Here is a 50,025-nt window from a genome sequence, read left to right on the forward strand (position 1 = left end):
GGCGCGGGCGCCGGCGGCCGGACTCAGGCCCCGACCAGCTCCGCCTTGTTCATCGCGGCTATGTGCCGCTCCTGCGGTCCCGTGTCGCCGCCGCCGTCCACGAGCTGGGCGGCCCCGCCGATGAGAAAGCCGCCGATCAGGATCGGCGCGACATCCGCGGTGGCGGCGCGCGCCACGCTCTCCGGGACGACCATCTTGGCCAGCTGGCCGGCGGCGCCGATCAGCAGGGCGGAGGAGGCGACGAGGGCCAGCAGGGCCTTGATCGGACGGCGACGACGCATGGGCGCTCCTGGGTGCGCGGGCCGCGACGACGACAGTGCGCCGCGGCGTACGACGGGGGCCGCCACACCGGCGGCTGATCGGACGTTAGGCCCGTACGACCCCACCGCGCCACCCCCTGTGGAAAACCCTGCCCGACCGTTGCCGGACCGGCGCCGGACCCGGCCGGAACACCGCGCCCCCGGTCGTGGCCGCCGCGATGCGCGGGAGCGCGGAAAGCGGCCGTCCCGGGAGTTCTCGGGGGTGGGGCGGCGGTGTCGCGACCGTCCCGGGACCGGCGGGACCGGGGAAACCTGTGGGACCGGTGCGCCGGGGCTCCCGCCCCGGACCTCCCACCCGCTAGCATGTAATCCATGCTCAACACTAATGACCCTTACGAGGTGCGGGCCGGGGTGCCCACGGCCGAGGTCTTCCGCCGACTGCGTACCGATGCCGGACTCTCCGACAAGAGCCCCGAGGCGGTCGCACTCGCCCTCCCCAACACCTGGTTCGGTGTGGTCCTCCACCACGGGGGCGAGCCGATCGGCATGGGCCGGATCATCGGTGACGGCGGTACCGCGTTCCAGATCGTCGACATCTGTGTGCACCCGGCGCACCAAGGCCGCGGCCTCGGCAAACGGATCATGGCCGCGCTCACCGGGGAGCTGGAGCGCCGGGCGCCCGCCACCGCCTATGTGTCGCTGATCGCGGACGGCCCCGCGCGCCATCTCTACGAGAAGTTCGGCTTCGCGGACACCGCCGCGCACGACTCCATCGGCATGTACCGCACGATGGACCGGGCCTGAGGAACGGCGAGCGCCGGACCGGCGGCTCCGGGGGAAGGGCCCCCTACCGGCCCCGGTCAGAACACATTGAGCGCCGAAGCGCCGCCCACTCCTCCGAGCAGCATGAACACCGGCATCAAGACCTTCAGCTCCACCCAGCTGCCGGCCCGGAACCGCAGCGCCTTCGGCGGGCCGATGGGGTACCAGCGCCGGTTGCCGATGGGTATCGGCCACAGGATCGGACAGCCCGAGACGGTCAGCGAGTCGCCGATGTCGTGGACCAGGGCGCCGAGCACGATCGGCAGCCCGAGCCAGAGGTACTCCTGCCCCGGCGCCGTGAACAGCCAGTCGGAGCCGTTGCCCGGCTTGTCGAGGACCCCGGCCAGGATCCAGGCGCTGGTGGCGCCCAGCAGCCAGACCAGGACGTCGCTCGACATCCGCGCGGCGCGCCACAGCAGCCCTTCGACCGCGAGCACCAGATGGACGAAGAGGATCCCGAGGACCGCCCACCGCCCGCCCGTGACGGCGATGGCGGACGCCCCGCCGCCGATCATCACGGCCCAGACCCAGGTATGGGTGAGGGTGCGGTGGCCACCCGTACGCCGGTTGTCGCCGGGTTTGCGGGTCGCTTTGTAGACCGCGTAGGAGAGTTTGTCGACGATCTCGCAGAGCGCCTTGGAGACCGGCCCGAAGGCCCGGGAGATCGTCGCCGCCTTGTGGTCGAGATCGGGCGCGAGCGCGGCGCCCGCGCAGATCAGCGCGCCGACCACGAGCACCGGCCAGGGCATGGGGTGCCCGGCGGCGGCCGTCGCCGCGCCCACCCCCAGCCAGGCCGCCGCCCCCGAGAGTGAGTGCGCCGGTCCCATCATGATCGTGTCCCCGCCCCGTGGTCGTCCGCCGTCCCCGGAACGTTTCCCCCGGGCCCGGCGGACCGCTGTCGCCGTCTTCTTCGTCTACTTCATTTACTTCGTGCACTTCGTTGTCATCGTCGCCGTGGCCGTCGCAGGTCGTACGGGTGCGGCGGTCCGGCCCGGTACGGCAGGACCGTCCCGCCCCGACGGGCCGGTCGGCGCCGGAAATCCCCGGCCGACAGGGCAGCGTACCGTCCGTGATCTTCGCCGCGCCGCCCGGATCCCCGGTCCGAGGTGAAGCGACCGGCCCGCGCCAGGCAAGATGGGGGCGTGACGCTTATCGATCAGCTGCCGCCGAACGCCGACCCCGACGCCCTCTTCGAGGGCTTCTCCTCCTGGGCGGAGGGCCGGGGCATCTCGCTCTACCCGGCGCAGGAGGAGGCGCTGATCGAAGTGGTGTCGGGGGCGAACGTCATCCTCTCCACACCCACCGGATCCGGGAAGTCACTGGTCGCTGCGGGCGCGCACTTCACGGCGCTGGCCCGCGACGAGGTGACGTTCTACACCGCTCCGATCAAGGCGCTGGTCTCGGAGAAGTTCTTCGATCTGTGCAAGATCTTCGGCACCGAGAACGTGGGCATGCTGACCGGTGACGCGTCGGTCAACGCCGACGCCCCGGTGATCTGCTGCACCGCCGAGGTGCTGGCCTCCATCGCGCTGCGCGACGGCAGGGACGCCGATATCGGCCAGGTCGTGATGGACGAGTTCCACTTCTACGCGGAGCCGGACCGCGGCTGGGCGTGGCAGATCCCGCTGCTGGAGCTGCCGCAGGCGCAGTTCGTCCTGATGTCGGCGACCCTGGGGGACGTCTCCCGCTTCGAGGAGGATCTGACCCGGCGGACCGGCCGCCCCACCGCGGTGGTCCGCTCGGCGACCCGCCCGGTCCCGCTGTCGTACGAGTACCGCCGTACGCCGATCACGGAGACCCTGACCGAGCTGTTGGAGACCCGGCAGGCACCGGTCTACATCGTGCACTTCACCCAGGCCGCGGCGGTGGAGCGGGCGCAGTCCCTGATGAGCATCAACATGTGTTCCCGGGAGGAGAAGGAACGGATCGCCGAACTGATCGGCAACTTCCGTTTCACCACCAAGTTCGGTCGCAATCTGTCGCGTTATGTCCGGCACGGGATCGGGGTGCACCACGCGGGCATGCTGCCCAAGTACCGCCGGCTGGTGGAGAAGCTGGCACAGGCCGGGCTGCTGAAGGTGATCTGCGGAACGGACACCCTCGGTGTCGGGGTGAACGTCCCGATCCGTACGGTGCTGTTCACGGCGCTCACCAAGTACGACGGCAAGCGCGTCCGCACCCTGCGGGCCCGGGAGTTCCACCAGATCGCGGGCCGGGCCGGACGGGCCGGATTCGATACGGCGGGTCTGGTCGCCGCCCAGGCGCCGGAGCACGTCATCGAGAACGACAAGGCGCTGGCCAAGGCGGGCGACGATCCCAAGAAGCGCCGCAAGGTGGTCCGCAAGAAGGCCCCCGAGGGCTTCGTCGCCTGGTCGGACTCGACCTTCGAGAAGCTGATCGAGTCCGAGCCCGAGCCGCTGACCAGCCGGTTCAATGTGACACATACGATGCTGCTGTCGGTGATCGCCCGGCCGGGCAACGCCTTCGACGCGATGCGGCGGCTGCTGGAGGACAACCACGAGCCCCGCCGCAATCAGCTGCGGCATATCCGCCGGGCCATCGCCATATACCGGTCGCTGCTGGCCGGCGGGGTGGTGGAGCGGCTGGACGAGCCGGACGCGCAGGGCCGGATCGTCCGGCTGACCGTCGACCTCCAGCACGACTTCGCGCTCAACCAGCCGCTGTCGACATTCGCGCTGGCCGCCTTCGAGCTGCTGGACCCGGAGTCGCCGTCGTACGCGCTGGACATGGTCTCCGTGGTGGAGTCGACGCTGGACGACCCGCGGCAGATCCTCGCGGCCCAGCAGAACAAGGCCCGCGGCGAGGCGGTGGCCGCGATGAAGGCGGACGGCGTCGAGTACGAGGAGCGGATGGAACGGCTGCAGGAGGTGACGTACCCGAAGCCGCTGGAGGAGCTGCTGTGGCACGCGTACGACGTCTACCGCACGAGCCATCCGTGGGTGGGCGACCACCCGGTCTCGCCGAAGTCCGTGATCCGGGACATGTACGAGCGGGCGCTCTCCTTCACCGAGTTCACCTCCTTCTACGAGCTGGCCAGGACCGAGGGCATCGTGCTGCGGTATCTGGCGGGCGCGTACAAGGCGCTGGAGCACACCATCCCGGACGATCTGAAGTCGGAGGACCTCCAGGACCTGATCGCCTGGCTGGGCGAGATGGTGCGCCAGGTGGACTCGTCGCTGCTGGACGAGTGGGAGCAGCTGGCCAATCCGGAGGTCGAGACCGCCGAGGAGGCGCGGGAGAAGGCCGATCAGGTCAGGCCGGTCACGGCCAACGCGCGGGCCTTCCGGGTACTCGTCCGGAACGCGATGTTCCGGCGGGTGGAGCTGGCCGCCCTCGACAAGGTCGGGGTGCTCGGCGAGCTGGACGCCGAATCGGGCTGGGACGCGGACGCCTGGGGCGAGGCGATGGATGCGTACTGGGACGAGCACGACGAGCTGGGCACCGGACCCGACGCCCGCGGACCGCGGCTGCTGCTGATCGAGGAGGACGAGCCGCACGGTCTGTGGCGGGTGCGGCAGATCTTCGCCGACCCGAAGGGCGACCACGACTGGGGCATCAGCGCCGAGGTCGATCTCGCGGCCTCCGACGAGGAGGGCCTGGCTGTGGTACGGGTGACGTCGGTGGGGCAGCTGTGATCCAGCGGACGGTGCCCGGGTCCCGGGCGGAATCCCCGCGTGCCAAGTCCGGCCCTGTGCGATCGGTCGGCGCACGGCCGGCGGAAGCGCGATCAGGAGGAGTGCGATGACGAATCCGGCCGAGCGCCTGGTCGATCTGCTCGATCTGGAGCGGATCGAGGTGAACATCTTCCGCGGCGCGAGCCCCGACGAGTCGTTGCAACGCGTCTTCGGCGGCCAGGTCGCCGGACAGGCACTGGTCGCGGCGGGCCGCACCACGGACGGGGAGCGTCCGGTGCACTCGCTGCACGCCTACTTCCTGCGGCCAGGCCGCCCCGGGGTGCCGATCGTCTACCAGGTGGAGCGGGTCAGGGACGGCAGGTCCTTCACCACCCGCCGGGTCACGGCGGTCCAGGAGGGCCGGACGATCTTCAATCTGACGGCGTCCTTCCACTCCCCCGAGCCCGGTGGCATCGAGCACCAGCTGCCGCCCCGGCTGGACTTCCCGGACCCCGAGACGCTGCCGAAGGTCGCGGACGAGATCCGGGAGCACCTGGGCAGCCTGCCGGAGACGCTGGAGCGGATGGCCCGCCGTCAGCCGTTCGACATCCGCTACACCGAGCGGCTCCGCTGGTCTCCCGAGGAGATCGAGGAGAAGGGGTCCGATCCGCGCAGCGCCGTATGGATGCGGGCGGTCGGTCCGCTGGGCGACGATCCGCTGATCCACACCTGCGCCCTGACCTACGCCAGTGACATGACGCTGCTGGACGCCGTGCGCATCCCGATCGAGCCCCTCTGGGGGCGGCGCAATTTCGATCTCGCGTCGCTGGACCACGCGATGTGGTTCCACCGGCCGTTCCGCGCGGACGAGTGGTTCCTGTACGACCAGGAGTCGCCGATCGCGACCGGTGGGCGCGGGCTGGCCCGGGGCCGGATCTACAACCGGGACGGCGAGCTGCTGGTGTCGGTGGTGCAGGAGGGCTTGTTCCGTCGGCTCGACGGCTGACGGAGAGCCCTGCGCCACCCCCGCACCGCAGGCCGGCCGTGAGGTGAGGGACCGTTCACAAGACCATTCACGAGAAAAGGAGTTCGAGAGATGACGACGCTGTACGACATCCCGCTGCGGAGCCTGGCGGGTGAGCCGACGTCCCTGGGGGCGTACCGGGGTTCGGTGCTGCTGGTGGTGAACGTCGCGTCGAAATGCGGACTGACGCCCCAGTACGGCGGCCTGGAGCGGATCCAGAAGGAGTACGGGGAGCGCGGCTTCACGGTCGTGGGCGTGCCGTGCAACCAGTTCGGCGGCCAGGAGCCGGGCGGCGCCGAAGAGATCGCGACGTTCTGCTCCGCGACGTACGGTGTCACCTTCCCGATGCTGGCGAAGACCGACGTCAACGGGGCCGGGCGGCATCCGCTGTACACGGAGCTGACCCGGACGGCCGACGACGCCGGGGACTCCGGTGATGTGCAGTGGAACTTCGAGAAGTTCCTGATCGGCCCGGACGGTGCGGTCGCGGCCCGGTTCCGGCCCCGGACCGAGCCGGACGCGCCCGAGGTGGTCGCGGCCATCGAGCGGCTGCTGACGGCCTGACCCCGGACGAGAGTGCCGTACGGAACGGCCGCCCGATGCCGTTCCGTACGGGCCGGGGGACGGACCGGGCGCGGGCGGGGCGCAGACCGGGCCGGGCCGAGGGCGGCTTTCCGTAGGGGCTCGTACGTCTCAGCGGATCGGGACGCCGGACAGGGTCCTGGCGATCACCAGCCGCTGGATCTCACTCGTGCCCTCGAAGATGGTGTAGATCGCGGCGTCCCGGTGCATCCGCTCGACCGGGTACTCCCGGGTGAAACCGTTCCCGCCGAGGATCTGCACGGCCCGCGCGGTGACGTCCTTCGCCGTCTCACTGGCGAAGAGTTTGGACATCGAGCCCTCGGCAGCGTCGAACGGCCGGCCCGCCGCCGCCATCCACGACGCCCGCCACACCAGCAGCCGGGCCGCGTCGATCCTGGTCCGCGCGTCCGCGAGCTGGAAGGCGATGCCCTGGTTGTCGATGATCGGCCGGCCGAACTGGGTACGGGTACGGGCATAGTCGAGCGCGATCTCGTACGCGGCGCGGGCCGTGCCGACCGCCATGGCGCCGACGGCGGGGCGGGACGCCTCGAAGGTCGCCATGGCGGCGTTGCCGACCCGCTCGCCCCCGCCACCGCCGTTCCGTGACCGCTCACGGGCCCTGGCGAGGCGTTCGTCGAGCCGCTCCTTGCCGCCGAGGAGGCAGTGTCCGGGGATCCGGACGCCGTCGAGGACGACCTCGGCGGTGTGGGAGGCGCGGATGCCGTGCTTTCTGAACTTCCGGCCCTGGGTGAGCCCGGGGGTGCCCGGCGGGACGACGAAGGAGGCATGCCCCTTGCTGCCCAGCTCCGGGTCGACGACGGCGACGATCACATGGACGTCGGCGATCCCGCCGTTGGTGACCCAGGTCTTGGTCCCGTCGAGCACCCATTCGTCCGTCGCCGGTAGATGGACGGCGCGGGTCCGCATCGCGCCCACGTCCGACCCGGCTTCGGGCTCGGACGAGCAGAAGGCGGCGACCTTCACATCGCCGGGGTCCCCGTACATCTGCGGAATCCAGGTACCGATCTGCTCCTCGGTGCCGTTGGCGAGGACCCCGACGGCGGCCAGACCCGTACCGACGATGGACAGGGCGATGCCCGCGTCGCCCCAGAACAGTTCCTCCATGGCGATCGGGATCCCGAGGCCGGTGGGGTCGAAGTACTGCTGGGCGTAGAAGTCGAGGGAGTAGATCCCGACTTCGGCCGCCTCCTGGATCACCGGCCAGGGAGTCTCCTCGCGCTCGTCCCACTCGGCGGCGGCCGGGCGCATCACATCGGCGGCGAAGCCGTGCAGCCAGTCGCGTATCTGCTTCTGCTCGTCGTTCAGTTCGAACGCGGACGTCGCCATATCCCCTCCAGTAACACGATCACCAACCGCTGGTTACTTGCGGTAACGGCAGTCTGTTACCGGGCGGTAGAGCATGTCAACCGACCCCGCGGCCGGTCCGTGGCGTGCGGGAGGGTGTTAGTTTGCGCTGGCGTCAGGCATATCGCACGGGCGGGGAGAACGACTGATGGAGACCACGCGGCAGCCCGCCGACCGGGACCGGTCGGCGGCCGAACAGCGCCGCAGGGAGCTGCTGGAGGCGGCCGACCGGGTCGTGCTCCGCGACGGCCCCGGTGCGTCCATGAACGCGATCGCCGCGGAGGCGGGCATCACCAAGCCCATCCTGTACCGGCACTTCGGCGACAAGGGCGGTCTCTACCGGGCCCTGGCCAAACGTCACACCGACGCGCTCCTTGAAGCGTTGCGCGAAGCGCTGGACGCCCCGGCGGACCGCCGGGAGCGGATCGCGGCGACCCTCGACACCTATCTCGCCGCCATCGAGGCACGACCGCAGGTCTACCGGTTCCTGATGCATCCGGCGGAGGCCGCGACCGCAACGGCACCGGGGCCCGGGCCCGGGCCGACACCGGCCGGGAACGCGACCGACACCGGGTCCGCGTCCTCATCTGTGTCCACGTCTCCGGAGACCGGATTCGACGTCGGCCGGCACTCCGCGCCCCTGCTGCGGCGGCTGGGCGAGGAGCTGGCCCAGGTCATCGGCGAACGGGTCGACCTCGGCCCGGCCGGCGGCCGGCTGGCCCGGGTCTGGGGACACGGCATCGTCGGGATGATGCACGCGGCGGGCGACTGGTGGCTCGGCGAGCGGCCGTGCTCACGCGCCGAACTCGTCGCGGATCTCACCGACCTGCTGTGGGGACGGCTCGCCACGGTCGGGGACCGCGACGGCGGCCCCGGGTTCTGAACCGTACGCCACCCGGGGCGGCCGCCCCCTCGCGACCGGCGCTCCGCGGGTCCGGTGTCAGGGGTCCGTGAGGGGCCGTGCGGCGGCACCGTCGTCGGGGCGGCTCCCGATACGCGACGCCCACGGCGACCGCGCGACCGCGCGCAGCAGCCGGGTACGGCGCAGGCCCGTGAGCCGGTCCGCGTACACCACACCGTCCAGATGGTCGGTCTCGTGCTGGAGGCAGCGCGCGAAGAAGCCGGTCCCCTCCACCCGTACCGGCGCCCCGGTCACCGTGAAGCCCTCGACCACCGCCCGGTCGTATCGAGGGGTCCCGGCCTCCAGGCCGGGCAGCGACAGACAGCCCTCGGGGCCGCGCAGCTCCACCCCGTCGGCCTCGACAAGACGCGGATTGACCAGGTGCCCGAGGTGGCGGACGTCCTCGTCGTCGGGGCAGTCGTAGACGAACACCCGCAGGCCCACCCCCACCTGATTGGCCGCCAGGCCCACCCCCCTGGCCGCGTACATGGTCGCGAAGAGGTCCTCGACCAGCCGGTGCAGTCCGGGGCCGAAGTCGGTGACGGTCTCGCAGGGGGCGTGCAGCACGGGATCGCGGAAGAGGCTCACGGGCCGTACGCGTCCGGAACTGCCGGGGATCGGCCGGTTTCGCATGCCCGCAAGCCTACGTTCCGACGGGTCCCGGCCGCGTGGCGCGGTGCCGCGGTACGGCGGCGGGGCCGGACCTGGATAGGCTGGGGTCGACCGATGCAAGGAGGATCAAGGACCATGGCAGGCACCTCGGAGCCACTGACGCCTCGCGCCAAGCTCGCCGTGACGGCCGGCAAGGCGGCGGCGGCGGTGTCACGTGCGGCCGGACGCGGCAGCGGCTCGGTCATCGGCGGCAAGGTCGCGCTCAAACTCGACCCCGATCTGCTGGGTCGGCTGGCGCAGCACCTGGACGTCGTCCTGGTGTCGGCCACGAACGGCAAGACGACGACGACACGGCTGATCGCGGAGGCGCTGCGCGCCGCCGGGCCCGTGGTCTCCAACGCGCTGGGCGCCAATATGCCGGCCGGGATCACCTCGGCGCTGGCGGGCGGTTCCAGCGCCAAGTTCGGTGTGATCGAGGTCGACGAGAAGTATCTGGCGGGGGTCGCGCGCGATGTGACGCCGAAGGCGATCGCGCTGCTGAACCTCTCCCGCGACCAGCTCGACCGGGCCGCCGAGACCCGGATGCTGGCGGAGAAGTGGCGGGAGGGCCTCGCGGGCACCAAGGCCGTCGTGATCGCCAACGCGGACGACCCGCTGGTGGTGTGGGCGGCCTCGTCCTCCCCGCATGTGGTGTGGGTGGCGGCCGGACAGGCGTGGAAGGACGACGCCTGGTCCTGCCCGTCCTGCGGCGGAGTGATGCAGCGGCCTGGCGACGACTGGTACTGCGGCGAGTGCGGCTTCCGCCGCCCCGCGCCCAGCTGGGTGCTGAGCGGCGACCACGTCCTCGACCCGCACGGCTCGGCCTGGCCCATCCATCTCCAGCTCCCGGGCCGGGCCAACAAGGCGAACGCGACCAGCTCGGCGGCGGTCGCCGCCTGCTTCGGTGTTCCGCCGCAGGTGGCGCTGGAGCGGATGTACCAGGTGCAGGCGGTCGCCGGGCGCTATGACGTGGTCACCTTCAACCAGCGCGAGCTGCGGCTGCTGCTGGCGAAGAACCCGGCCGGCTGGCTGGAGACGTTCTCCCTGATCGACCCGCCGCCGACCCCGGTGATCCTCTCGGTGAACGCGCGCGGCGCGGACGGTACCGACACCTCCTGGCTCTGGGACGTCGACTACACCCGGCTCGCGGGCCACCCCATCGTGGTCATCGGCGACCGCCGGCTAGACCTGGCGGTCCGGCTCGAGGTCGCGAACCTGGACTTCCGGGTCTGCGAGACCGTCGACGAGGCCGTGGCCATGGCGCCGCCCGGGCGGATCGAGCTGATCGCGAACTACACCGCCTTCCAGGACGTCCGCCGCCGCGTGGGCAACTGACCCGACCGGACCGAAGAGAGCGAGAGACTTCCAGCATGGCCGACAACAGCCTGCGTCTGGTCTGGATCTACCCGGACCTGCTGTCCACCTACGGCGACCAGGGCAACGCCCTGGTCGTGGAGCGGCGGGCCCGGCAGCGCGGCCTCGACGTCCAGCGGGTGGACGTCCGCAGCGACCAGCCCGTCCCCACCTCCGGCGACATCTACCTGATCGGCGGCGGTGAGGACCGTCCGCAGCGGCTGGCCGCCGAGCGGCTGCGGCGCGACACCGGGCTGAGCCGGGCCGCCGAGAACGGCGCGATCATCTTCTCCGTCTGCGCCGGCTACCAGATCCTCGGCCACGAGTTCATCAACGACCTCGGGCAGCGGGAACCGGGCCTGGGCCTGATCGATGTGATCTCCACCCGGGGCGAAGGCGATCGCTGCGTCGGCGACGTCCTCGCGGACATCGACCCCCGGCTGGGGCTGCCGCAGCTCACCGGATTCGAGAACCACCAGGGCATCACCCACCTCGGACCCACCGCGCGGCCCTTCGCCCGGACCGTCCTGGGCCGCGGCAACGGCACCGGTGACGGCACCGAGGGCGCGTACAACGAGACCGTGTTCGGTACGTATATGCACGGTCCGGTCATGGCGCGCAATCCGCAGATCGCGGATCTGCTGCTGAAGCTGGCGCTCGATGTGAACGCCCTGCCGCCGGTCGACGACCGGTGGTACGAGGCGCTGCGCAACGAGCGCATCACCACGGCGACCCAGCCCGCCTGAAACCCGGCGCCCCAGCCGCCTGAGACCCGGGCATCCCGGCCCGCCGAATCCGGCGTTCCGACCCGCCCGAATCCGGCGTTCCGAAGTCCCCGAGCCGTCCGGCCGGGGACTTCGCCGTATCCCGGGACGGACCGGGGTACGTACCCCGGGGGCGTCGGCGCGGCCCCGGTCCGCGCGGGCGGCACGGTCCCGGGCCGTCCCATCAGGCGGACGCCCCATTCGGCCGGTACCCCCGGGCGCCGGTAGGGTGAGGCTCGATCCAGCCGGACGACGTGGTCCGGGAGTCGGCCCACGTTGCAAAGGTAATTCGGGCAATGCGCATTGGTGTGCTCACTTCCGGAGGCGACTGCCCCGGTCTGAACGCCGTCATCCGGTCCGTCGTGCACCGCGCGGTCGTCGACCACGGCGACGAGGTCATCGGCTTCCACGACGGCTGGAAGGGCTTGCTGGAGTGCGACTACCGCAAGCTCGACCTGGACGCGGTGGGCGGCATCCTGGCCCGCGGCGGAACGATCCTGGGGTCGTCCCGGGTCCGGCCCGAGCAGTTGCGGGACGGTGTGGAACGAGCCAAGGGCCACTGCGCCGATCTGGGGCTCGACGCGGTCATCCCGATCGGCGGCGAGGGCACCCTCAAGGCCGCGCATCTGCTCTCCGAGGGCGGGCTGCCGATCGTCGGCGTACCGAAGACGATCGACAACGACATCGCCGCCACCGATGTGACCTTCGGTTTCGACACCGCGGTCGGGGTGGCCACGGAGGCGCTGGACCGGCTGAAGACCACCGCCGAGTCGCATCAGCGGGTACTGATCGTGGAGGTCATGGGCCGCCACACCGGGTGGATCGCGCTGCACTCGGGGATGGCGGCCGGCGCCCACGCGATCGTCGTACCGGAGCGCCCCTTCGACATCGAGGAGCTGACCAAGCGGGTCGGCGCCCGGTTCGAGGCGGGCAAGCGGTTCGCGATCGTCGTGGTCGCGGAGGGCGCGAAGCCCCGTGAGGGCACCATGAACTGGGACGAGGGCGGCAAGGACGTCTACGGCCACGAGCGGTTCGCCGGGGTCGCTCGCCAGTTGTCCAACGAGCTGGAGGACCGCCTCGGCAAGGAGGCGCGGCCGGTGATCCTCGGCCATGTGCAGCGGGGCGGTACGCCGACCGCGTACGACCGGGTCCTGGCGACCCGGTTCGGCTGGCACGCGGTGGAGGCGGCGCACCGGGGCGAGTTCGGCATGATGACCGCCCTGCGCGGCACGGACATCACGCTGGTACCGCTGGCGCGCGCGGTGGAAACCCTCAAGACGGTCCCGGACGCCCGGTACGACGAGGCGGAGTGCGTGCTGTAGCTCCGTCGGCGCCTCTCCACCGGCGTGGAACCGCCCCCGGCCGCACTCGCGGCCGGGGGCGGTTCTACTCTGGTCCCGCAAGGCACGCACAGCAGAATCAGGAGCCGGCGGATGGATCACAGCGAGCACGGCACATCGATGGATCTGCCGCCGTTCACGCTGGGACGCGGTCTGGAACTCTCCCCCGACCCGTTCTTCCTCGTCGGCAGCCTGGTGGCGCTCGCGCTCTACGGCTGGGGCGTGACCCGGCTGGTCCGGCGGGGCGACGCCTGGCCCGTGGGGCGGACCGTCTTCTTCGTCGTCGGCGTACTCACGGTGCTGCTGGCGATGTGCACCAAACTCAACGACTACGGCATGGTCATGTTCAGCGTGCACATGGTGCAGCACATGATCATCAGCATGGTCTCCCCGATCCTGCTGCTGCTCGGCGCGCCGGTGACGCTGGCGCTGCGGGCGCTGCCGCCGGCGGGCCGGGGCCGGACCGGGCCGCGCGAGCTGCTGCTCGCCCTGCTGCACAGCCGCTATATGCGGATCATCACCCATCCCGTCTTCACGATCCCCCTCTTCATCGCGAGCCTGTACGGGCTGTACTTCACGCCCCTCTTCGACTTCCTGATGGGCTCCAAGGCGGGCCATATCGCGATGATGATCCACTTCCTCGCGGTCGGTCTGGTCTTCTTCTGGCCGATCATGGGCGTGGACCCGGGTCCGCACCGGCCGGGCTATGTGATGCGGATGCTGGAGCTGTTCGCGGGCATGCCGTTCCACGCCTTCTTCGGGATCGCCCTGATGATGGCCAGCTCGCCGATGGTGGAGACGTACGACAGCCCCCCGGCGTCGCTCGGGATCGACGCGCTCGCCGACCAGAACGCGGCCGGCGGTATCGCGTGGGCGTTCAGTGAGATCCCCTCGGTGCTGGTGCTGATCGCGCTCGTCTTCCAGTGGTACCGGTCGGACCAGCGGCAGGCCCGGCGGAAGGACCGGGCGGCGGACCGGGACGGCGACAAGGAGCTGGTGGCGTACAACGCCTATCTGGCGCAGCTCCACGCCCGCAGTGGCGGTACCGGGACGGCCCGGGTCCCGGCGGAGGCAAAGGCCCCCACGGGCGGGGATTCCATGGCGGAGGAGGCCCCGGCGGGCGCCGGGGACGGCGACGGCGGACAGCGCCGGGAGCAGGGCGCGGGCGCCGGGCGGTAGCGCCGACGGCCCTTCCGGGGTGACCATGGCGGTGGCCACGGTCGTCGTCCGAGGAGGGCGCGTATGCCCGGTTCCACGAGAGCGATGGGTGCCATCACGATCGGCACCCTGGTGGTGGTCACCGCCTACACGGTGGCGCTCGGCAGCAACGGCTGGCTCTGGTTCGGCTGGGTGGTGCTGGGGCTGCTGACCGTCGGGATGATCGCCGCACGGAACTGATCGGTGGCCCGCTCCGGGAGGGGGCGGGCCTCACCCACGGGTGGCAGGGTGGCGGTGGGTCCGGAGTCCCGGTGGACCCGGCCGCGGCGCCGTACGGTCCGGGTGAACCAGATGACCTTGCCGTCCACGGTGCCGCAGGTGCCCCAGCTGTCGCTGAACTGGGCGACGGTGGCGAGACCGCCCCGGGCGGGAGAGGAGCTGGTCACCCTCGGCATCCGATGGTCCCGGTCGGCGACGGAGGCGCTGAGGCGGCGGCCGGTCCAGCGCAGCTCGATCACACAGGTCGGATCGTCGGGGACGTGCCGGACGACATTGGTTATCAAGGCGTCGACGGCCCGGCAGACCGGGCCGATATGGGCTTCGAGGTCCCAGTGCCGCAGATGGGCGGCGAGAATGCGCCTGATCTGCGGAATCCGCTCCTCCGTCGCCCAAACTTCCATGCTGTATCCGCAGGCGGTCCGACCGTGCATGACCATGGCTCCTCACCGCGGCAGTCCGGCCCCTCCCCGCTACGACACCCCCCGAATATCACGGAAAGTGGCCGACTGACGCTTTCGGGTCACTGCCCAGGGTGAACCCGGGTCCCGGGGGCCGCAACAGCACGGGGGCCCCTCCCGTCCGGGCGCGGGCCGGGACGGGGTGCGCCGGAACGGTGACCCGCCCGTCGACGGGCACATAAAATGACCGCGTTCGAGAAATTCCGCAGGACCAGGGGCGCATTCCCCCACCGACCGGCCCGCTGCTGAAGGAGCACCCCCGACGTGTTCTACCACGTGCTCAAATATGTTCTTCTGGGGCCGCTGCTGCGGTTGCTGTTCCGGCCCAGGATCGAGGGTCTCGAACACATTCCCGAGGAGGGCGCGGCCATCGTCGCCGGGAATCATCTGTCGTTCTCCGACCATTTCCTGATGCCCGCCATCCTCAAACGGCGTATCACCTTCCTCGCGAAGGCGGAGTATTTCACCGGTCCGGGGCTCAAGGGTCGGCTGACCGCCGCGTTCTTCCACAGTGTGGGGCAGATCCCGGTGGACCGTTCCGGCAAGGAGGCGGGGCAGGCGGCGATCCGTGAGGGGCTCGGCGTCCTGAGCAAGGGCGAACTGCTGGGGATCTATCCGGAGGGCACCCGTTCGCACGACGGCCGGCTCTACAAGGGCAAGGTGGGCGTCGCGGTCATGGCGCTCAGGGCCGGGGTGCCGGTGATTCCGTGTGCCATGGTCGGCACCTTCGAGATCCAGCCGCCCGGGCAGAAGCTGCCGAAGGTCAAGCGGGTCACGGTCCGTTTCGGCAAGCCGCTGGAGTTCTCGCGGTACGCCGGAATGGAGGACGAGAAGGCCGTGCTGCGGGCGATCACGGACGAGATCATGTACGCCGTGCTGGAACTCTCGGGTCAGGAGTACGTCGACCGCTACGCGGCCGAGGTGAAGGCCGAGGCGGAGCCGGCGAAGAAGACGGGCCGCGCCGCCGGGCGGTGAGCGGACGGAGCCGCCGGCGCCATCGGACGGTAAACGGTGAGCGGTGAACGGTGAGCGGACGGAGGGGGCGGAGGGGGCGGCCGGAGCTCTCCGGCCGCCCCCTCGTCAGATGTCCCCGGACCGTGTCCCGGCACGGCGCGCCGCGATCAGGACTACGGCACCGTTCAGGGCTTCGGCACCGCGTGCGGGTCGCAGTTCACATCGCGGGCGTCCAGGGTGCCCTTCAGCAGATAGGCGTCGACCCGCTGGTTGACGCAGGGATTGGCGATCCCGGTGACACCGTGCGAACCGGCGTTCTTCTCCAGGATCAGCCGGGAGCCCTTGAGCCGCTTCTGCAGCTCGTAGGCGCCGGCGACCGGGGTGGCCGCGTCCCGCTCGGCCTGGACGATCAGCACACCGGGCAGGCCCTTGCCGGGGCGGACGTCCACGGCCTGGTGCTGCTTGGACTGCCAGGTCGAGCACGGCAGGTTCATCCAGGCGTTGGCCCAGGTCATGAACGGGTAGTCCTTGTGGAGCTTGGTGTTGTCCCGGTTCCAGGTGCGCCAGTCGGTGGGCCACTTGGCGTCCGCGCACTCGACCGCCGTGTAGACGGCGTTGCTGTTCTCGGAGCGGGCGTTGCCCACGGTGTCCGTCAGATCCGGCCCGGCGGCGTCGATCAGGGCCTGGGGGTCACCGGCGACGTACTTGCTCCAGATCCGGGCGACGGGCGCCCAGGAGGAGTCGTAGTAGGGGGCGCTCTGGAAGAAGGAGATCAGCTCGGCCGGTCCGACGACACCGCCGAGCGGGGCCTTCTTCGCGGCGGCGCGCAGCTTCTGCCACTGGGCCTCGACCTCGGCCGGGGTGGCGCCGATGCCGTAGGTGGCGTGGTTCGCCGCGACCCATTCCTTCCAGTCGTTCCACCGCATCTCGAAGGCCACGTCCTGGTCCAGGTTGGCCTGGTACCAGATCTTCTCCCGCGACGGATTGACGACGCTGTCCATGACCATCCGGCGGAGGTGGCCGGGGAAGAGTTCGGCGTACACGGCACCGAGGTAGGTGCCGTAGGACACGCCGAGGAAGTTGAGCTTCCGCTCGCCGAGGGCGGCCCGGATGACATCGAGGTCGCGCGCGGTGTTGGCAGTGGTCATATGCGGCAGCATCCAGCCGCTGCGGTCGGCACAGCCCAGGGCGTACTCGTACGCCAGCTTCCGCTGGGCACGCTTGTCGGCCTCGGAGTCGGGCACCGGGTCGGCCTTGGGGGCCTTGACGAACTCCTGGGGGTCGACACAGGAGATCGGGGTGGACCGGCCGACGCCGCGCGGGTCGAAGCCCACGAAGTCGTACGCCTTGGAAGTGTTCACCCACAGCGGGTTCTTGCTGGTGACCCTGACCGGGAAGCGCAGACCGGAGCCGCCGGGCCCGCCGGGGTTGTAGACCAGGGCACCCTGGCGCTCGGCCGGGGTCCCGGTGTGGCCGATCCGGTCCACGGTGAGGGTGATCTGTCGTCCGTGGGGCCGCTTGTAGTCGAGCGGGACGGTGACCGTGCCGCACTGGATGGGCTTGGGCAGCCCCCAGTCGGTGGGACAGTCCGCCCAGTCGATGCCCTGGTCGGCGGCCCGTTCGGCGGCGATCCCGACACCGCGCGCCTCGGCCGGTCCGCCCTCGGCGGAGTCGGCGCGGGCGCTGTCGGACCGGCCGGAGTCGGACCGGCCGGAGTCGGCACTGGCGACCGGTGTGGATATCGCCCCCGCGACGAGGATCCCCGCCATCAGAGTGCCGGCCGAGCCGAGCACTGCTGTGCGTCTCACGGAGAACTCCCCCTTTCCGTTGTCGAGTTCTCCCCGGGATCCTTTCGTCTGAGGGGTCACCGCGAACAGATCGCACTGGTGTTTCTTTACCGAACCAATAACCGGTGCGTCATGTACCGCTGAGCGGTGCACCGTGCGAAACCGGCCACGCCGGGACAAGGGGGTCGTGGCCGGTGCGGGGCGGGCGGTCTTCCCGCACGTCAACCGGTGGCAGGGCGCTCCATCGAGATCAGAGCGCCCAGCCCGTTCTCCAGCATCTCGACGGTGACTCCGCCGAAGAGCGCCTGCTGGGTGATGAACCCCTGGGTCGTGGCGATGAGCGTCCTGGCCACATGGTCGGCCGGGGGCCCTTCGGGCATCAGACCGCGTGCACGGTACAGCTCGACCAGTTCCGCCCAGGAGGCGCGCAGCCCCGCATAGCGCTCCTGGAGGACGGCCGCGATCCGGTCGTTGCGGAGGGTCTCGGTCCACACCTGGACGATCAGCCGGGCGTGCGCCTGCTCGTCCTCCCCCGGCAGTCGCTCCCGGAGCACCCCGCGCATCACCCGGCCGATCAGGATGTCCGGGGTGGGCAGGGGGTCCGCCCGGGTGGCGTCCGCGAAGGCGGCCCTGATCCCGGTGAAGATCTCGTCCGCGATGGCCTCGATCAGCTCGTCCTTGCTGCCGAAGTAGCGGTAGACGGCACCGGCGGAGAGACCGACCTCGGCGAGGACGTCCTGCATGGACGAGGCGTGGAAGCCGTTACGGGCGAAGCAGCGGCCCGCGCCGTCGAGGATCTGCCGACGGCGGGCATCGAGGTGCTGCTGGGAGACGCGTGCCATGGGCCCAACTTAAAACGAACGTTCCTTCTTGACAAGGCCGGAGAGGCGCAGCACAGTGACGCCAGGCAAAACGAACGATCCTTCTTTTTACGTCCCCGTCCGAGGAAAGAGGCCCCCGTGTCCCAGCCGACTCCCCCTCCCATCCCTCCCATCCCTCCCGCTCCTCCCGCCTCTCCCTCTTCGCCCGGCGGCCCCGGAGCCGGGTGGGCCCGGCGCTCGGTCGCCGTCCTGCTGCTGGTGCCGATCGTCGTGGCGGCGACCCTGTGGGCCTTCGCCTGGCCGGGCGCCCGTACGGCTCCGCGCGATCTGCCGGTGGCCGTGGCGGGACCCGCCGCCGTCGCCGAACCGGTGGCCCGGGGACTCGAACGGCGGGAGGGCGCCTTCGACGTACGCCGTTACGAGGACGAGGCCGCCGCGCGGGCGGCGATCGAGGACCGGGCCGTGTACGGCGCGGTGGTCGCCACGCCCGGAGGGCCTCGGCTGCTGACCGCGTCGGCGGCGAGCCCCGCGGTGGCGGCGCTCCTGCGGGAGGCCGTCGCCGCGGGCGCGGGCGGTCCGGTGGAGACAGTCGACGTGGTGCCCGCGCCGGCCGCCGATCCGCGGGGCGGCGTGCTGGCGGCGAGCGTGCTGCCCCTGTCGATGGCCGGGATCGTGACGGGTGTCCTGGTGACGGTCCTGGGGCTGCGCGGGGTACGGGCCGCGGTGACACTCGTGGCGGCGGCGGCCCTCGGCGGGGCGGCCACGGCCGTCGTCGCCCATGACTGGCTGGGAGTGCTGACCGGGTCGTGGTGGGGCGAGGCGGGGGCGGCGGGCCTGACGGTCCTCGCGGTCGCGGCGGCCTCCGCGGGCCCCGCCGCGCTCATCGGCCGGGCGGGGCTGGCGGCGGGCAGCGCTCTGACCGTACTGATCGGGAACCCGTTCTCGGGCGCCGCGAGCGCGCCCGAACTGCTGCCCGAGCCGTTCGGGGCGCTCGGCGGGCTGCTGCCGCCGGGGGCGGGTGCGCAACTGATCCGCTCCCAGGCGTACTTCGACGGTGCCGCGTCCGGCGGACCGCTGCTGGTGCTGACCTGCTGGGCGGGGCTCGGTCTCGCGGCCGTACTCGTCGCCGCCCGCCGCCGGGCGGCCGGGGGCCCGGACGGATCCGTACCGCTGCCCGCCGGGACGGACCGCCCCAGGGCGACGGCGGCTCCGGCCTGACGGCGTGGCGGCCCCCTGCCGTCGTGGAATCGGTCGTGGAATCGGTCGCCGGACCAGTCGTGAAACCAGTCGTAAAACCGGTCGCGGAGTCAGTCGCGGGGTCAGTCGCGGGAGCCGGGGGGCCGATGCTCGGCCGTCAGGCCGAAGCGGGAACGTCCAGGGCCGCCCCCGGCGACCGGACCCAGCGACGAGACCGAGGAGATCACCTGCTCGCGCTCGTCGCCCTCCGGCGCGCCCTGCCCCTCCAGCCGGGCGAGATCGTCGGCGGAGACCAGGGCCACGAGCGGCTTCCCGTGCCGGGTGACGACGACGCGCTCGCCGCCGTACACGACACGGTTGATCAGTTCGGCCAGCTCAGCGCGGGCTTGCGTCACCGGAATCTCGTAGGCCATGCCTCTCAGCTTAATCGGCACCGCCCGGCGGCACCCGGCGCGGAAGGCCGCCACGGGCCGGGCGGCCGTACGCCCCCGTACGCCGGGCCGGCCGAACGGACTTCGACCGCGCCGCTCGCCGAGGGCGAAATCGCGCACCTGAGCAGGGACTTCACCGAACGTATCCGTTCCCACGCCTGCCAGCTTTCTGTACGTCCTGTACATTTTTTACGGATGGTCGGCCACCGCCGTCCGCCGTGTGCCAGGACCCAGGAAGAGGTACGCCATGAACCGCCCCGCCGCCCGCTACGTCCTCCCCCAGTTCACCGAGCGGACCAGTACGGGCACCCGGACCCTCGACCCGTACAGCAAGCTGCTGGAGGAGCGGATCATCTTCCTCGGGACCCCGGTGGACGACACGGCGGCCAACGACGTGATCGCCCAGTTCCTCCATCTCGAATACGCCGACCCCGACCGGGACATCGCCCTCTACCTCAACTCCCCCGGCGGCTCGCCGAGCGCGGCGCTGGCGGTCTACGACACCATGCAGGTCATCACCTGCGATGTGGAGACCACCTGCATCGGCCAGGTCGCCGCGGCGGCGGCCCTGCTGCTCGCGGCCGGGGCGCCGGGCAAGCGCATGGCCCTGCCGGGCGCGCGGATCGTGCTCCAGCAGCCCGCCCTCGACGAACCGATGCGGGGCATGCCGTCCGATCTGGAGATCGGGGCACGGGAACTGCTGCGCCAGCGCGCCCAGACCGTGGAGTTGCTGGCCCGCCACACCGGCCGCGAGGAGGAGCTGATCGCGGCGGATCTGGAGCGCGACCTCTTCCTGGACGCGGCGAGCGCACGGGAGTACGGCCTGGTGGACCATGTGATCGACAGCCGGAAGGCGTCCCGGTCCGGCGGCTCGCGATGACCCCGTCCGTCCCCCGGCCCGAGCTTCCACCCCTGCCCCCGCTCACCCGCGCCGAGGGGGAGTTGCTCGACGCCTATCTCGCCGTCGCCGATCTGGTCGGGCGGATCAACCCGGCCCGCTCGGAACACACCTACGGCGCACTGCGCGCCGCGCAGGCCCTGGTGGCGCGGGCGATCGAGCTCCGGGACGCCCTGACGCTGATGCACCACCGGGGGGAGAGCGAGCTGCATACCGCGACCCTCGCCAGGGCCCTGCGCGTCCTCGACGGCGAAAGGCGGACATTCCGCGTCACGATTCCCGTACCGCCGCCGCGCTGACGATCCGTCGACCGTCCGTCAACCGCCGAACGAGTGGGATAACTCCTCCCTCGATCGGTGGAGTCGGACCACGGGTAACAACTACGGTCGAGTTGCGCCGGAGCGACGATCCCTCTAACGGACAGTCGTATTCCCGGCCTGGTAAGGGGCCCTTCGGGCGTCCATGACGGGCCGTCGGGACGGTCGGATTCATACGAACGGCGCATTCGTGTTGAAACTCACATATCGCCGTTTTGACTTCGAAATCCGGCACTTGATGGGTCAAGATCCGGGGGACGACAAGCCCCCGTCACCTCGGCGGGGCGGTCCGGGCGGACGCCGAGTCCTGCCGCTGTCCCGGATGACTGGTCGACAGAAGTGCATTCGGCAGGAGTGGAGGACCCAGGCAGTACGGGGCCGCCGGAGCGATCGATCCGGATGTCCCTCGGGGTGAAGCCGCGTCAGCGGCCGGGCACCTTCGTCCGCCCGAACCCGACAGGTCATCCTTCACAGGCGGCTGACGAAGGGTTGCGCATGAGTGCGCAGATGAACGTCCCGTCTCTGCTCAGCCGGGCGGGCGCCGTGTCCGCACTGACCGTCGCGGCGCTCGGTGGCTCGATGCTCGTACCGGGCGGAACGCCGGAGGCACAGGCCGCCGCCACGGCGCACGCGGGCAAGGCGCTCAAGGTCGCCGCGTCCAAGAAGGGGGCACCGTACAGGTACGGTGCGGTGGGCCCGTCCCGCTTCGACTGCTCGGGGCTGACGGTCTACTCGTACAAGCAGGCGGGCAAGAAGCTTCCGCGGACCGCCCAGCAGCAGTACAACAAGACCCGCAAGATCTCCGTGAAGTCGCGTCAGGCCGGGGACCTGGTCTTCTTCCACGGCCGGGGTGGTGTCTACCACGTGGGGATATACGCCGGGAAGGGGAAGATCTGGCACTCGCCCAAGAGGGGTTCGTGGGTGAAGCTGGACAAGATCTGGACCAAGAGCGTCTCCTACGGGCGCGTCAAGTGACAGCCCCGCGGAACTGAGCCCTACGCCGGCTCCGGGGCGCCGGCTCCGGGACCGGAGCAGGTCCGGTGGCCCCCGAGGCGCCTCGGGGGCTTCCGGCGGCCTTACCGCCCGGTCCCGGGCTTCCCCGGCCCTCTCCGACCCGGCGGGGTTCCCGGCCGCCGGAGAGGCGGCGTTCCGCGCGTTACGGCGCGCCGGTCCGGTCCGTCCGGCCGTACCCGTCCGGTACGGCCGGGGCCCACGGCAGGGCCACCCAGACCGTCTTACCGCCGTCCGGGGTCGGAGTGACCGTCAGCCGGCCGCCGCTGTGGGCGGTGAGGCTGCGGACGATGACCATGCCCCGGCCGTTGTCCTGCCGGACGGCGGCGGGCAGCCGCTGCGGCCGCCGGGGATGGCTGTCCGTCACCCCGATCCTCAGCTCCTCGTCCCGCTCCAGCAGCAGATCCACGGTGAAGGTCGGCGACTGGCCGAAGGTGTGCTGCACCGCGTTGGTCGTCAGCTCGGAGACGATCAGCCGGACCGTGTCGACGGCTTCCCCGCCGGGCGGCAGACCCCACTCCGTGACGACGTCGGTGACATGTCCGCGTGCCACGGACACCGACGCCGGGTCGCTGGGCAGGGTGATCGAGCTCTCCAGAAGATCCGCCATGGCGACGCCGTCCCTTTCCAGCCGCGGCCGTGCTTTCCGACGCCCCCGCTGCCCGGCCTCCGCCGGGCAGGCGGAAGACCGCGCGGACGGCCGCGGCTCACGCCGAGCGTCGGACTGTCCCTCATCCTCCCGCCGCAGGCACGATCCGCCAAGATCTGTGGACAACTGTCGCTCGAAGCGGTGAACTCTGCGACGCAAGACCGTTTTTGGCCATAATGGGACGCATATGTCCGGCCCCGGGCCCGATATTCGACGTCCCATTCGTCCCGCCCGCCGTTCCGTCCGCCGTGCCCTTCGGTGTTCCGGGACCGGTCGGGCGGGTGCTCAGATCCGGGCTACGGCCCCGGGCGGCGCGGTCGCGACCACCGTGGCGACAGCCGAAGCCAGCTGCTCGTCCGTCAGATCGGCCCGTGCCGTCAGCCGGATCCGGGAGATACCGTCCGGCACCGAAGGCGGCCGGAAACAGCCCACCTGGAGTCCGGCCGCGAGGCAGTCGGCGGCCCACCGTACGGCGGCCGCCGGCGAGGGGGCCCGTACCGACACCACCGCGGCGTCGGGTCGCGCCGCGGTCAGTCCCGCCGCGGTGAGCCGGGTGTACAGGGTGCCCGCGACCGCCCGGACCCGGTCGGCCCGGCCCGGCTCCCGCCGCAGCAGCCGCAGGGACTCCCGGGCCGCGCCCACGGCCGCCGGCGCGAGCCCGGTGTCGAAGATGAACGTCCGGGCGGTGTTGACCAGATGGGCGATCACCCGGGCCGGGCCGAGCACCGCGCCGCCCTGGCTGCCCAGGGACTTGGAGAGGGTCACCGTCGCGACCACCCCCGGGCGCCCGGCGATCCCGGCGGCGTACGGCGTACCGCGCCCGCCGTCGCCGAGGACGCCGAGCCCGTGCGCGTCGTCCACCAGGAGCGCCGCGCCCCGTCCCGCGGTGATCGCCGCGAGTTCGGCCAGTGGAGCCGCGTCGCCGTCGACGGAGAACACGGCGTCCGTGACGACCAGCACGCGCCGCCCCGGACGCGCGTCGAGGATCTTGCGTACGGCATCGGGGTCGCCGTGGGCCGCGATCTCCGTCTCCGCCCTGGCGAGACGGCAACCGTCGACGATGGAGGCGTGGTTGGCCGCGTCCGAGACGATCAGCGACCCCCGGCCGCCGAGGGCCGTGACCGCGGCCAGGTTGGCCGCGTAGCCGGACGCCAGGACGAGCGCGGCCTCGAAGCCGCAGAACGCGGCGAGTTCGCGTTCGAAGTCGGCGTGCAGGGCCGTACTGCCGGTGACGAGCCGCGAGCCGGTGGCGCCCGCGCCCCAGCGGTGCGCGGCAGCAGCGGCGGCGGCCACGACCTCGGGGTGCCGGGTGAGGCCCAGATAGTCGTTGCCCGCGAGATCGAGGGCCACCGGGTCCGCGGGGCGCGGGCGGAGGGCCCGGACGAGTCCGGCGCGCTCCCGGCGCTCGGATTCCTCGTCGAGCCAGTCGAAGGGGTCCTGGGCCATGGTCTCGCGCTCCCCGCTCGGTCGCTTCTCCGCCGGTTCACCTGGTTCATCTGGTTCACCGGGCTTGCCCACGAGCCCGGCCGTCCGGCCGTACCCGGTCGCGGGCAGCGCTACCGGCCCGCCCGGCCGACCGCTCGTTTTGTAGGCAGCTCACAGAGGCTAACCGGGTGCGCCCCCGCTCCCCATGTGGTCATACACACACTTCGTCGTCGGTCTCTTGTGAGTTTCCGACTTTCCCGCGGGGAGTCCGGTAGGCCAGGATCGGCGCCATGGAGCTTCTCGACAGGCTGGTGGAGAAGGGGCTGCGGCGTGAGCCGCCGACCCGGGACGAGGCGCTGGCGGTACTGGCGACCTCCGACGACGACGTACTCGACGTGGTGGCCGCGGCGGGCCGGGTGCGCCGTCAGTGGTTCGGCCGGCGGGTGAAACTCAACTATCTCGTCAATCTGAAGTCGGGACTGTGTCCCGAGGACTGCTCGTACTGCTCGCAGCGGCTCGGTTCGACCGCGGGGATCCTCAAGTACACCTGGCTGAAGCCGGAGGAGGCGTCGCAGGCCGCCGCCGCGGGGGTCGCGGGCGGCGCCAAGCGGGTCTGTCTGGTGGCGAGCGGGCGCGGTCCGACGGACCGCGATGTGGAGCGGGTGTCCCGCACCATCGAAGCGATCAAGGACCAGAACGAGGAGGTGGAGGTCTGCGCCTGCCTCGGACTGCTCTCCGCGGGGCAGGCGGAGCGGCTGCGGGAGGCCGGAGCCGACGCGTACAACCACAATCTCAACACCTCCGAGGCGACCTACGCCGGGATCACCACCACCCATACCTACGAGGACCGGGTGGACACCGTGCGGCAGGCGCGGACGGCCGGTCTCTCCGCCTGTTCGGGGCTGATCGCGGGGATGGGCGAGACGGACGACGACCTGGTCGACGTCGTCTTCGCCCTGCGGGAGCTGGACCCGGACTCCGTTCCGGTGAACTTCCTCATCCCCTTCGACGGCACCCCCCTGGCGAAGGAGTGGCATCTGACGCCGCAGCGCTGTCTGCGGATCCTGGCGATGGTGCGGTTCGTCTGCCCGGATGTGGAGGTACGGCTCGCGGGGGGCCGGGAGATCCATCTCCGTACCCTCCAGCCGCTCGCGCTCCATCTCGCCAACTCCGTCTTCCTCGGCGACTACTTGACGAGTGAGGGCCAGGCCGGCAAGGCCGATCTGGAGATGATCGCCGACGCGGGCTTCGAGGTGGAGGGCGCGGGGACCACGACGTTGCCGCCGCATCGCGCGGGCGGCGGGGTCTGCGGCGGCGGCCACACGGAGGCCGTGGAGGGCACCGCCGGAGGCGGCTGCGGAGGGGCGGCGGGCTGCGGCACGGCGTGCGGCCCGGCCGGGACCGGCACCGGCACCGGCACCGGGACGGCCGAGGACGCCGCCGGGACGGCCGGGACCGGGCGCGTCGGAGGCACGGGCCGCGCGAAAGGCCCGGCGGAAGGCCCGGGAGAGGGCGCGGCCGGCGAGGCGGAGGCCCCCGACTCCGTACCCAGGCCGCGGACCGATCTGGTGGCGGTACGCCGCCGGGGCGCGGGCACCGGGGTGGCGCCCAATGCCTGAGCTGCCCCTCCCCGGGCTGCCGGTCCCCGAACTGCTGGCGCTCGACCGGGCGCACGTCTGGCATCCGTACGCGCCGATGCCCGGCCGTACCGACCCCCTCGTCGTCGCCTCGGCCTCCGGGGTGAGGCTGCGGCTCGCGGAGCCGGTCCACGGCCGCCGGGAGCTGATCGACGGCATGGCGTCCTGGTGGTCGGCGCTGCACGGCTACAACCACCCCGTCCTGAACGAGGCGGCGCGCGGCCAGCTGGAGCGGATGAGCCATGTGATGTTCGGCGGGCTCACCCACGAGCCCGCCGTCCGGCTCGCGACCCGGCTGGTGGAGATCACGCCCGAGCCGCTGCGCCATGTCTTCCTCAGCGACTCGGGGTCGGTCTCCGTCGAGGTCGCGGTGAAGATGTGCCTCCAGTACTGGCGTTCGGCCGGGCGGCCCGCCAAGCGGCGGCTGCTGACCTGGCGCGGCGGCTACCACGGCGACACCTGGCAGCCGATGTCGGTGTGCGACCCCGACGGCGGGATGCACCGGCTGTGGTCCGGGGTGCTGCCGGAGCAGTTGTTCGCCGACGCGCCGCCGCCCGGGGTCGACGCGTACGACGCCGCGTACGCCGACCATCTCCGGGACATGGTGGCCCGGCACGCGGACGAGGTGGCGGCGGTCGTCGTCGAGCCCGTGGTGCAGAACGCGGGCGGGATGCGGTTCCACAACCCGGCCTATCTGCGGGTGCTGCGGGAGGTGTGCGACGCGTACGACGTCCTGCTGGTGTTCGACGAGATAGCCACCGGCTTCGGCCGTACGGGCACCCTGTTCGCGGCGGAGCGGGCGGCGGTCTCGCCCGATGTGATGTGTCTGGGCAAGGCGTTGACCGGCGGCTATGTCTCGATGGCGGCGACGCTGTGCACCCCTCGGATCGCCGAGGGGATCTCCCGGGGCGAGTTCCCGGTCCTGGCGCACGGCCCCACGTTCATGGCCAATCCGCTGGCGGCGTCGATCGCGTACGCCTCGATCGGGCTGCTGCTGGACCAGGACTGGGCGTTCGAGGTCAAGCGGATCGAGGGCGCGCTGCGGGAGGGTCTGGCGCCCGCGGCCGAGCTGCCGGGGGTCGTGGACGTGCGGGTGCTCGGCGCGATCGGGGTGGTCCAGCTCGACCACCCGGTGGACATGGCGGCGGCCACGGCCGCGGCGGTCCGCGCGGGTGTCTGGCTGCGGCCGTTCAACAACCTGGTGTACGTGATGCCGCCGTTCGTGATGGGCGACGAGGACCTGGGCACGGTGTGCGAAGCGGTCGTCGCGGCGGCCGCGGCGGGGTGAGGCGGAGCATGGGCGAAGGGATGCGGGACGGTACGGGCCCGGGGGTCGTAGTGGTCTCCGGGACGGGGACCGAGATCGGGAAGACCGTGGTCACGGCCGCGGTCGCGGCGCTCGCGCGCCGGCGCGGGCGGAGCGTGGCGGTGGTGAAGCCCGCGCAGACCGGGGTCGGGGCCGGGGAGCCCGGCGATGTGGCCGAGGTGACGCGGCTGGCGGGCCCGGTGTACGGGATCGAGCTGGCCCGCTATCCGGACCCACTGGCTCCGGCGACGGCGGCCCGGCGGGCGGGGGCGGCGGTCGTACGGCCCGGGGACGCGGCCGACGCGGTCGCGAAGGCGGCGGTCGAGCACGAGCTGGTGCTGGTGGAGGGCGCGGGCGGCCTGCTCGTCCGGTTCGACGAGGACGGCGGCACGCTCGCCGATGTCGCCGTGCTGATGGGCGCGCCGGTACTGATCGTGGCGCCCGCCGGGCTCGGCACGCTCAACGGGGTCGCGCTGACGGCGGAGGCGCTGCGGTCGCGGGGCGTGCTGCCGCTGGGGGTGGTCGTGGGCAGCTGGCCCGGCGCCCCGGATCTGGCGGCGCGCTGCAATCTGGCCGATCTCCCCGCCGTCGCGGACGCGCCGCTGCTGGGCGCGGTCCCCGAGGGCGCGGGGGCGCTGCCGCCGGAGGTGTTCCGCGCCCGCGCGGCCCGGTGGCTGGCGCCGGAGCTGGGCGGGGAGTGGGACGCGGCGGCCTTCACGGCCGCGATGGGGTGAGGGCGCGCGTCTTCCCGCTTCCGGCATCGGCGCGGCCCCGCGCGGATGCCCGTGTCGTGGTGGTGTCCTGTACGGGCCCCGGGGGGACAATGGCCCTGACGCGTCCGCCCGCCGAGGAGGCCAGCGATGTCCGTGCGCAGAACGCCGACGGCGCCCGGGGACGCCGTGCGCCATCCGCTGTTCTCCCGGTTCTACGCCCGGTTCAGTGTCCGCCTCGACACCCGGGCCGGGATCGCGGAGTACCGGCGGGAGCTGCTCGACGGGCTGTCCGGCCGGGTGATCGAGATCGGCGCGGGCAACGGTCTGAACTTCGCGCACTATCCGCGCGCCGTGTCGGAGGTCGTCGCCGTCGAGCCGGAGCCGGTTCTGCGGGCGTTGGCGCTGGAGGCGGCGCGGCGGGCCGACGTGCCGGTGGACGTGGTGCCGGGTACGGCGGAGGCGCTGCCGGTGAAGGCGGAGGCGTTCGACGCCGCCGTGGTGTCGCTGGTGCTGTGTTCCGTACGGGATGTCCCGCGCGCACTCGCCGAACTGCGGCGGGTGCTGCGGCCGGGCGGTGAGCTGCGGTTCTTCGAACACGGACCGGCCTCGTCACCGGGCATGGTCCGGGTGCAGCGGGCCCTGGACGCGACGGTGTGGCCCCGGCTCTTCGGCGGCTGCCATACGTCCCGGGACACGCTCGCGGCACTGGACGCGGCGGGCTTCGACCTGGGTAGGTACCGGCGGCTGACGGTGCCCCGGGGCGGTGAGCGGATGCCGACGTCCGCGTGCGTGCTGGGGGTGGCCCGCCGCCCGTTCCCGGTACCGGACGCCGCCGGTTCCGAATCCGTCTGACGTCGTCCGTACGGGTCGGCGAACGTACGGGAAGGTGAACGTACGGGTCGGCGGCGCCGGGAACCCCCGGCGGGGCACCGGGCGTTGAGCGGATGTGCCGACCATCGTGCTGTGGATCGCGGGCGGGGTCGCCGCTACGGGCGTGGGCGCCCTGGCCGTGGACCGGGTGCTGCTGTGGGCCGAGGCCCGGCGCTGGATCTACTGGCGCCGGACCAAGACGCTGTCGTCCATCGGCGTCGACATGCTGAGGGACACGGACCCGACGGTTCGGGCCGTCGCCCTGTCGATGGAGCGGGAAGGAGCCCGGCGGAACGTCCGCCCGGCCGAGGACCCGCCGTTCCGGCTGGACCTGGACGCGGGAACCGTCCGCATACGCCGCCCGCGGCCCGCCGACGACTCCGGGTGAGGGTCTGCCGCGCGCCCGTGTGCCCCGGGAAAATGGTGGCGGGCCGAACCCCGGCCGTGCTTGGGTCGGACCATGACCGACCAGCTCATACGTACCCGTACCGCCCGAGCCGACGAGGCCGGGACCGTTCTGCGGTTCTGGAAGGAGGCGGCCGAGGGGACGAGCATCACGGACGACACCGAGGGTGTCACCGCGTTGATCACCCGCGACCCGGAGGCGCTCATCCTCGCGGAGACCGCCGACGGCACCCTGGTCGGTTCGGTGATCGCCGGGTACGACGGCTGGCGCTGCTCCCTCTACCGGCTCGCCGTCCTGCCCGCGTACCGCAGGCGCGGTGTGGGATCGGCCCTGCTGGCGGCGGCCGAGCGGCGGTTCACGGCGGTGGGCGGGCGGCGTGGTGACGCGATGGTGCTGGAGACGAACGAGCCCGCGCACCGGGCCTGGGCGGCGGCCGGATACCACCGTGAGGACCACTGGCGGCGCTGGGTGAAGCTCTTCTCCGTGCCGGGCGTCTGAGCCCACCCGGGCCTCCCGGGCGCCGGCACCGCCCGGCACGGCCCCGCGACGCCGTGGCCGGGTCGCCCGTACGGGGGACCCGGCGCGCGAGGCGGGCGGGGCACCGAGCCGGCGATCCGGCCACTGGGCTCCCCTGGGCCGTGTCCGTACGGGAGGGTCCGGCGGTCGGCGCCCGTGTGGCCTCGGCCACGGGCCCTCGGCACACGGGCCCCGGGGATGTCACGATGGACCGGGCGCCCCGGACGGCGCCCGGTCCTCCCCGTCCCGGCACCGGCCGGGAACCTCCCCCGAGGCTCCGTGAAGGCACTTTGCCGGTCCTTTACTATGGGGGGACCCATCTGTCGTCATCGAGGAAAGGTGTGAGCGTCCGTCCATGGACGAGCCTCCCAGTAGCAGACATCGATTCCGCCTCCCGACCCCGCCCCGCCGTGGGACGGAGGTGACCCGATGACCGAATTGCTCCTCCTGTTCGTGGCGCTGCTGCTCTCCCTCGCGTGCGGTGTGTTCGTCGCGGCGGAGTTCTCCCTCACCACCGTGGAGCGGTCGGATCTCGAAGCCGCCGTGGCACGCGGTGAGCGGGGCGCCGCCGGCGCCCTGAAGGCCGTGAAGGGGCTGACGTTCCAGCTCTCCGGCGCACAGCTCGGCATCACCGTGACCAACCTGATCGTCGGCATGCTCTCCGAGCCGTCGATCGCCAAGATCATCCGCGGCCCGGTCGAAGACCTGGGCCTCTCCCCGTCCGTGGCGTCGTCCGTGGCGCTCGTCCTCGGTACGGCCATGTCGACGGTCGTCCTGATGGTCGTCGGCGAGCTGGTCCCGAAGAACTGGGCGATCTCGTCGCCCCTCGCGGTGGCCAAGGTGGTGGCGCCCGCCCAGCGGCTGTTCACCGCCGCGTTCAAGCCGCTGATCAGCCATCTCAACAACACCGCCAACCGGATCCTGCGCCGTCTGGGCATGGAGCCGACCGAGGAGCTGGCCTCCGCTCGCAGCCCCCAGGAACTGGTCGCCCTCGCCCGGCACTCGGCGAAGGAGGGCGCGCTGGAGGCGGATACGGCCGAGCTGTTCGTCCGTACGCTGAATCTGGCCGAGCTGACCGCGGAGAACGTCATGACCCCGCGGGTCCAGGTCACGTCCCTGGATGTGCAGGCCACGGTGGAGGACGTCGCCAACGCGACCCGGGCCACCGGCCTGTCCCGCTTCCCGGTCTACCGCGGCAATCTGGACACCGTCGTCGGTATCGCCCATATCAAGGACGTCCTGGCGATCCCCGCCGACCAGCGGCCCCGCAAGAGCGTCTCCGAGGTGCTGCGCGAACCGCTGCTCGTCCCGGAGACCCTCACCGTGGACCGGCTCCTCGACCGCCTCGGCGGTCGCTCCACCATGGCCGTCGTCATCGACGAGTACGGCGGTACGGCCGGCGTGGTCACCATGGAGGACATCGTCGAGGAGGTCGTCGGCGAGGTCCGCGACGAGCACGATCCGCAGGAGACCCCGGATCTCGCCCCCGCCGGGCGGGACGCCGACGGCCGGTCCCTGTGGTCGGCGGACGGCGCCGCCCGCACCGACCAGCTGGAGCGGGTCGGTCTGAAGGCCCCGGACGGGCCGTACGAGACCCTGGCCGGGCTCATCGCCACCGAACTGGGCCGGATCCCGGTCGAGGGCGACCGGATCGATCTCCTCGGCTGGCGCCTCGACGTGGTCGACGCGTCGGGACGGCGGGCCGCGCGGGTGCTGATGCACGCGCCGCTGCCGGAGGCCGGCGAGGACGGTCCCGAGACCGGTGGACACCGGGAACGGAAGGAACGGGCGGGGCACGGCGCCGCCGGGGCGGACCGCGCGTCCGGCCGTGACGCCGGGGAGGCCGGACGATGACCACGATCCAATTGCTCATCGGTCTGGCGACCCTGTTCGTCAACGCCTTTTTCGTCGGTGCGGAGTTCGCCCTGATCTCCGTGCGCCGCAGCCAGATCGAGCCGGAGGCCGAGGCGGGCAACCGCCGCGCCAAGAGCGTCCTGTGGGGTCTGGAGCATGTATCGGCCCTGCTGGCGGCGGCCCAGCTCGGTATCACCCTGTGCACCCTGGTGCTCGGTATCGTCGCCGAGCCCGCCATCGCCCATCTGCTGGAGCCGGTGTTCCACTCCCTGGGCGTACCGGAGGGGCTGATCCATCCGATCTCGTTCGTGATCGCGCTGGCTCTCGCCACCTATCTGCACATGCTCCTCGGCGAGATGGTGCCGAAGAACATCGCGCTGGCCGAACCGGCCCGCACGGCGCTGGTCCTCGGCCCGCCGCTGGTCGCGCTGGCCCGGGCGCTGCGTCCGGTGATCTTCACCATCAACGCCTTCGCCAACACCCTGCTGAAGCTGCTGCGGGTGGAGACGAAGGACGAGGTCGCGGCGACGTTCTCGGACGACGAGCTGGCCCGTATGGTCGCCGACTCCGGCACCGCCGGGCTGCTCGACGACCGGGCCGCCGAACGGCTCAGGGACGCCCTGGAGCTGGGGCGCCGACCGGTGCGGGACGTGGTGATGCCCGAGGAGCGGGTGGTGTACGCCCGGGCCGGGACGACTCCGGAGCAGCTGGAGCTGCTGTCGGCGGAGTCCGGCTTCTCCCGCTTCCCGGTGGTCGACTCCGGCCGCACCATCCTCGGCTACCTCCATGTGAAGGACGCCCTGGACGCGATGCCGCGCGATGTGGCCTTCCCGGTGACGGCCATGCGGCCGATCGCCCGGGTCCGGGCGACGACGCCGCTGGACGACGTCCTCACGGCGATGCAGCGCAGCGGTACGCATCTGGCCGCGGTGCTCGACGAGGACGACGCCCCGGAGGGTCTGGTGACCATGGAGGACGTGCTGCGCGAGCTGGTGGGCCGCACGGACTGACCTGACGCACGCCGGCACCGGGGACCGGACGCCGGACACGACAGGGGCGGCCCGTTCCGTACTCCTCGGGGAGTCACGGGGCGGGCCGCCGCGGTGTTCCCGGCCCCGCGGGGCCAGGGCGCCCGGCGGAGGGTCCGGTGCCCGGCGGGCGGGTGGCTACCGCGCGGTAGGATCGGCCCGCCATGGAGATCAACGCCGACGCTTCGGGCCATCGCGGCCCCACGAGTCTCGTCGCCCTGGGCGACTCCTTCACCGAGGGCATGTCGGATCTGCGCCCTGACGGTTCGTACCGCGGCTGGGCCGATCTGCTGGCCGCCCGGCTCGCGGCCCGCTCCCCCGGTTTCCGCTACGCCAATCTCGCGGTACGCGGCAAGCTGCTCGGGCAGATCGTCGAGGCCCAGGTGCCCCCGGCCGCGGCCATGCGGCCCGATGTGATCACTTTCGTGGGCGGGCTCAACGACGTCCTGCGCCCCAGGATCGACATGGACCGGGTGCGCGACCTGCTGGAGCGGGCGGTCGGGACGCTGGCCCCGAACTGCGGCCGTCTGGTGCTGATGCACAGCCCCGGCCGCCACGGTCCGCTGCTGGACGCGGGCAGGCCGCGCATGGAGGAGCTGTACGCCCACCTCGATCTGCTGGCGGCCCGGCACGGCGCGGTGGTGGTCGATCTGTACGGCGCGCCCGTACTCGGCGATTCCCGGCTCTGGGACGCGGACCGGCTGCATCTGACGGCCGAGGGGCACCGGCGGGTCGCCGAGGCCGTCTGGCAGGCGCTGGGGCTGCCCGCCGAGGACGACTGGCGCGCCCTCCTGCCGCCCGGCGCCCCGCCGGGCTGGGGCACCCGCCGCGCGGCGGACCTGCGGTTCGCCCGGCGCCATCTCGCGCCGTGGATCGGCCGCCGGCTGACCGGCCGCTCCTCGGGCGACGGCCGCCCGGCCAAACGCCCCGATCTGCTCCCGTACGACTCCGGAACCGGGAGCGCTCCCCGCTGACCGTGCCGGTCCCGGCCCGGCGCGCGGACCCCCGCGTCGGGTCCGGCCCGCGGACCGGCGCGATGGCCCGGTCGGATCGCCAGTAGAATCCGGCCACGTGACTGCTGTGTCTGCGAAGCCCCGCATCCCCAATGTCCTGGCCGGACGGTACGCCTCCGCCGAACTGGCCGCCCTGTGGTCCCCCGAGCAGAAGGTGAGGCTGGAGCGACAGCTCTGGCTCGCGGTGCTGCGCGCCCAGCGCGATCTCGGTATCGACGTCCCCGAGTCCGCCGTCGCGGACTACGAACGCGTACTCGACCAGGTCGACCTGGCGTCGATCGCGGAGCGCGAGAAGGTCACGCGGCACGACGTGAAGGCGCGGATCGAGGAGTTCAACGCGCTCGCGGGCCATGAGCAGGTCCACAAGGGCATGACCTCCCGCGATCTCACCGAGAACGTGGAGCAGCTCCAGATCCGGCTCTCCCTGGAGCTGGCCAGGGACCGCACGGTCGCCGTGCTCGCCCGGCTCTCCCGGCTCGCCGCCGACCACTCCGAGCTGGTGATGGCGGGCCGCTCCCACAATGTGGCCGCGCAGGCGACGACGCTGGGGAAGCGGTTCGCCACGGCCGCCGACGAGCTGCTGGCCGCGTTCGGGCGGCTGGAGGAGCTGATCGCGCGCTATCCGCTGCGCGGGATCAAGGGCCCGGTCGGTACGGCCCAGGACATGCTCGACCTGCTCGGCGGCGACGCCGGGAAGCTGGCGGAGCTGGAGCGGCGCGTCGCCGGCCATCTGGGCTTCGGCCGGGCGTTCACCTCGGTGGGCCAGGTCTACCCCCGCTCCCTCGACTACGACGTGGTCACGGCCCTGGTCCAGCTGGCCGCCGCGCCCTCGTCGCTGGCGAAGACGATCCGGCTGATGGCCGGGCACGAGCTGGTCACCGAGGGGTTCAAGCCGGGCCAGGTCGGCTCGTCCGCGATGCCGCACAAGATGAACACCCGCTCCTGCGAGCGCGTCAACGGGCTGATGGTGATCCTGCGCGGCTACGCGTCGATGACCGGGGAGCTGGCGGGCGACCAGTGGAACGAGGGCGATGTGTCCTGCTCGGTGGTGCGCCGGGTCGCGCTGCCGGACGCCTTCTTCGCCTTCGACGGACTGCTGGAGACCTTCCTGACGGTCCTCGACGAGTTCGGTGCCTTCCCGGCCGTGATCGCCCGGGAGCTGGACCGCTATCTGCCGTTCCTGGCCACCACCAAGGTGCTGATGGGCGCGGTACGGGCCGGGGTGGGCCGGGAGGAGGCGCACGAGGTCATCAAGGAGCACGCGGTGGCGTCGGCGCTGGCGATGCGGGAGAAGGGCGCCGAGCGGAACGAGCTGCTGGACCGGCTGGCGGCGGACGAACGCATTCCGCTGGACCGGGCGGCGCTGGACGCGCTGATGGCGGACCGGCTGTCGTTCACGGGCGCCGCCGCGGCCCAGGTCGCGGACGTGGTCTCGCGGGTCGACGAGGTGGCCGGGCGGTATCCGGCCGCCGCCGGGTACACCCCCGGATCGATCCTCTGACGGCTCGGCCGGCGTCCGTGCCGCTGCCGTCGCCCGAGGAGCTGCGGGCCGCCCGTGACGGCGTCGTCGACGACGTCGTGGCGGCCGGGCTCTCGGTCCTGTTCTGCGGGATCAACCCGAGCCTGATGTCCGCGGTGACCGGCCACCACTTCGCCCGGCCCGGCAACCGGTTCTGGCCGGTGCTCCAGCTGTCGGGGTTCACCCCCCGGCGGCTGGCCCCGGCCGAGCAGGGCGAGCTGCTCTCGTACGGTCTGGGGATCACCAATGTCGTGGCGCGGGCGACCGCGCGCGCCGACGAGGTGTCCCCGGCGGAGTTCCGGGAGGGCGGTCGGCTGCTGCGGGACAAGGTGGAGCGGCTGCGGCCCCGGTGGCTGGCGGTCGTCGGCGTCACCGCCTACCGCGTGGCCTTCGCGGAGCCGAAGGCCCGGATCGGTCCGCAGGAGCGGACGATCGGCGGGACGGGGGTCTGGGTGCTGCCGAATCCGAGCGGGCTCAACGCGCACTGGACGGCGCGGACCATGGCCGAGGAGTACGGGCAGCTGCGGGAGGCGGCCCGATGACGCGAGGCGCGGGGCGGTTTCCGGGGATCTTGACGGGTCCGTCCCCGGCGTGCCGCCTTGCGCTCCGACCGAGGACGGTGCGAGGGGCACGGTCAACGAGTACGATCCGGCAGACAACGCGCCCGGGCTGCACGAGCCGGGGCTGGAAGGACACACGGTGGGGCGGCTGACCGGCGGAGACCCGTCCTTGTTGCGGCGGATCAACTCCGCGGTGGTACTCCATGCCCTGCGGGGCGCGGGATCTCCCACGCTCACGGATCTGACCCGGGCCACCGGCCTCTCCCGGCCCACGGTCGAGGGGGTCGTCGAAGGCCTCATCGAGACGGGCCTGGTGGCCGAGAGCGTGCCCGAGGAGGGCGGCGCCCGGCGGCAGGGACGACCGGCGCGCAGGTTCCGGTTCCGGGTGGAGGCGGGGCATCTGCTGGGTATCGAGATCGGCCCGCACCGGGTGGCCGCGCTGGTCTCCGGTCTCGACGGGCGGATCATCGGCGCGGCCTCGCGCGACGTATCGGACACCGCGTCCGCCGACGACCGTCTCGACCGGGTCCGGGTGGTCGTCGCCGACGTCCTGCGGCGGACCGGGGTCTCCCGCTCCAATCTGCGGGCGGTCGGGGTCGGCTGTCCGGGCATCGTCGAGACCGACGGAACGGTTCGGCTGGGGGTGGCGCTGCCCGGCTGGACCGGGCTCGCCCTCGGCCAGCGGATCCAGCGGTCGTTCCGCTGCCCGGTCCTGGTCGAGAACGACGCCAACGCCGCCGTCGTCGCCGAGCACTGGAAGGGCGTCGCCAAGGACTGCGACGACGTGGTGTTCGTCCTGGCGGGGCTGAGTCCCGGCGCGGGGTCGCTGATCAACGGGCGGCTGCACCGGGGCTTCGGCGGGGCCGCCGGGGAGATCGGCGCGCTGCATCTGCTGGGCCGGGAGCTGCGGCCCGAGAGCCTGCTGTCACCGACGGACGAGCCGCTGCACCCGCTCGACGAGCAGGCGGTGACCGAGGTCTTCGCCCTGGCCAAGCACGGGGACGTGCGGGCCCAGGCCGCCGTCGACCGCTATCTCCAGCGGCTGGTGCACGATGTGGCGGCGCTGGTGCTCGCGCTCGATCCCGAGCTGGTGGTGATCGGCGGCTGGGCGGCGGGTCTCGACGGCATCCTCGAACCGCTGCGGAACGAGCTGGCGCGCTACTGTCTGCGCCCGCCGCGTGTGGTGCTCTCCCTGCTGCGGGAGGCGGCGGTGGCGACCGGGGCGCTGCGGATCGCCCTCGACCATGTCGAGGACGAGCTGTTCGCGGTGGAGGCCACGTCGGCGCGCGCCTGAGCCGCCGGGGCCGGTGACGGGGCGCGGACGCGTCTGGGGGGGGCGTGCGTACGGCACGTCCCTTCCGGATCCCGTCTCTTCCGGATCCGTGGGCCTTTCGGCGCGGCGAACCGGCTCGACATCGCGAACCGGCCCGATACGGCAAAGGATCGATACGACGAACCGGCCGCCGCCGGGCCCGGATCCGGTGGGGGGCGGATCCGGGTTGTCGGCGACGGCCGGTCGTCATCAGGCGCTGTGCCGGGCGGACGGTGACCGTCCGCCCGGACTTCCGTACGGGAGCGGGGGCTCAGGAAGCCCGGCGCTCCTCGGTGTGGTGGCTGATCCGGACGTCGCCGGAGTCGCCGAAGGTGAGCCGGCAGGTGTCGGCCCGGTAGGTGGCGACGGAGACCGCGACCGTACGCCCCCGGGAGAAGTAGCGGGTCGTCACGACGAGCACGGGCGAGCCGGGCAACCGGTCCAGCTCGCGGGCGTCGTCGGCGCGGGCCGAGCCCAGTTCGACGGCGCGGTCCTGGCCGTCGAGGTCGAGGCGCTGCAGTTCGCGCAGGACGCACCGGGCGCGGGCCGCGCCCGACGGCATGTCTATGGCCGGCAGTTCGGGCACGGACCCGGCGGGCACATAGAGCTGTTCGGCCGCGAGCGGCTGGCCGTGGGTGACCCGCAGCCGCCGCAGGGCGTACGTCTCCTCCCCTGCCGCGGTTCCCAGGATCCCGGCCACCGCGGTGGGCGGGACCGTACGGTCGCAGTCGAATGCCTGCCAGGCGTCCTGCGTGGCGCCGGGCCAGGTGTGGTGGGTCGTCGAGACGTCCACGCCCAGGCGGGGCGGGGCGACCGTGGTGCCCACTCCGCGGCGGCGCTGGAGACGTCCTTCCAGTTCGAGTTGTTCGAGAGCCTGCCGGAGCGTCGCGCGGGCGACCCCGAACCGGGCGGCCAGCTCACGCTCGTTGGGCAGGATCTCCCCGACCGCGAAGTCCGAGTCGAGGGCTTCGCCGATCACGTTCTTCAGGTGCCAGTACTTCGGCTCCGGCACAGTTTCCAGCTGCGTGGTCCCCACCCTGATCCTCCGCGATCGCCGTGTCAGCGGCGGCTATTCCGCGCCTTTGATTACGTTCTTTTTTAAAGGTTCCTGCACTATCCCTGCGACCATAGGGCGGGCCGGAACCTTGGTCAAGACCAATCCTGCCCTGGTTACGCTCTGAAGTCGACCGGTTCCCCTGTGCGTTCACGAGCTGTTAGCACCCCCGTGAGGAAGATGCGACTTCGACTCCGAAGGTTTCCGGACACCGCCCCCGACGTGCGGGAAAAGCGCGTCAGACCAGCGTGGGCACAGGGCTGTTTCCGGACGGCGGAAGGCCCGCGAGGGCACCCAGCTTGTCGGGGTTGCGAAGGATGTACACACAGTCGATTCGTCCGGCCACAACACCCAATTGGAGTACGGAGTCGGGCATTCCGGCGGACAGGACGAGCACCGAGGGGACGCCGTTGACCACCACGGAGCGGTATTCGACGGCGGCGGGCGGGCGGCTCGCCGCCCCGACGAGGAACCGGCCGACCTTGTCCGCGCCGGCGATGACCCGCAGCGGCGCCTTCGCCTTGCCGCCGCTGTCGCCGACCAGGGTGGCGTCGGGGGCGAGCAGGACGAGCAGTTGACCGAGGTCGCCGCCCGCGGCCGCGGCCAGGAAGCGCTCGGTCACCTCCCGGCACCGGACCGGGTCGACGTCGTACCGCGGTCTGCGCTCGTCGACATGGCGGCGCGCCCGGCCCGCCGTCTGCCGTACGGCGGCCTCCGTCCGGTCGAGGGCGGTGGCGATCTCCGCGTACGGGAAGCCGAACGCCTCACGCAGGACGAACACCGCGCGCTCGACGGGCGACAGGGCCTCCAGGACCACCAGGACGGCGAGGGAGACGGTATCGGTGAGGACGGCCCGCTCGGCGGTGTCGGGGACCGTGCCGCCGGGGGCGCCCGGATCGCCGGTGGGGACCGGTTCGGGCAGCCAGGGGCCGGGGTACGACTCGCGTCTGGCGCCGATCTGCCGGAGCCGGTCGACGGCCAGCCGGGTGGTGACGCGTACAAGATAGGCGCGCGGCTCCACGACGGCGGAGCGGTCCCCGGCCGACCACCGCAACCACGCCTCCTGGACCACGTCCTCGGCGTCGGCGACCCGGCCGAGCATCCGGTAGGCCACACCCGTCAGCAGCGGGCGGTGCTCCTCGAAGGCATCGGTCAAGGGGGTGGAAGGGTCGGTCGCGGGGCCGGGCGCGGGGTCGTTCACCACCGTCCCATCCCAGCCCACCGGAGTCGGCGTGTCCAGGAGGGCCCGGCCGCGCGGACCCCGGCGTGACCGGTCTCACGGTCAGCACACGGGGATATGCCGGCGGGGACCGTCACCTGGTCCCCGCCGGCTTTCAGTGGCGACGCTCCGCCACCGGATCCCCCGAGGGGTCGGGCGGGCTCCCACCATCGGTGGACTCCCGCCCCGGGGGACGCTGTTCCCGCTTCCGGAGCCCGTCGGCCCGGGAGCGGCGCAGAGTGAGGACTCCCGAGCCCAGGGCGGCACCGGCGCCCACCAGGACCCCGCCCGCGGCCTGGGCGGCGCCGAACGCGCCCACCCCGACGAGCGGGGCGGTCAGGGCCGCGGAGACCGGGATCATCCCGGTGAAGAGGGTGGCGCGCTCGGTGCCGATCCGCTGGACGCCCATGTACCAGGCGACGAAGCCGACGACGGTCACCGCGGCGGCCTGCCACAGCAGGGCGAGCGTCTCGGTGCCGGTCGGGACGCGCACCAGAGCGGCGCCGTCCACGATCAGACCGATCACCACCGACTCGACCGCGGCGACGGCGCAGACGCAGGCGGTCAGCAGCCGGGGGCCGAGCGGACGCAGTACGGGCGCCGCCAGCACGGCGAACCCGACCTCGCCGACGAGCGCGGCCACCGACCAGACGATGCCCGCCGTGTCGGTACGGCCCCACCCCTGGACGGTGAACGCCCCGGCGGCCACGAGGAGCGCCCCGTACAGCACCGGCCTGGTCGGGCGACGGTTGTTCATCAGCGGGACGAGAACGGCGACCACGACGGGCGCACAGCCGACGAAGACGCCCGGTACGGCCGGTTCGGCGGTGCGCTCCGCCGCCAGGACCGCCAGGTTGAAGCCGACCATCCCGATGCCGGCGACCAGCCCGATCCGCACCCATTGGCGGGCGGTGAGGGCGCGGACGGGGGCGAGCGCCGAACGGCCGCCGACGAGCGGCAGCAGGAGCAGGAAGGCGAGTCCGTAGCGGAGGGCCTGGCCGCCCGCGTACGGATAGTCGCCGAGGACGCTGTTGGCGGTGAAGGACGCCCCGACGAGGGCGTAGGCGAAGGTGACGAGGAGGATGCCCTGCACGGCGGCGGTGCGGCCGGGCGCGGGGGCCGGGTCCGCCGCGGGAGCGGCCCGGGTGGCGCGTTGCTTCATGGTCACCGACGTTAGGCACGGACGCGGTCCCCTTTAAGGTCCACTTCCATGACGTCATCGAGGACCACTTCCGGTACCCCGGCCGCGGACGGTCCGCCGCCGGGCGGCGGCTTCGCCTGGGAACTGCTGCTGTCCGCCGCCTCCGCCCCGGCCAGGCGGCGCGGCAGGACCATCCAGGAGGCGCTGCGGGACGCCGTCCGCTCGGGCCGGCTGGCGGCGGGGACCCGGCTGCCCTCCAGCCGGGCGCTCGCGGCGGATCTGGGCGTCTCGCGGGGGCTGGTCACGGAGGCGTACGAACAGCTCGTCGCCGAGGGGTATCTGCGCAGCGACCGGGGGGCGGGTACCTGGGTCGGGGACGCGGTACGCGCCGGGGCCGCCGCCGCTCCCGGTCCCGTACCGGGGAATCCGTCGGCCAGGGTGAGTTTCCGGCCAGGCTCGCCCGATCTGTCGCTCTTCCCGAGGGCGGCGTGGTCGGCCGCGTTCCGGACCGTGATCGGGTCGCTGCCGCACCGGGCGCTCAGCTATCCCGACCCGCGGGGTCTCGCCGGTCTGCGGACGGCGCTGGCGGCGCTGCTGACCCGGCGGCGCGGGGTGGTCGCCGACCCGGACTGCCTGGTGGTGTGTGCCGGGGTCACCCAGGCCACCACGCTCCTCGGTCTCGTCCTGCACGGCCACGGGGAGCGGGCGGTCGGGGTGGAGGACCCGGGCAGTCCGGTGCACGGGCCGGTGTTCGCAGCGTGCGGGCTGCGGATGACGGGGCTGCCGCTGGACGCGGAGGGGCTGGCCGTCGAGCCGCTGCGCCGTTCGGGGGTGAGGACCGTGATGACCACACCGTCCCACCAGTTCCCGACCGGGATCGCGTACTCGGCCGGGCGCCGGATCGAACTCCTCGACTGGGCGCGGTCCGTGGACGGGCTGGTGATCGAGGACGACTACGACGGGGACTTCCGGTACGACAGGGCGCCGGTGGGCGCGCTCCAGGGCCTGGACCCGGACCGGGTGGCGTACACCGGCTCGGTGAGCAAGTCGCTGGCGCCGGGGCTGCGGATGGGCTGGCTGCTGGTGCCGCCGCGGCTGGTCGACGAGGTGGTGGAGCGCAAGCGCACCATCGACCTGGGCAACCCCTCCGTCGACCAGGCCGTGATGGCCCGCTTCGTCGAACACGGCGACTACGACCGGCAGCTGCGGCGGTGCCAGCGGGCGTACCGGGAGCGGCGGGACGTCCTCGTGGGGGCGCTGGCGGAGCGGTTCCCGGGGGCCGAGGTGAGCGGGATCGCGGCCGGGCTGCACATCATCGCCCGGCTTCCGGAGCGGTACGGTCCCGAGGACCGGTTCCTGGCGGCGGCGCGGGCCGCGGGGGTGTCCGTACGGTCGGTGGCGCAGCACGAACTGACGCCGGCGGCGGACCCGGGGCCGGGGGTGCGGCTGGTGCTGGGGTACGCCCACCTGGCGCCGTCGGAGATCGTCCGGGGGGTGGCGCTGCTGGCGGCGGGGGTGGGCCGCTGAGGCGCCGTTGTCAGTGGGGGGATCTACCGTCGTTTCCATGACACGAACCACGCAGGCGCTCGCCTACTCCCGGCCCTCCGCGCTCAGTTCAGCGGCGGGCGGGGACCTCCTGGGCCTGGAGACCTCGGGCGGGCTGACCCCGGCCGGGGCCGAGGACAGCCCGACCTTCTTCGCCGGATTCCTGGAGTCGCCGCAGACGGCGGCCCGTGGGCTGCTGGCCGTGGCCGATGTCGCGGCGGCCCGCTATGTCCGGCCGGAGCTGCGGCGGCTGCTGGACCCGGTGGTGACGGGCAACGGCGACCGGCTCCGCTTCGAGTCGTTCTCCGGCTGCTGCGGGGTGTACGCGCGGCTCGACGTCCTGCGGGACGGGCTGGGGGGCGCGGAGACGGGCCGCGGCACGACCAATGTGGATGTCAACGATCCGCTGCGGAACGCCTTGTCGCGGCTGACCGGGGACAGCCCGCTCCATCTGCGGGTGGGCCCCGGGGAGATGGCGGTCACGACCCTGGACGGCTCGGTGGTGGAGAAGAAGGTCCCGCTGCCGGACCGCTGGCTGCGCGGGTTCGCGGAGGCCCAGGTGGCGACGGCGGGGTTCGATCTGCGGGCGGAGCTGTCGGCGGCGGAGACCGTGCGGTTCCTGCGGTCGCTGCCCCGGTCCAGGAGCGGCGGTTCGTCGCGGGGCGCGATCTGGGTGGTCCCGTCGGGACGGACGCTGCGGCCGACGACCCGGCCGGTCGCGGGAGCGGTGTGTCTGCCGGGGCCGGAGCGTCTGGAGGCGTTCGGGCGGCTGCTTCGGCAGGCGAAGGCACTGCGGGTGTACGGGCCGCCGGTGGTGGACGGCACCCCGGTGCCCACGGCGTGGGAGCTGGTGCTCCCGGGGATGCGGCTGACGCTGACGCTCTCGCCCGACGCCTGGCGGGGCTTCTCCGGCGAGGGCGGGGTGCTGGATTCGCTCTCCGCGGACGAGGCCGAGGAGGACGCCGAGTTGCTGTCGGTGCTGCTCGCCTGGGAGCCGGAGATCGACCCGGTGGAGCTGGCCGACCGCTCGGGTCTGCCGGTCGCCCGGGTCAAGGCGAGCCTGGTCCGTCTGGGGACCTCGGGCCGGGTGGGGTACGACGTCGCGGACGCCGCGTACTTCCACCGCGAGCTGCCGTACGACGCCCGGCGCGTGGAGCGGCACAATCCACGGCTGGTCGCGGCCCGGGAGCTGCTGGCGGCGGGCGCGGTCACGGCCGACGCGGACGGGGTGTCGGCCGCGGTGGCCTCGGGCGGGCGCGTCTACCGGGTACGGGACGCGGGCGGGCGGCTGCGCTGCACCTGCGCCTGGTGGGCGGAGCATCAGGGCGGACGGGGGCCGTGCAAACACGCCTTGGCGGTACGGATGGCCCGGCGTGGACCGGCCGCGGACGGCGGGGAGCCGGGCGCGGCGGCAAGTGCGGCGTCGGGTACGGCGGCGAGTGCGGCGTCGGGCACGGTCGTGGGCGGCGGGACCGCGGCGGGCCGGGGAGGCGCGCGATGAACGAGCTGATGGAAGCGGTCCGCAAGGGGCGGGCGCACCTGGTGCCCCGGCTGCTGGAGCCGCTGGGGCCGGCGGAGCGCAAGGAAGTGCTCGCCGAGCTGAAGAAGTTCCGGACCGAGCTGCGGGGCTGGTCCTGGCAGCAGTGGGAGCAACGGTCGAGGGCCGCGATCGCCGTCCTGGTCGCGGGCGCGGGCTGTCAGCCCGGGGCGGTGTCGGCGGCGACCTGGATCGGCGCGGCGGATCTGCGCATCGGGCGGCCCGTACCGGTGCGCCCGGTGCTCGACGTGCTGGCGCACCGGGACGGCGTATGGCTGGGGAAGGTGGCGCACAGACTGGCGGGGCGGGCCAACCTCACCGAGGACGACATCCAGCTGATCGACGCGCTGGTCGAGCGCTCGGGCTGTGCCGTCCCCACCGCCGACGGGTATGTGACGGGCTGGGTGGGGACGACGGCCCGGCGGGGCTCCCGGGCGACCGGGGCCCTGTGGCAGGACCCCAGGGCCGCGGTGCTGGCGGTCCGGATCTTCGAGCTGCCCCGGATCCCGGGCACGATTCTCTGGGAGGGCTTCCGCGAGCCGGGCGACCCCTGGCCCGCCGGGCTGGCGGCGCTGGCCGAGCACGGGGTGGTGAAGCGGTCGGAGCTGCTCGACGCCTGCGTCGCGCGGATCCTGCGCGGTGGGAAGCCGGCCGAGATGACGTTCTGTCTGGCCGTCCTGCGCGCGCTGGATCCCGGCGACGAGGAGCGGCGGGCCAGGATCCCGGACTGGCTGGGGATGGCGGCCGACGGCACCCCGATGGTGGCGTCCTACGCCCAGAAGACGCTGACGGAGCTGGACCGGCGGGGGGAGCTGCCGGACGACGCCCTGGTGGCGATGTCGGAGGCCGTGCTGTTCCGCCGGGAGAAGGCCCTGGTGCGCGCGCAGCTCGTCCTGGTCGACCGGGCGCTGAAGCGGACTCCGGGGTCGGCGGAGCGGCTGCTGCCGGTGGTCGGTGAGGCGTTCGGCCAGGCGGACACCGGGATCCAGGACCGGGCGCTGAAGCTGGTGGCCCGTCATCTGGGGGACGTCGGGGACGCGGTACGCGAGGATCTGGCCCTGGCCGCCGACCGGCTGAGCCCGGCGCGGCGGGAGGAGGCCCGTGCCCTGCTGGGGGTGTACGGGATGCCGGACGACGAGCCGTACGAGGAGGTGCTTCCGCCGGTCACGGCCCCCGGAGCGGTGGCCCCGGCGCCCGGGTCGGTGGCCGAGCTGGTGGAGGAGGTGCTGGTGGTGATGAGGTCCCGGGAGCTGACCGTGGACTTCGAGCGGGTCGTGGACGGGATGGTGCGACACGGCGCCGAGGACCGCGGGGCCCTCGCGGCGGCGCTGCGCGAGGCGATGCCGAATCATTGGTGGGCCGGCGATCCGGACGACGCCTCCGCCTTCTCCCACTACCAGGAGCGCTACTTCCGGCAGAACGACGGGGACATCGACTTCCTGGTCGCCGCCGTGGCGACCCGGCTCCCCTTCGACCTCCGGATCCTGGGGGCCGACGGCAAGGATCCGGGGGCGTGCCCGCACGAGGCGCTGTCGGGCCTGCTCTCCGCCCGGCTGCGGGAGGTCGCCTACCGGCTGCGGATGGATCCGCCGCCGTTCCTGCTGGCGACTCCCACCCGGGACACCGGCGCGCTCGATCCTGGGGTGCTGGTGGAGCGGCTGCGGGAGTACGGACGGCTCGGGGCCGTGCCGGGGCCGGTGGACTTCGGGCAGGCACTGCTGCGGGTCCGGCGCGGCGCGGGCGGCCCGGCGGCCGAGGACGCGGCGGCGCTGGGCACCGCCGAAGGGGACCGGCTCGCCGCCTGGCTGCGGGGCGAGGGGCCGGAGCTGCCGGCGCTGCGGACACCGGGCGGGCGGCCGGGCCCGGACCAGGACCAGGAGACCGCGGAAGACAGGGACGGCACGGCAAGCACCGAGAACGCCGAGAACGCTGCGGAGCCGTCGGCCCGTGACCGGGGCCGGGTGGCGCAGGCCGTTCTGAACCCGTTGCGCGACGCCCGGGACCTGCTGGTGATGAGGCGGACCTATCCCCGTTCGTTCCACTGGCTCGGGCGGGCCGTGCGACCGCACCGCCGGTGCCGGCAGTTCGGTCGTTGGCGGCCCTTCTGGCGGCTCGTCCTGCCGTACGAGCGCGAGGCGCTCGCGGTCTGGCTCCAGGCCGGGCTCGCCATGAGCGGCGAGGGGGAGAACCGCGGGATCACCGCCGGGCTGATCTCGCTCGCCGAGGCGGAGTCCGGTGACGGGCCCGCGGGGCCGGGGCTGCACCGGGCCCTCGCGATCGGTCTGGGCGCCGAGCGTTCCGAGGACCGGCTGGCGGCGGTGGACGCCCTGTTGTCGCTGGCGGCCCGCGGACAGCTCGATCACGCCCGATTGGCGCGGGAGCTGGTCGATTTGGTGGATCATGGGGTGGTGATACCGACCCGGGCAGCCGACGCGCTGGACACGGCCGCGTCGAGCGGTGCGTACGGGACCGTCTGGTCGGTACTCGGCCCGGCCCTGCCCCGGCTGATGCGGTCCGTCCCGGTGAACCGGGGACTGGGCAGGGTCGTCGCCGTCGCCGCCGAGTGCGCCGAACGCAGCCGCCCGGCGGTCGCGGAGGAGATACCCGGCCTGGCGGAGTTCGCCGGGCGGAAGGGCACCTCCCAGGTGGTGGTGCAGGCCGCGCGCCTGGCCCGGGCGCTCTCCGCGACGACCTCACCGGCGGTGCCCGTCCCGACGGACACCATGGATCGAATGACCACATAGGACACCAAATGCATGCTTTACCCATCAGTCACACATCGTTCGCGATCACGCAACACGCCGCCGCCACAGTGGTGGACATGACTGATGCGACCTCCCGGGTGAGCGCCCGCCGATCCCACGACCGACGGCGGGTATGCACCGAACTGACCGCGATACTCACGGCGGTGACCGTCGCCGGGGTGTTCGCCCATCGGACCGGACACACCCCCGGCGGTCCGTCTTTACTGATGACAGCGCTGATGACAGCCGTATCGGCGGTCGGGGCCGTTGTCGTGTTCCCCCTGTGGCGGGCTCGACGGCACGGCTCGCGCCCGCCGTCCGGGACCTCCGGCACCTCCGGGACCGGTGAACCGGGCACCCCGCGTGGGGACGAGCCCGTGACCGCGGCCGGGTTCGGTACGGCGGGCGCGGCGGCCGCGACGGATCACGGCCCGGACGGGACCGTTCTGCGACGGGTGCGGACGACCGTCCGGGACGAGCCCGGCAGCCTGGCCGCGCTGTGCGCGGCGCTCGCCGATCTCCGGATCGACGTCGTCGCCCTCCAGACGCATCCGCTGACGCGGGGCACCGTAGACGAGTTCCTGCTGCGCACGCCGGGAACGCTCCAGGCGGACACGCTCCGGGAGGCGATCGCGCGGGCGGGCGGCTCGGAGGTCTGGATCGAGCGCGCCGACGCGCACGACTTGGTCGACACCCCTACCCGGGTCCTGGGTCTGGCGATGCGGACGGCCCTCGATCCGGCCGAGCTGCCGCTGGCGCTCCGGCAGTTGCTGGGCCGCTGCACGATCCGCTCCCGGCCGGCCGACGGGCCGGAGGACGCCCCGGTTGGGGAGCGGGCCCCGGTCGAGGGCGCGCTGGAGGGGACCGTGATCCGGCTGCGTGATCCGCGGGGCGGCACGGTCACCGTGGAGCGGCCCCATCTGCCCTTCACCCCGACCGAGTTCGCGAGAGCCCGGGCGCTGATGGAGCTGGACGCCCGGCTCGACCCCCGGACCCCGCGCGGCAAGGACCTCCACACCTTGCCGGAGGGCGAGGAGATCGTGGTGCGCCGCGCCGACCAGGGCGATCTGGAGGCCGCGAAGGAGATGCAGCTGCGGTGCTCGGAACGGACGCTGCGGGCGCGTTATCACGGCCCGGTCGCCGACGCCCACCGCTATCTGGACCATCTGCTGAGCCCGCGGCACGGGCGGACGCTGGCCGTGGAGACCACGTCGGGACGGCTGGTGGCCCTCGGTCATCTGCTGTGGGACGGGGAAGAGACCGAGGTGGCGCTGCTGGTCGAGGACGCCTGGCAGCGCAGGGGCATCGGGTCCGAACTGCTCGGGCGACTGGTCCTCCTCGCCCGGGAGACCGGCTCCCGGGGGGTGTACGCGGTGACCCGTTCGTCGAATACGGGCATGGTCGCCGCGATGCGGAGCCTGCGGCTGCCCCTCGACTACCAGGTGGAGGAGGGCACTTTGGTGATCACGGCGCCGCTGGACGCGGCAGGGACGGATCCGCGACGGCCGCACGAACACGCGGAGCACTGAAAGGGGAACGGGGAGCGGGGAGCGGACGGCAGCGGCGTCGGACGTCGAGACGGCTGCGGCGGCGGCGCGGCCATCCGGTCGGTCGCGGTCATCCGACCGGACAGCGGCACCAACGATATCGCGCCAAAGATCCCGCCGCTCTCCTCAGGGGCGGCGGCCCCGGCACTTGCCCCGGGCCTGTGACACCCGTGCTCCGGGCCGGAGTGCGGAGCCCGTGGTCAGGGCCGGGGCACGGGAAGGAGCGGGATCGCCCCTCCGGGCCGCCGGGCGGAGGGGAGCGCGCGGAGGCGGCCCGGCCGCCCCGGGCCGCGAACTACACCGGCGCGAAAGCACGATCCATACGCGACGTCCGAAGTCAGCTCGTGCGGATGACTCGAACGAGTGATACAGCCGACCGATTCCCGCGCCGGCCGGTCCTGCCCCGACCCCGGCGGCGGTACGGAGCGGGGCGCGGGCGAAGCCGTACGACAGGAGACGAAGGGCCGGGTACGACACCGGGAAGGGCGGCCGCGCGGCCGGTCGGGGGTGTGCCGGGGCCGGCGTCGACCGGGTCGGCGGAACGGTGGTCCACCAGCCATCGGACGGTCGTTCACCGGCCCGCGGGTCCCGCACGATGGTGACGCCGCCGCCCCCGCTCATAGAGGATGTGTGCATGTCAGTCACCGCCAGCATCGTGCTGCCCCGTCAGGTCGCCGACACCTATCTCGACGCGCTCGTCGCCCTCGACCCGATCACCGGCACCTATCTCGGAGTCAAGGAGAGCGCCGACCTCCTGCCCGACTTCTCCCCCGACGGCCAGGAGGCCAGGGCCGCCCTCGCCCGGGAGACCCTCGGCCGGCTGGACGAGGCCGAGAAACGGCCCGGCGCGGAGAGCGATGCCGAGCGGCGCTGCGGACGGCTGCTCCGGGAGCGGCTCACCGCCGAACTCGGCGTCCACGAGGCGGAGGAGGGGCTGCGGGCGGTGAGCATCCTCGACTCCCCGGCGCATCTGGTCCGTACGGTGTTCACGGTGACCCCGACCGCGACCGAGGAGGACTGGGCCGCCGTGGTCCGGCGGCTGAACGCCGTTCCGGCCGCCCTGGAGAGCTATCGTGCCGCTCTCGCGGAGGGGCTGGAACGCAAGCTGTACGCCGGGCCCCGGGCGGCCCGTACCACCGTCGGCCATCTGACGGAGTGGATCGGTACGGACCGCGGCTGGTTCGAGGAGTTCGTGGCCGACGGGCCCGATTCCCTCGCCGCCGAACTGGCCGGGGCCGCCCGGGCCGCCACCGAGGCCCTGACCGGCCTGCGGGACTGGATGCGCGACGTCTACGTCCCGACCGTGGCCGATGCCCCCGACATCGTGGGCCGTGAGCGCTACGCCCGCTGGTCGCGCTACTTCAACGGCACCGATCTCGACCTCGACGAGGCGTACGCGTACGGCTGGACCGAGTACCACCGGCTGCTGGCGGAGATGCGGATCGAGGCCGGGAAGATCCTGCCCGGCGCGGACCCCTGGGAGGCGCTGGCCCACCTCGATGTCCACGGCCGCCATATCGAGGGCGTCGAGGAGGTAAGGACCTGGCTCCAGGGCCTGATGGACGAGGCCATCGAGGCCCTCGACGGGACGCACTTCGAACTCGCCGAGCGGGTGCGCCGGGTGGAGTCGCGGATCGCTCCCGCGGGCAGTGCGGCGGCCCCGTACTACACGGGTCCTTCCGAGGACTTCTCACGGCCGGGACAGACCTGGCTGCCGACCATGGGCGCGACCCGGTTCCCCGTCTACGACCTGGTGTCGACCTGGTATCACGAAGGGGTGCCTGGCCACCATCTCCAGCTGGCCCAGTGGGCACATGTGGCCGACCGGCTCTCCCGCTACCAGGCCACGGCGGGCGGCGTGAGCGCCAACTGCGAGGGGTGGGCGCTCTACGCGGAGCGGCTCATGGACGAGCTGGGCTTCCTCTCCGACGCCGAGCAGCGGCTGGGGTATCTGGACGCGCAGATGATGCGCGCGTGCCGGGTGATCGTCGACATCGGGATGCATCTGGAGCTGGAGATCCCGGCGGACTCGCCGTTCCGTCCCGGTGAGCGCTGGACGCCAGGTCTCGCGCAGGAGTTCTTCGGCCGGCACAGCGGGCGCCCGGCGGAGTTCGTGGAGAGTGAGCTGACCCGCTACCTGTCGACGCCCGCCCAGGCGATCGGCTACAAGCTCGGCGAACGGGCCTGGCTGCTGGGGCGGGAGAAGGCGCGCGAGCGGCACGGCGACGCCTTCGACGCGAAGGCCTGGCATATGGCGGCGCTCTCCCAGGGATCCCTGGGTCTCGACGATCTGGTGGACGAGTTGTCGAAGCTGTGAGCCCCGGGCCGGTGGGCGGTCCTCGACCACCGGCCCCGGCGACTCCCCCCGCGTTCGCCGGGGTCCGCGGCGGACGCCGCCCACGGAGTTGATACCCACTCCGGC

Annotated in this window: 44 protein-coding genes and 1 riboswitch; of the genes, 31 read left to right on the forward strand and 13 right to left on the reverse strand. The window is 72.8% G+C overall.

Going from position 1 to position 50,025, the window contains the following annotated elements; all coding sequences use genetic code 11:
- Positions 1–23 precede the first annotated feature (23 nt).
- The gene (locus ACFXG1_RS23945) at positions 24–281 is read right to left on the reverse strand and encodes a hypothetical protein (protein ID WP_384716947.1); all 258 of its coding nucleotides are present in this window, start codon (positions 279–281) and stop codon (positions 24–26) included.
- A gap of 351 nt (positions 282–632) precedes the next feature.
- Here ACFXG1_RS23945 and ACFXG1_RS23950 point away from each other — a divergent pair, with 351 nt between their 5' ends.
- Positions 633–1,064, forward strand: coding sequence for a GNAT family N-acetyltransferase (locus ACFXG1_RS23950; RefSeq protein WP_384716944.1), 432 nt, complete (start codon positions 633–635; stop codon positions 1,062–1,064).
- A 56-nt stretch (positions 1,065–1,120) separates the two neighbouring features.
- Here the strand turns inward: ACFXG1_RS23950 and ACFXG1_RS23955 are convergent, their stop codons facing one another.
- Complete coding sequence (locus tag ACFXG1_RS23955) at positions 1,121–1,912, reverse strand: metal-dependent hydrolase (RefSeq protein WP_384716941.1); 792 nt, start codon at positions 1,910–1,912, stop codon at positions 1,121–1,123.
- A 312-nt stretch (positions 1,913–2,224) separates the two neighbouring features.
- On the opposite strand from ACFXG1_RS23955, the gene ACFXG1_RS23960 reads away from it, so the two are divergent.
- The 3 genes from ACFXG1_RS23960 (at position 2,225) to ACFXG1_RS23970 (ending at position 6,305) form a co-directional block, all read left to right on the forward strand.
- Complete coding sequence (locus ACFXG1_RS23960; protein ID WP_384716938.1) at positions 2,225–4,738, forward strand: DEAD/DEAH box helicase; 2,514 nt, start codon at positions 2,225–2,227, stop codon at positions 4,736–4,738.
- Positions 4,739–4,844: 106 nt separating this feature from the next.
- Positions 4,845–5,723, forward strand: coding sequence for an acyl-CoA thioesterase (locus ACFXG1_RS23965; protein WP_384716935.1), 879 nt, complete (start codon positions 4,845–4,847; stop codon positions 5,721–5,723).
- A 90-nt stretch (positions 5,724–5,813) separates the two neighbouring features.
- Complete coding sequence (locus ACFXG1_RS23970) at positions 5,814–6,305, forward strand: glutathione peroxidase (protein ID WP_384716932.1); 492 nt, start codon at positions 5,814–5,816, stop codon at positions 6,303–6,305.
- Positions 6,306–6,434: 129 nt separating this feature from the next.
- On the opposite strand, the gene ACFXG1_RS23975 is transcribed toward ACFXG1_RS23970, so the two are convergent.
- Complete coding sequence (locus ACFXG1_RS23975) at positions 6,435–7,670, reverse strand: acyl-CoA dehydrogenase family protein (RefSeq protein ID WP_384744466.1); 1,236 nt, start codon at positions 7,668–7,670, stop codon at positions 6,435–6,437.
- A 166-nt stretch (positions 7,671–7,836) separates the two neighbouring features.
- Between ACFXG1_RS23975 and ACFXG1_RS23980 the strand changes: the two genes are divergently transcribed.
- Positions 7,837–8,571: a TetR family transcriptional regulator gene (locus ACFXG1_RS23980; RefSeq protein WP_384744468.1), complete on the forward strand. Its 735-nt coding sequence runs from the start codon at positions 7,837–7,839 to the stop codon at positions 8,569–8,571.
- Positions 8,572–8,628: 57 nt separating this feature from the next.
- Here ACFXG1_RS23980 and def read toward each other — a convergent pair whose 3' ends face one another.
- On the reverse strand, positions 8,629–9,222 hold the full coding sequence (gene def, locus ACFXG1_RS23985; protein ID WP_384744470.1) for a peptide deformylase: 594 nt from the start codon (positions 9,220–9,222) through the stop codon (positions 8,629–8,631).
- Between the two features lie 114 nt (positions 9,223–9,336).
- Between def and ACFXG1_RS23990 the strand changes: the two genes are divergently transcribed.
- From ACFXG1_RS23990 to ACFXG1_RS24005, 4 genes are all read left to right on the forward strand, one after another.
- Positions 9,337–10,575 carry a MurT ligase domain-containing protein gene (locus ACFXG1_RS23990; protein WP_384721947.1) on the forward strand — a complete coding sequence of 413 codons (1,239 nt, stop codon included), beginning with the start codon at positions 9,337–9,339 and terminating at the stop codon, positions 10,573–10,575.
- A gap of 35 nt (positions 10,576–10,610) precedes the next feature.
- Positions 10,611–11,339: a type 1 glutamine amidotransferase gene (locus ACFXG1_RS23995; protein WP_384721944.1), complete on the forward strand. Its 729-nt coding sequence runs from the start codon at positions 10,611–10,613 to the stop codon at positions 11,337–11,339.
- 314 nt (positions 11,340–11,653) lie between these two features.
- The gene (locus tag ACFXG1_RS24000) at positions 11,654–12,679 is read left to right on the forward strand and encodes a 6-phosphofructokinase (RefSeq protein WP_384719648.1); all 1,026 of its coding nucleotides are present in this window, start codon (positions 11,654–11,656) and stop codon (positions 12,677–12,679) included.
- A 111-nt stretch (positions 12,680–12,790) separates the two neighbouring features.
- On the forward strand, positions 12,791–13,876 hold the full coding sequence (locus tag ACFXG1_RS24005; protein WP_384744472.1) for a cytochrome c oxidase assembly protein: 1,086 nt from the start codon (positions 12,791–12,793) through the stop codon (positions 13,874–13,876).
- Positions 13,877–14,001: 125 nt separating this feature from the next.
- Here ACFXG1_RS24005 and ACFXG1_RS24010 read toward each other — a convergent pair whose 3' ends face one another.
- Positions 14,002–14,535: an ATP-binding protein gene (locus ACFXG1_RS24010; RefSeq protein ID WP_384719652.1), complete on the reverse strand. Its 534-nt coding sequence runs from the start codon at positions 14,533–14,535 to the stop codon at positions 14,002–14,004.
- Positions 14,536–14,856: 321 nt separating this feature from the next.
- Between ACFXG1_RS24010 and ACFXG1_RS24015 the strand changes: the two genes are divergently transcribed.
- On the forward strand, positions 14,857–15,567 hold the full coding sequence (locus ACFXG1_RS24015) for a lysophospholipid acyltransferase family protein (protein WP_384744474.1): 711 nt from the start codon (positions 14,857–14,859) through the stop codon (positions 15,565–15,567).
- Positions 15,568–15,731: 164 nt separating this feature from the next.
- On the opposite strand, the gene ACFXG1_RS24020 is transcribed toward ACFXG1_RS24015, so the two are convergent.
- Together ACFXG1_RS24020 and ACFXG1_RS24025 are read right to left on the reverse strand one after the other, a co-directional pair.
- Complete coding sequence (locus ACFXG1_RS24020) at positions 15,732–17,354, reverse strand: alpha/beta hydrolase (protein ID WP_384717846.1); 1,623 nt, start codon at positions 17,352–17,354, stop codon at positions 15,732–15,734.
- A gap of 200 nt (positions 17,355–17,554) precedes the next feature.
- Positions 17,555–18,175 carry a TetR/AcrR family transcriptional regulator gene (locus ACFXG1_RS24025; RefSeq protein WP_384717848.1) on the reverse strand — a complete coding sequence of 207 codons (621 nt, stop codon included), beginning with the start codon at positions 18,173–18,175 and terminating at the stop codon, positions 17,555–17,557.
- A gap of 237 nt (positions 18,176–18,412) precedes the next feature.
- Between ACFXG1_RS24025 and ACFXG1_RS24030 the strand changes: the two genes are divergently transcribed.
- A complete protein-coding gene (locus ACFXG1_RS24030) occupies positions 18,413–19,372 on the forward strand; it encodes an ABC transporter permease (protein WP_384744477.1) in 960 nt (319 codons plus the stop codon).
- 101 nt (positions 19,373–19,473) lie between these two features.
- On the opposite strand, the gene ACFXG1_RS24035 is transcribed toward ACFXG1_RS24030, so the two are convergent.
- The gene (locus ACFXG1_RS24035; protein ID WP_384717853.1) at positions 19,474–19,764 is read right to left on the reverse strand and encodes a type II toxin-antitoxin system Phd/YefM family antitoxin; all 291 of its coding nucleotides are present in this window, start codon (positions 19,762–19,764) and stop codon (positions 19,474–19,476) included.
- A gap of 265 nt (positions 19,765–20,029) precedes the next feature.
- Between ACFXG1_RS24035 and ACFXG1_RS24040 the strand changes: the two genes are divergently transcribed.
- The 3 genes from ACFXG1_RS24040 (at position 20,030) to ACFXG1_RS24050 (ending at position 21,972) form a co-directional block, all read left to right on the forward strand.
- The gene (locus ACFXG1_RS24040; protein ID WP_384744479.1) at positions 20,030–20,662 is read left to right on the forward strand and encodes an ATP-dependent Clp protease proteolytic subunit; all 633 of its coding nucleotides are present in this window, start codon (positions 20,030–20,032) and stop codon (positions 20,660–20,662) included.
- Positions 20,659–20,979 carry a hypothetical protein gene (locus tag ACFXG1_RS24045; RefSeq protein WP_384717857.1) on the forward strand — a complete coding sequence of 107 codons (321 nt, stop codon included), beginning with the start codon at positions 20,659–20,661 and terminating at the stop codon, positions 20,977–20,979. Before ACFXG1_RS24040 ends, ACFXG1_RS24045 begins: the two co-directional genes overlap by 4 nt.
- Before the next feature lie 348 nt (positions 20,980–21,327).
- Positions 21,328–21,489: riboswitch (cyclic di-AMP (ydaO/yuaA leader) on the forward strand.
- A gap of 3 nt (positions 21,490–21,492) precedes the next feature.
- A complete protein-coding gene (locus tag ACFXG1_RS24050; protein WP_384744482.1) occupies positions 21,493–21,972 on the forward strand; it encodes a C40 family peptidase in 480 nt (159 codons plus the stop codon).
- 181 nt (positions 21,973–22,153) lie between these two features.
- Here the strand turns inward: ACFXG1_RS24050 and ACFXG1_RS24055 are convergent, their stop codons facing one another.
- Together ACFXG1_RS24055 and ACFXG1_RS24060 are read right to left on the reverse strand one after the other, a co-directional pair.
- Entirely contained in the window at positions 22,154–22,618 is a 465-nt protein-coding gene (locus ACFXG1_RS24055; protein ID WP_384744484.1) for an ATP-binding protein, read from the reverse strand.
- A gap of 324 nt (positions 22,619–22,942) precedes the next feature.
- Positions 22,943–24,103, reverse strand: coding sequence for an 8-amino-7-oxononanoate synthase (locus tag ACFXG1_RS24060; protein ID WP_384721125.1), 1,161 nt, complete (start codon positions 24,101–24,103; stop codon positions 22,943–22,945).
- 269 nt (positions 24,104–24,372) lie between these two features.
- Here ACFXG1_RS24060 and bioB point away from each other — a divergent pair, with 269 nt between their 5' ends.
- The 12 genes from bioB (at position 24,373) to ACFXG1_RS24120 (ending at position 36,798) form a co-directional block, all read left to right on the forward strand.
- Positions 24,373–25,701 carry a biotin synthase BioB gene (gene bioB / locus ACFXG1_RS24065; protein WP_384744486.1) on the forward strand — a complete coding sequence of 443 codons (1,329 nt, stop codon included), beginning with the start codon at positions 24,373–24,375 and terminating at the stop codon, positions 25,699–25,701.
- Positions 25,694–27,007, forward strand: a complete 1,314-nt coding sequence (locus ACFXG1_RS24070; protein WP_384718468.1) for an adenosylmethionine--8-amino-7-oxononanoate transaminase — start codon at positions 25,694–25,696, stop codon at positions 27,005–27,007. The genes bioB and ACFXG1_RS24070 overlap by 8 nt, the downstream gene beginning before the upstream one ends.
- A gap of 8 nt (positions 27,008–27,015) precedes the next feature.
- The gene (bioD, locus tag ACFXG1_RS24075) at positions 27,016–27,759 is read left to right on the forward strand and encodes a dethiobiotin synthase (RefSeq protein WP_384718466.1); all 744 of its coding nucleotides are present in this window, start codon (positions 27,016–27,018) and stop codon (positions 27,757–27,759) included.
- Between the two features lie 126 nt (positions 27,760–27,885).
- Positions 27,886–28,590 carry a class I SAM-dependent methyltransferase gene (locus ACFXG1_RS24080; RefSeq protein ID WP_384718464.1) on the forward strand — a complete coding sequence of 235 codons (705 nt, stop codon included), beginning with the start codon at positions 27,886–27,888 and terminating at the stop codon, positions 28,588–28,590.
- A 94-nt stretch (positions 28,591–28,684) separates the two neighbouring features.
- Complete coding sequence (locus tag ACFXG1_RS24085) at positions 28,685–28,996, forward strand: hypothetical protein (RefSeq protein WP_384718462.1); 312 nt, start codon at positions 28,685–28,687, stop codon at positions 28,994–28,996.
- A gap of 72 nt (positions 28,997–29,068) precedes the next feature.
- Positions 29,069–29,512 carry a GNAT family N-acetyltransferase gene (locus tag ACFXG1_RS24090; protein ID WP_384718460.1) on the forward strand — a complete coding sequence of 148 codons (444 nt, stop codon included), beginning with the start codon at positions 29,069–29,071 and terminating at the stop codon, positions 29,510–29,512.
- A 447-nt stretch (positions 29,513–29,959) separates the two neighbouring features.
- A complete protein-coding gene (locus tag ACFXG1_RS24095) occupies positions 29,960–31,384 on the forward strand; it encodes a hemolysin family protein (protein ID WP_384744489.1) in 1,425 nt (474 codons plus the stop codon).
- Positions 31,381–32,394, forward strand: coding sequence for a hemolysin family protein (locus tag ACFXG1_RS24100; protein ID WP_384744491.1), 1,014 nt, complete (start codon positions 31,381–31,383; stop codon positions 32,392–32,394). Before ACFXG1_RS24095 ends, ACFXG1_RS24100 begins: the two co-directional genes overlap by 4 nt.
- Before the next feature lie 182 nt (positions 32,395–32,576).
- Positions 32,577–33,386, forward strand: a complete 810-nt coding sequence (locus ACFXG1_RS24105; protein WP_384744494.1) for an SGNH/GDSL hydrolase family protein — start codon at positions 32,577–32,579, stop codon at positions 33,384–33,386.
- A 106-nt stretch (positions 33,387–33,492) separates the two neighbouring features.
- Complete coding sequence (purB, locus tag ACFXG1_RS24110) at positions 33,493–34,926, forward strand: adenylosuccinate lyase (RefSeq protein WP_384721807.1); 1,434 nt, start codon at positions 33,493–33,495, stop codon at positions 34,924–34,926.
- Positions 34,927–34,943: 17 nt separating this feature from the next.
- The gene (gene mug, locus ACFXG1_RS24115) at positions 34,944–35,486 is read left to right on the forward strand and encodes a G/U mismatch-specific DNA glycosylase (RefSeq protein ID WP_384721804.1); all 543 of its coding nucleotides are present in this window, start codon (positions 34,944–34,946) and stop codon (positions 35,484–35,486) included.
- A gap of 157 nt (positions 35,487–35,643) precedes the next feature.
- Positions 35,644–36,798: an ROK family transcriptional regulator gene (locus tag ACFXG1_RS24120; protein WP_384744503.1), complete on the forward strand. Its 1,155-nt coding sequence runs from the start codon at positions 35,644–35,646 to the stop codon at positions 36,796–36,798.
- A 289-nt stretch (positions 36,799–37,087) separates the two neighbouring features.
- On the opposite strand, the gene ACFXG1_RS24125 is transcribed toward ACFXG1_RS24120, so the two are convergent.
- The 3 genes from ACFXG1_RS24125 to ACFXG1_RS24135 all read right to left on the reverse strand — a co-directional run bounded on the left by ACFXG1_RS24125 (position 37,088) and on the right by ACFXG1_RS24135 (position 40,251).
- Complete coding sequence (locus ACFXG1_RS24125) at positions 37,088–37,852, reverse strand: GntR family transcriptional regulator (RefSeq protein ID WP_384744497.1); 765 nt, start codon at positions 37,850–37,852, stop codon at positions 37,088–37,090.
- Between the two features lie 256 nt (positions 37,853–38,108).
- Entirely contained in the window at positions 38,109–39,074 is a 966-nt protein-coding gene (gene sigJ, locus ACFXG1_RS24130; RefSeq protein ID WP_384717799.1) for an RNA polymerase sigma factor SigJ, read from the reverse strand.
- 130 nt (positions 39,075–39,204) lie between these two features.
- Positions 39,205–40,251: a DMT family transporter gene (locus tag ACFXG1_RS24135; protein ID WP_384717796.1), complete on the reverse strand. Its 1,047-nt coding sequence runs from the start codon at positions 40,249–40,251 to the stop codon at positions 39,205–39,207.
- 48 nt (positions 40,252–40,299) lie between these two features.
- Here ACFXG1_RS24135 and ACFXG1_RS24140 point away from each other — a divergent pair, with 48 nt between their 5' ends.
- From ACFXG1_RS24140 to ACFXG1_RS24160, 5 genes are all read left to right on the forward strand, one after another.
- Complete coding sequence (locus tag ACFXG1_RS24140) at positions 40,300–41,757, forward strand: PLP-dependent aminotransferase family protein (RefSeq protein ID WP_384717793.1); 1,458 nt, start codon at positions 40,300–40,302, stop codon at positions 41,755–41,757.
- A gap of 37 nt (positions 41,758–41,794) precedes the next feature.
- Positions 41,795–43,276, forward strand: a complete 1,482-nt coding sequence (locus ACFXG1_RS24145; RefSeq protein ID WP_384717790.1) for an SWIM zinc finger family protein — start codon at positions 41,795–41,797, stop codon at positions 43,274–43,276.
- Positions 43,273–46,056: a DUF6493 family protein gene (locus ACFXG1_RS24150; protein ID WP_384744500.1), complete on the forward strand. Its 2,784-nt coding sequence runs from the start codon at positions 43,273–43,275 to the stop codon at positions 46,054–46,056. The genes ACFXG1_RS24145 and ACFXG1_RS24150 overlap by 4 nt, the downstream gene beginning before the upstream one ends.
- A gap of 77 nt (positions 46,057–46,133) precedes the next feature.
- Complete coding sequence (locus ACFXG1_RS24155) at positions 46,134–47,585, forward strand: GNAT family N-acetyltransferase (protein ID WP_384719642.1); 1,452 nt, start codon at positions 46,134–46,136, stop codon at positions 47,583–47,585.
- Between the two features lie 652 nt (positions 47,586–48,237).
- Positions 48,238–49,920: a DUF885 domain-containing protein gene (locus ACFXG1_RS24160; RefSeq protein ID WP_384723167.1), complete on the forward strand. Its 1,683-nt coding sequence runs from the start codon at positions 48,238–48,240 to the stop codon at positions 49,918–49,920.
- Positions 49,921–50,025: the final 105 nt, after the last annotated feature.

Source organism: Streptomyces sp. NPDC059248 (assembly GCF_042753905.1).
GTDB lineage: Bacteria > Actinomycetota > Actinomycetes > Streptomycetales > Streptomycetaceae > Streptomyces.

Bases quoted from the DNA above. Each gene is read 5' to 3' on its own strand.
- ACFXG1_RS23945 (WP_384716947.1), bottom strand. From the start codon at position 281: ATGCGTCGTCGCCGTCCGATCAAGGCCCTGCTGGCCCTCGTCGCCTCC.
- ACFXG1_RS23950 (WP_384716944.1), top strand. From the start codon at position 633: ATGCTCAACACTAATGACCCTTACGAGGTGCGGGCCGGGGTGCCCACG.
- ACFXG1_RS23955 (WP_384716941.1), bottom strand. From the start codon at position 1,912: ATGATGGGACCGGCGCACTCACTCTCGGGGGCGGCGGCCTGGCTGGGG.
- ACFXG1_RS23965 (WP_384716935.1), top strand. From the start codon at position 4,845: ATGACGAATCCGGCCGAGCGCCTGGTCGATCTGCTCGATCTGGAGCGG.
- ACFXG1_RS23970 (WP_384716932.1), top strand. From the start codon at position 5,814: ATGACGACGCTGTACGACATCCCGCTGCGGAGCCTGGCGGGTGAGCCG.
- ACFXG1_RS23975 (WP_384744466.1), bottom strand. From the start codon at position 7,670: ATGGCGACGTCCGCGTTCGAACTGAACGACGAGCAGAAGCAGATACGC.
- ACFXG1_RS23980 (WP_384744468.1), top strand. From the start codon at position 7,837: ATGGAGACCACGCGGCAGCCCGCCGACCGGGACCGGTCGGCGGCCGAA.
- def (WP_384744470.1), bottom strand. From the start codon at position 9,222: ATGCGAAACCGGCCGATCCCCGGCAGTTCCGGACGCGTACGGCCCGTG.
- ACFXG1_RS23990 (WP_384721947.1), top strand. From the start codon at position 9,337: ATGGCAGGCACCTCGGAGCCACTGACGCCTCGCGCCAAGCTCGCCGTG.
- ACFXG1_RS23995 (WP_384721944.1), top strand. From the start codon at position 10,611: ATGGCCGACAACAGCCTGCGTCTGGTCTGGATCTACCCGGACCTGCTG.
- ACFXG1_RS24000 (WP_384719648.1), top strand. From the start codon at position 11,654: ATGCGCATTGGTGTGCTCACTTCCGGAGGCGACTGCCCCGGTCTGAAC.
- ACFXG1_RS24005 (WP_384744472.1), top strand. From the start codon at position 12,791: ATGGATCACAGCGAGCACGGCACATCGATGGATCTGCCGCCGTTCACG.
- ACFXG1_RS24010 (WP_384719652.1), bottom strand. From the start codon at position 14,535: ATGGAAGTTTGGGCGACGGAGGAGCGGATTCCGCAGATCAGGCGCATT.
- ACFXG1_RS24025 (WP_384717848.1), bottom strand. From the start codon at position 18,175: ATGGCACGCGTCTCCCAGCAGCACCTCGATGCCCGCCGTCGGCAGATC.
- ACFXG1_RS24035 (WP_384717853.1), bottom strand. From the start codon at position 19,764: ATGGCCTACGAGATTCCGGTGACGCAAGCCCGCGCTGAGCTGGCCGAA.
- ACFXG1_RS24040 (WP_384744479.1), top strand. From the start codon at position 20,030: ATGAACCGCCCCGCCGCCCGCTACGTCCTCCCCCAGTTCACCGAGCGG.
- ACFXG1_RS24045 (WP_384717857.1), top strand. From the start codon at position 20,659: ATGACCCCGTCCGTCCCCCGGCCCGAGCTTCCACCCCTGCCCCCGCTC.
- ACFXG1_RS24050 (WP_384744482.1), top strand. From the start codon at position 21,493: ATGAGTGCGCAGATGAACGTCCCGTCTCTGCTCAGCCGGGCGGGCGCC.
- ACFXG1_RS24055 (WP_384744484.1), bottom strand. From the start codon at position 22,618: ATGGCGGATCTTCTGGAGAGCTCGATCACCCTGCCCAGCGACCCGGCG.
- ACFXG1_RS24060 (WP_384721125.1), bottom strand. From the start codon at position 24,103: ATGGCCCAGGACCCCTTCGACTGGCTCGACGAGGAATCCGAGCGCCGG.
- bioB (WP_384744486.1), top strand. From the start codon at position 24,373: ATGGAGCTTCTCGACAGGCTGGTGGAGAAGGGGCTGCGGCGTGAGCCG.
- ACFXG1_RS24070 (WP_384718468.1), top strand. From the start codon at position 25,694: ATGCCTGAGCTGCCCCTCCCCGGGCTGCCGGTCCCCGAACTGCTGGCG.
- bioD (WP_384718466.1), top strand. From the start codon at position 27,016: ATGGGCGAAGGGATGCGGGACGGTACGGGCCCGGGGGTCGTAGTGGTC.
- ACFXG1_RS24080 (WP_384718464.1), top strand. From the start codon at position 27,886: ATGTCCGTGCGCAGAACGCCGACGGCGCCCGGGGACGCCGTGCGCCAT.
- ACFXG1_RS24090 (WP_384718460.1), top strand. From the start codon at position 29,069: ATGACCGACCAGCTCATACGTACCCGTACCGCCCGAGCCGACGAGGCC.
- ACFXG1_RS24095 (WP_384744489.1), top strand. From the start codon at position 29,960: ATGACCGAATTGCTCCTCCTGTTCGTGGCGCTGCTGCTCTCCCTCGCG.
- ACFXG1_RS24100 (WP_384744491.1), top strand. From the start codon at position 31,381: ATGACCACGATCCAATTGCTCATCGGTCTGGCGACCCTGTTCGTCAAC.
- ACFXG1_RS24105 (WP_384744494.1), top strand. From the start codon at position 32,577: ATGGAGATCAACGCCGACGCTTCGGGCCATCGCGGCCCCACGAGTCTC.
- ACFXG1_RS24135 (WP_384717796.1), bottom strand. From the start codon at position 40,251: ATGAAGCAACGCGCCACCCGGGCCGCTCCCGCGGCGGACCCGGCCCCC.
- ACFXG1_RS24140 (WP_384717793.1), top strand. From the start codon at position 40,300: ATGACGTCATCGAGGACCACTTCCGGTACCCCGGCCGCGGACGGTCCG.
- ACFXG1_RS24145 (WP_384717790.1), top strand. From the start codon at position 41,795: ATGACACGAACCACGCAGGCGCTCGCCTACTCCCGGCCCTCCGCGCTC.
- ACFXG1_RS24150 (WP_384744500.1), top strand. From the start codon at position 43,273: ATGAACGAGCTGATGGAAGCGGTCCGCAAGGGGCGGGCGCACCTGGTG.
- ACFXG1_RS24155 (WP_384719642.1), top strand. From the start codon at position 46,134: ATGACTGATGCGACCTCCCGGGTGAGCGCCCGCCGATCCCACGACCGA.
- ACFXG1_RS24160 (WP_384723167.1), top strand. From the start codon at position 48,238: ATGTCAGTCACCGCCAGCATCGTGCTGCCCCGTCAGGTCGCCGACACC.